48 protein-coding genes and 1 pseudogene (2 of these 49 cut by a window edge) are annotated in these 57,671 nt (G+C 42.5%); 12 read left to right on the top strand and 37 right to left on the bottom strand.

The annotated features are described in order from the left end of the window. The 6 genes from BCY91_RS17220 to BCY91_RS17195 all read left to right on the top strand — a co-directional run. Window positions 1–1,555 carry the 3' portion of an MGH1-like glycoside hydrolase domain-containing protein gene (locus BCY91_RS17220; RefSeq protein WP_120183290.1) on the top strand. It extends 1,037 nt beyond the left edge of the window, so 1,555 of the gene's 2,592 nt are visible here — the last part of the coding sequence; its start codon lies beyond the left edge, outside the window; its stop codon occupies window positions 1,553–1,555. A 195-nt stretch (window positions 1,556–1,750) separates the two neighbouring features. Beyond that, entirely contained in the window at window positions 1,751–2,806 is a 1,056-nt protein-coding gene (pheS, locus tag BCY91_RS17215; RefSeq protein WP_120183289.1) for a phenylalanine--tRNA ligase subunit alpha, read from the top strand. 1 nt (window position 2,807) lies between these two features. After that, window positions 2,808–3,218 carry a Rieske (2Fe-2S) protein gene (locus BCY91_RS17210; RefSeq protein WP_120183288.1) on the top strand — a complete coding sequence of 137 codons (411 nt, stop codon included), beginning with the start codon at window positions 2,808–2,810 and terminating at the stop codon, window positions 3,216–3,218. Window positions 3,219–3,221: 3 nt separating this feature from the next. Then, on the top strand, window positions 3,222–3,797 hold the full coding sequence (locus tag BCY91_RS17205) for a TetR/AcrR family transcriptional regulator (protein WP_120183287.1): 576 nt from the start codon (window positions 3,222–3,224) through the stop codon (window positions 3,795–3,797). A gap of 288 nt (window positions 3,798–4,085) precedes the next feature. Then, window positions 4,086–5,201 (top strand): helix-turn-helix domain-containing protein, encoded by a 1,116-nt coding sequence (locus BCY91_RS17200; protein WP_120183286.1) that lies wholly within the window; start codon window positions 4,086–4,088, stop codon window positions 5,199–5,201. A 226-nt stretch (window positions 5,202–5,427) separates the two neighbouring features. After that, window positions 5,428–7,413, top strand: coding sequence for a T9SS type A sorting domain-containing protein (locus BCY91_RS17195; RefSeq protein ID WP_182995423.1), 1,986 nt, complete (start codon window positions 5,428–5,430; stop codon window positions 7,411–7,413). Window positions 7,414–7,472: 59 nt separating this feature from the next. Here BCY91_RS17195 and BCY91_RS17190 read toward each other — a convergent pair whose 3' ends face one another. The 29 genes from BCY91_RS17190 to BCY91_RS17050 all read right to left on the bottom strand — a co-directional run bounded on the left by BCY91_RS17190 (window position 7,473) and on the right by BCY91_RS17050 (window position 37,563). Further along, window positions 7,473–8,021, bottom strand: coding sequence for a CopD family protein (locus BCY91_RS17190; protein ID WP_120183284.1), 549 nt, complete (start codon window positions 8,019–8,021; stop codon window positions 7,473–7,475). Window positions 8,022–8,212: 191 nt separating this feature from the next. Then, window positions 8,213–9,247 carry a uroporphyrinogen decarboxylase gene (gene hemE / locus BCY91_RS17185; RefSeq protein WP_120183283.1) on the bottom strand — a complete coding sequence of 345 codons (1,035 nt, stop codon included), beginning with the start codon at window positions 9,245–9,247 and terminating at the stop codon, window positions 8,213–8,215. Further along, the gene (locus tag BCY91_RS17180; protein ID WP_120183282.1) at window positions 9,248–9,760 is read right to left on the bottom strand and encodes a tetratricopeptide repeat protein; all 513 of its coding nucleotides are present in this window, start codon (window positions 9,758–9,760) and stop codon (window positions 9,248–9,250) included. Between the two features lies 1 nt (window position 9,761). Further along, a complete protein-coding gene (locus BCY91_RS17175; RefSeq protein ID WP_120183281.1) occupies window positions 9,762–10,469 on the bottom strand; it encodes a response regulator transcription factor in 708 nt (235 codons plus the stop codon). 12 nt (window positions 10,470–10,481) lie between these two features. Continuing rightward, window positions 10,482–11,351 carry a sensor histidine kinase gene (locus BCY91_RS17170; protein ID WP_120183280.1) on the bottom strand — a complete coding sequence of 290 codons (870 nt, stop codon included), beginning with the start codon at window positions 11,349–11,351 and terminating at the stop codon, window positions 10,482–10,484. Between the two features lie 3 nt (window positions 11,352–11,354). Then, window positions 11,355–12,725 carry a glutamate-1-semialdehyde 2,1-aminomutase gene (gene hemL / locus BCY91_RS17165; protein WP_120183279.1) on the bottom strand — a complete coding sequence of 457 codons (1,371 nt, stop codon included), beginning with the start codon at window positions 12,723–12,725 and terminating at the stop codon, window positions 11,355–11,357. 47 nt (window positions 12,726–12,772) lie between these two features. Then, the gene (gene hemB, locus BCY91_RS17160; protein ID WP_120183278.1) at window positions 12,773–13,744 is read right to left on the bottom strand and encodes a porphobilinogen synthase; all 972 of its coding nucleotides are present in this window, start codon (window positions 13,742–13,744) and stop codon (window positions 12,773–12,775) included. A gap of 90 nt (window positions 13,745–13,834) precedes the next feature. After that, window positions 13,835–15,424 (bottom strand): hydroxymethylbilane synthase, encoded by a 1,590-nt coding sequence (gene hemC, locus BCY91_RS17155; RefSeq protein ID WP_120183277.1) that lies wholly within the window; start codon window positions 15,422–15,424, stop codon window positions 13,835–13,837. A gap of 89 nt (window positions 15,425–15,513) precedes the next feature. After that, on the bottom strand, window positions 15,514–16,743 hold the full coding sequence (gene hemA / locus BCY91_RS17150) for a glutamyl-tRNA reductase (protein ID WP_120183276.1): 1,230 nt from the start codon (window positions 16,741–16,743) through the stop codon (window positions 15,514–15,516). A 172-nt stretch (window positions 16,744–16,915) separates the two neighbouring features. Beyond that, complete coding sequence (locus BCY91_RS17145; protein ID WP_120183275.1) at window positions 16,916–17,752, bottom strand: OmpA family protein; 837 nt, start codon at window positions 17,750–17,752, stop codon at window positions 16,916–16,918. Between the two features lie 32 nt (window positions 17,753–17,784). Beyond that, entirely contained in the window at window positions 17,785–18,462 is a 678-nt protein-coding gene (locus tag BCY91_RS17140; RefSeq protein WP_120183274.1) for a DUF2461 domain-containing protein, read from the bottom strand. Beyond that, a complete protein-coding gene (locus tag BCY91_RS17135) occupies window positions 18,455–18,844 on the bottom strand; it encodes a DUF983 domain-containing protein (RefSeq protein WP_120183273.1) in 390 nt (129 codons plus the stop codon). Before BCY91_RS17135 ends, BCY91_RS17140 begins: the two co-directional genes overlap by 8 nt. Before the next feature lie 2 nt (window positions 18,845–18,846). Then, the gene (locus tag BCY91_RS17130; protein ID WP_120183272.1) at window positions 18,847–19,122 is read right to left on the bottom strand and encodes a hypothetical protein; all 276 of its coding nucleotides are present in this window, start codon (window positions 19,120–19,122) and stop codon (window positions 18,847–18,849) included. A gap of 9 nt (window positions 19,123–19,131) precedes the next feature. Next, window positions 19,132–19,704, bottom strand: a complete 573-nt coding sequence (locus BCY91_RS17125) for a DUF420 domain-containing protein (protein WP_120183271.1) — start codon at window positions 19,702–19,704, stop codon at window positions 19,132–19,134. 10 nt (window positions 19,705–19,714) lie between these two features. Beyond that, a complete protein-coding gene (locus tag BCY91_RS17120) occupies window positions 19,715–20,410 on the bottom strand; it encodes an SCO family protein (RefSeq protein ID WP_120183270.1) in 696 nt (231 codons plus the stop codon). After that, entirely contained in the window at window positions 20,407–20,748 is a 342-nt protein-coding gene (locus BCY91_RS17115) for a cytochrome C oxidase subunit IV family protein (protein WP_120183269.1), read from the bottom strand. Before BCY91_RS17115 ends, BCY91_RS17120 begins: the two co-directional genes overlap by 4 nt. 23 nt (window positions 20,749–20,771) lie before the next feature. Beyond that, window positions 20,772–21,470, bottom strand: a complete 699-nt coding sequence (locus tag BCY91_RS17110) for a cytochrome c oxidase subunit 3 (RefSeq protein WP_120183268.1) — start codon at window positions 21,468–21,470, stop codon at window positions 20,772–20,774. A gap of 33 nt (window positions 21,471–21,503) precedes the next feature. Beyond that, window positions 21,504–22,085: a cytochrome c oxidase subunit 3 gene (locus BCY91_RS17105; RefSeq protein ID WP_245989239.1), complete on the bottom strand. Its 582-nt coding sequence runs from the start codon at window positions 22,083–22,085 to the stop codon at window positions 21,504–21,506. 3 nt (window positions 22,086–22,088) lie between these two features. Further along, the gene (cyoE, locus tag BCY91_RS17100; RefSeq protein ID WP_120183339.1) at window positions 22,089–22,946 is read right to left on the bottom strand and encodes a heme o synthase; all 858 of its coding nucleotides are present in this window, start codon (window positions 22,944–22,946) and stop codon (window positions 22,089–22,091) included. 241 nt (window positions 22,947–23,187) lie between these two features. Then, window positions 23,188–25,083, bottom strand: a complete 1,896-nt coding sequence (locus BCY91_RS17095; RefSeq protein WP_182995422.1) for a cytochrome c oxidase subunit I — start codon at window positions 25,081–25,083, stop codon at window positions 23,188–23,190. A 21-nt stretch (window positions 25,084–25,104) separates the two neighbouring features. Continuing rightward, a complete protein-coding gene (locus tag BCY91_RS17090) occupies window positions 25,105–26,295 on the bottom strand; it encodes a cytochrome c oxidase subunit II (protein WP_245989237.1) in 1,191 nt (396 codons plus the stop codon). An 18-nt stretch (window positions 26,296–26,313) separates the two neighbouring features. Beyond that, complete coding sequence (locus tag BCY91_RS17085; protein WP_120183265.1) at window positions 26,314–27,522, bottom strand: quinol:cytochrome C oxidoreductase; 1,209 nt, start codon at window positions 27,520–27,522, stop codon at window positions 26,314–26,316. Between the two features lie 18 nt (window positions 27,523–27,540). Then, window positions 27,541–28,128 (bottom strand): c-type cytochrome, encoded by a 588-nt coding sequence (locus tag BCY91_RS17080; protein WP_120183264.1) that lies wholly within the window; start codon window positions 28,126–28,128, stop codon window positions 27,541–27,543. After that, complete coding sequence (locus tag BCY91_RS17075) at window positions 28,121–28,657, bottom strand: DUF3341 domain-containing protein (protein WP_120183263.1); 537 nt, start codon at window positions 28,655–28,657, stop codon at window positions 28,121–28,123. Before BCY91_RS17075 ends, BCY91_RS17080 begins: the two co-directional genes overlap by 8 nt. Window positions 28,658–28,659: 2 nt before the next feature. Continuing rightward, complete coding sequence (nrfD, locus tag BCY91_RS17070) at window positions 28,660–30,132, bottom strand: NrfD/PsrC family molybdoenzyme membrane anchor subunit (protein ID WP_120183262.1); 1,473 nt, start codon at window positions 30,130–30,132, stop codon at window positions 28,660–28,662. A gap of 23 nt (window positions 30,133–30,155) precedes the next feature. After that, window positions 30,156–33,170, bottom strand: coding sequence for a TAT-variant-translocated molybdopterin oxidoreductase (locus tag BCY91_RS17065; protein ID WP_120183261.1), 3,015 nt, complete (start codon window positions 33,168–33,170; stop codon window positions 30,156–30,158). Between the two features lie 38 nt (window positions 33,171–33,208). Further along, on the bottom strand, window positions 33,209–34,567 hold the full coding sequence (locus BCY91_RS17060) for a cytochrome c3 family protein (RefSeq protein WP_120183260.1): 1,359 nt from the start codon (window positions 34,565–34,567) through the stop codon (window positions 33,209–33,211). 300 nt (window positions 34,568–34,867) lie between these two features. Then, complete coding sequence (gene argH / locus BCY91_RS17055; RefSeq protein WP_120183259.1) at window positions 34,868–36,199, bottom strand: argininosuccinate lyase; 1,332 nt, start codon at window positions 36,197–36,199, stop codon at window positions 34,868–34,870. A gap of 86 nt (window positions 36,200–36,285) precedes the next feature. Next, on the bottom strand, window positions 36,286–37,563 hold the full coding sequence (locus tag BCY91_RS17050) for a replication-associated recombination protein A (RefSeq protein WP_120183338.1): 1,278 nt from the start codon (window positions 37,561–37,563) through the stop codon (window positions 36,286–36,288). A 129-nt stretch (window positions 37,564–37,692) separates the two neighbouring features. Here BCY91_RS17050 and BCY91_RS17045 point away from each other — a divergent pair, with 129 nt between their 5' ends. The 6 genes from BCY91_RS17045 (at window position 37,693) to BCY91_RS17010 (ending at window position 49,903) form a co-directional block, all read left to right on the top strand. Beyond that, complete coding sequence (locus BCY91_RS17045) at window positions 37,693–38,037, top strand: phage holin family protein (RefSeq protein ID WP_120183258.1); 345 nt, start codon at window positions 37,693–37,695, stop codon at window positions 38,035–38,037. A 164-nt stretch (window positions 38,038–38,201) separates the two neighbouring features. Then, complete coding sequence (locus BCY91_RS17040; protein ID WP_182995428.1) at window positions 38,202–40,253, top strand: S9 family peptidase; 2,052 nt, start codon at window positions 38,202–38,204, stop codon at window positions 40,251–40,253. A 1,149-nt stretch (window positions 40,254–41,402) separates the two neighbouring features. Further along, on the top strand, window positions 41,403–42,947 hold the full coding sequence (amaB, locus tag BCY91_RS17030) for an L-piperidine-6-carboxylate dehydrogenase (protein WP_120183255.1): 1,545 nt from the start codon (window positions 41,403–41,405) through the stop codon (window positions 42,945–42,947). 209 nt (window positions 42,948–43,156) lie between these two features. Beyond that, window positions 43,157–46,507: a transcription-repair coupling factor gene (gene mfd, locus BCY91_RS17025; RefSeq protein ID WP_120183254.1), complete on the top strand. Its 3,351-nt coding sequence runs from the start codon at window positions 43,157–43,159 to the stop codon at window positions 46,505–46,507. A 705-nt stretch (window positions 46,508–47,212) separates the two neighbouring features. Beyond that, window positions 47,213–48,592, top strand: coding sequence for a DNA repair protein RadA (gene radA, locus BCY91_RS17015; RefSeq protein ID WP_120183252.1), 1,380 nt, complete (start codon window positions 47,213–47,215; stop codon window positions 48,590–48,592). A gap of 12 nt (window positions 48,593–48,604) precedes the next feature. Next, complete coding sequence (locus BCY91_RS17010; protein WP_120183251.1) at window positions 48,605–49,903, top strand: M28 family peptidase; 1,299 nt, start codon at window positions 48,605–48,607, stop codon at window positions 49,901–49,903. Window positions 49,904–50,080: 177 nt separating this feature from the next. On the opposite strand, the gene BCY91_RS17005 is transcribed toward BCY91_RS17010, so the two are convergent. The 8 genes and pseudogenes from BCY91_RS17005 to BCY91_RS16970 all read right to left on the bottom strand — a co-directional run. After that, complete coding sequence (locus BCY91_RS17005; RefSeq protein ID WP_120183250.1) at window positions 50,081–50,644, bottom strand: WcaF family extracellular polysaccharide biosynthesis acetyltransferase; 564 nt, start codon at window positions 50,642–50,644, stop codon at window positions 50,081–50,083. Between the two features lie 25 nt (window positions 50,645–50,669). After that, a pseudogene (locus BCY91_RS17000) lies at window positions 50,670–51,512 on the bottom strand (glycosyltransferase family 2 protein); the annotation flags it as partial. Window positions 51,513–51,543: 31 nt separating this feature from the next. Continuing rightward, window positions 51,544–52,779 carry an XrtY-associated glycosyltransferase XYAG1 gene (locus BCY91_RS16995; RefSeq protein WP_120183248.1) on the bottom strand — a complete coding sequence of 412 codons (1,236 nt, stop codon included), beginning with the start codon at window positions 52,777–52,779 and terminating at the stop codon, window positions 51,544–51,546. Further along, complete coding sequence (locus tag BCY91_RS16990) at window positions 52,779–54,176, bottom strand: hypothetical protein (RefSeq protein ID WP_120183247.1); 1,398 nt, start codon at window positions 54,174–54,176, stop codon at window positions 52,779–52,781. The genes BCY91_RS16995 and BCY91_RS16990 overlap by 1 nt, the downstream gene beginning before the upstream one ends. Window positions 54,177–54,187: 11 nt before the next feature. Next, window positions 54,188–55,312, bottom strand: a complete 1,125-nt coding sequence (locus BCY91_RS16985) for an acyltransferase family protein (protein WP_147387962.1) — start codon at window positions 55,310–55,312, stop codon at window positions 54,188–54,190. Beyond that, entirely contained in the window at window positions 55,276–56,244 is a 969-nt protein-coding gene (locus BCY91_RS16980) for a glycosyltransferase family 2 protein (protein ID WP_182995421.1), read from the bottom strand. The genes BCY91_RS16985 and BCY91_RS16980 overlap by 37 nt, the downstream gene beginning before the upstream one ends. Further along, a complete protein-coding gene (locus BCY91_RS16975; protein WP_245989236.1) occupies window positions 56,241–57,398 on the bottom strand; it encodes a glycosyltransferase family 4 protein in 1,158 nt (385 codons plus the stop codon). The genes BCY91_RS16980 and BCY91_RS16975 overlap by 4 nt, the downstream gene beginning before the upstream one ends. Before the next feature lie 10 nt (window positions 57,399–57,408). Continuing rightward, window positions 57,409–57,671 carry the 3' portion of an FkbM family methyltransferase gene (locus BCY91_RS16970; protein ID WP_120183243.1) on the bottom strand. Its footprint extends 625 nt past the window's final position, so the window shows 263 of its 888 coding nt (coding positions 626–888); its start codon lies off the right edge, out of view — the gene reads right to left on this strand; it ends in the stop codon at window positions 57,409–57,411.

The following is a 57,671-nucleotide window of genomic DNA, read 5'->3' as shown; positions in this document are numbered from 1 at the left end:
ACTGGTACAACGCCAGGCCTGGGCGGGTATGTTGTGGAGCAAACAGTATTACTATTATTATGTAAAAGATTGGCTAGATGGTGATAAAGGCGAACCCAAACCGCCATTGAGCCACCAAAACGGCCGGAACCAAGATTGGACACACCTCATGGCATCAGATATTATCTCTATGCCCGATAACTGGGAATATCCGTGGTTTGCCGCTTGGGACACCGCTTTCCACAGCGTGGTATTGGCCAGTATTGATTTTGATTTTGCTAAGCAACAGTTGCTATTATTTGCTTCCGAAAGATACATGCACCCCAACGGCCAATTTCCGGCTTATGAGTGGAATTTCGGCGATGTAAATCCACCGGTGCAGTCTTGGGCAACGTGGAAAATTTACCAAATGCAGAAAAACAGCGAAGGTAAAGGCGATTTGGATTTTTTGGAACGCATGTACCACAAAATGCTGCTCAACTTTACTTGGTGGGTAAACCGAAAAGACACCGAAGGCAACAATATTTTTGAAGGCGGTTTTTTGGGTTTAGATAACATCGGGGTTTTTGACCGCAGCAAACCTTTGCCAGGCGGTGGCACGCTGGAGCAATCGGACGGCACTAGCTGGATGGCCATGTACGCCTTAAACATGATGCGCATAGCCATGGAGCTTTCGTTTTACAAACAGATTTATGAGGATTTAGCCATCAAATTTTCCGAACACTTCTTTTACATAGCGGGTGCCATGGCCAATATGAACAAAACCGAAGGCGCCGGTTTGTGGGATGAAGAAGATGGCTTTTACTACGATATGTTGCACAGCGGCGATGGCAGCTGGAAAAGATTAAAATTGCGGACGCTGGTAGGTTTGTTGCCTTTAATTGCTGTGGAGGTTATTGCCGAAAAAAACTGGGTTAAATTGCCTGCCCTGGTACACCATATTAAGTGGTTTACTAAACAAAGACCAGATTTGGCCGCGCTGGTGAGCAACTGGGAAGGTAAAAACAGCGAAGGCAATTTGCAACTGTTGAGTTTGTTGCGTGGCCATAGGATGAAGTGCTTGTTGCGCAGAATGCTGGACGAAAACGAGTTTTTATCTGATTATGGAGTACGCTCCGTCTCAAAAATTTACGAGAAAAATCCTTTCGTATTTGAATTTCGGAACCAAGTTTTTGAGGTAAAATATACGCCGGCCGAAAGTGACACCGGCATGTTTGGTGGCAATAGCAATTGGCGCGGCCCAATTTGGGTGCCGGTGAATTACCTGCTCATCGAATCGATGTACCGTTTTCATGATTATTATGGTGATGATTTCAAAATCGAGATGCCCCACGGCTCTGGCAATTATACCACCATAAAACAGGCCGCCGATTTATTGGGCAAACGATTAACTTCCATTTTTTTAAGAGACAAAAACGGCAATCGCCCGGTGTATGGAAACAACCAAAAGTTACAAACCGACCCACATTTTAAAGACTATATTTTGTTTCACGAGTATTTTAACGGAGATAACGGAACGGGGCTGGGCGCCAGTCACCAAACAGGGTGGACAGGTTTAGTTGCCTTGTTGATGTAGAGAACAGATTTGGAATGGAGATTTTAAGATTTACGCACTTCACAAAGTTCGTCGAACAAATCTTTATGTGGGTCTAGAATCTTCATAACCAAATATAAAAAATTGAAGCGCCAATTTTCTCAAAGTTATACCGCAAAAGCTTACAGTTTTGGTTACGCGCTACGCAGCTAAGTTTTTTTCTTAAATTTGTAGCCTATGCAGTCTAAAATCAGCCAATACACTACTGAAATCGAAGCTTTTGAACCCAAAACTGCGGAAGACTTAGAGCGTTTCCGTATTAGGTTTTTGGGCACAAAAGGCATTATAAAAGATCTGTTCGACGAGTTTAAATCCGTATCAGCGGAAGAGAAACGCGTATTAGGGAAAGTTTTAAATCAATTTAAGCAAAGTGCTGAAGCGAAGTTTAACGCTTTTAAAGATGACTTTACAGAACAAACCAACGCCACCAACAAAGAAGATTTGACTTTGCCTGGCGAAGGTTTCCAAATTGGGGCACGTCACCCGCTTTCTTTGGTGCGTAAGCAGATTGTCGAGATTTTTAAACGCTTAGGTTTTGTGCTTGCAGAAGGCCCGGAAATAGAAGACGACTGGCATAATTTCTCGGCCTTAAACTTCCCCGAAGAGCACCCTGCACGCGATATGCAGGACACTTTTTTTGTGCAAAAACCCACAGGCACCGAATCTGATGAAGATACTAAACAAGAAGCTTTCGCTTTACGCACCCACACCTCATCGGTACAAGTGCGTTTGATGGAAGCCAGAAAACCGCCTTTCCGTGCTTTAATGCCGGGCCGTGTTTACCGTAATGAAGCTATTTCTGCGCGGGCACATTGCTTTTTTCATCAAGTTGAAGGTTTATATGTAGATGAAAAAGTATCTTTTGCTGATTTGAAGCAAACGCTGTATTATTTTGTGCAAGAGATGTACGGAGAAGGCACAAAGGTGCGCTTCCGCCCATCTTACTTCCCTTTTACAGAGCCATCGGCAGAAATGGACATCTCTTGTACCATTTGCAAAGGCGCCGGTTGCCCTATGTGCAAACAGAGCGGATGGGTAGAGATTTTAGGTTGTGGCATGATAGATCCGAACGTTTTAGAAAATGTTGGCATCGACTCAAAAAAATACACCGGTTTTGCTTTTGGGATGGGCATTGAGCGGATCACCAACCTTAAGTATCAGATAAAAGACCTCCGCCTTTTCTCTGAGAATGACGTCCGCTTTTTAAAACAGTTTGAAACGGAGGTGATATAGTATGAACAGATGGATGCTTGTTTTTGTGCTGCTGGGCATCTTCTGCTGCTTCTCTTGCGGAAAAGAGAAGAACTACATTGCGGATGTTCCTGTGGATATACCTGTTAATAGTCCCTATTTTACAGTATACTCTGCGCCGGGCTCTTTTTTGTTGATAAAAGGCGGTGTGGCAGGCATTGTTTTGTATAAAAAACAATCAGGGGAGATTGTAGCGTACGACAGATGTAGCAGCTTTAATCCTGAACAAGCCTGTGCCATAACAGTAAACGATCCCCCCATCACGGCTACTGATCCATGCTCGGGGTCCTTGTTTTCTTTAGAAGACGGCTCATCATTAAAAGCCCCGGCAACCCGGCCGTTAAAACGATATTCTGTTATAATAACTAACTCTCAGATTAGAGTTTACAACTAGTTTATGGAAATAGATAAGATTAAGGAAAGCATCAAAAAAGCCGCGCAGGACCTGTTTAGGAAATACGGCTACCATAAAACCAGTGTAAACGAGATTGCCAAAAAGGCTAAGATTGCCAAAGCTACCATTTACAAATATTTTGAGAGCAAAGAATTGGTGCTACACGCCATATTGATGGATTATTTGAAAGTGAGCATTACCGATCTGGTGCACCAAAACAACAAAACCATTAACAAAGAAGAGCATTTAACCCTTTTAATTTTACGCGTTAGCAAGCTTTCCTATACCATTTGCAATGAGTTTATCGGTTGGGATTTTATCCGAGAATCTGCCAATGCTCAAGAATTTTTGAAGAATTTATCTGATGAGCTGGAGCGTTTGCTTTACACCGAGTTTTTGCAGATTGAAGAACTGGCCAGCGACGAAACTTACCCAGAACGTTTGCGTTTCCTTATTAAATCCAGCAAAAGCATTATCTTTTCATTCGCGTTTACCTCTGTAAGCGATGCCGATGTGCGCAAAAATTTTATATCCTTCCAAAAGGAGATTTTGCCTTATTTGGTAAAGGCTGCGCTTTAAATAAAGTTGAATTTTGAAGGTTAAATGGGTATGCCTATTAACCTTAAGGCATCTATATTCAAAACATCCCTTAAGCCTTAAAGGCATTAAACCTATCGCGAAATTTCCATAGCAAAGCTATAAATCTGCAAGGTCCAGGCCTTTAATCGGTAAGTATTCTAAAGCAAACCGAGCTGATAAAGCTAATACAACCTGCAAAATCTCCCCTAAGAAAAGTTATAAATTTTACTATTTTAGTCCTAAAAGTACTTTTTCATCAATTAATGACCGCTCTTAAATTATGATTTTATGGTTCTGGCATATATTGATTTAGCCATTGTTTTTCATTGCTTAGTATTCTCCATCTTTTTCTTTTTCAGAAAAGGAGGCGTAGGGCGAAGCAACATCTTATTAGGGATTCTGCTTATTACAGTCAGCTTTATATCTATTCCTTTTGCGTTGAAACCCACCGGTTGGCTTTTTCGATTTCCATTAGTGGATATGGAATGGCCGGCAGGTTTTTTATTTGGCCCGGTTTATTTTTGGTTAGTCAGAGAGATGACCGGCGAGAAAATCCGGTTCAATAAAAAAGAGTTGCTGCTCACTGTCCCGGCCATCTTAGCGCTGCTCTACTTTTCAAAATTTTATTTTTTAAGCCATGAAAAACAGCTGGCTTATATGGAGCTGATACGCTTTACTTATATTTTGGATTATCAGATTGGCGATGCGATATTTTATCCGTACATCCAGATATTTTTAATTTATATCATTATTGCCTTAAAGCGGAAAAAGAAAAAACTTTCGGGAGTTTTGCTAAATAATTGTCAATGGCTGATAAAGTACACCACGTTATTAGTAGGCTTTGGCTTTTTGAGCGGTTTGGCATTTGTTTTAGGTTTGCCTCAGGTATATATTAATGCAATTCCCCTGATTTCGGCTTCTATTTATCTGGTTTTAATTTATCACTTTCTGCAGCAGTCGGGTCTTCAGTTTGAACTCGCTGCAAACGGCGAGGCTTTGCAACTGAAACCTAAATATTCCGGCTCTAACCTGAATGAGGAAGAAGCTGAAAAGCTGAATGCTGACCTTCAGCAAATGATGCAGGATGACAAACTATTTCTTAATCCGGATTTAACCCTGCAGCTGTTGGCTGATGAACTTCAATCGACGCCGCATCATCTCTCGCGGGTTATCAATCAGTTTCACGGAAAAAACTTTTCTGATTTTATCAATACTTACCGTATTCACGAAGCAAAAAAATTGATCCTCATAAAAGAAGCTTTAAAATTGGAAGCTATTGGATATGAGTGCGGCTTTAATACCAAAACCACTTTCAACGCTGCTTTTAAAAAGGTAACGGGCTCCACACCTAGTGCGTTCAGAAAAAAACATCTGGAGAAAGACGTACAGATTTATAAAAGCTGACTTTTCTAAACTTTCCTGCACCTACTTTTGGCTGCTGAACGGGCATTAAAAGCTCTTAATCCGGTAGCAAACGCCGTTTTATGCCCTGCCAGATAAAGGCATTTTATGTTCGGATATAAATATTTCCGCAATAAGGGAACTAAGCATAATTCACCAAAACCAATTATAAGTAACACACAAGATGAACAAACGCACCGCTAAATTATCAGCCCTTAAATCCAAAATTATGACCAACGAATACTTTATCAAAGCAATTTTACCCTTCGTCTGTCCGCTGATCATTCTGCTCATGCTCTCATCAGCGGCACGCAGTCAAACTGTAGATTTTAGTGACGCTTTCTCTCGTACGCAAACCGTAACAAACGGACGCACCAATGAATTTCGGGACATGAAAACTGACACAGCGGGAAACACCTACGTACTTGCCAACCTCATTGCCGCACAAACTTTTAATAGCCAAACACATAATGCCGGGCGGTTGCTAATTAAATACAATACCGCAGGACAAATACAATGGGTTATAGCGGATAACGGGAAAAGTGGAGTTACACTATTGCTCGATTCTCAGGGAAATCCGATAGTTGCAGGAAATCAGTCGGTCACAACCAGCCAGGGTTGGGTGGAAAGCCGTTTGTCCATCACCAAATACGCAGCAACTGATGGAATAATAATATGGGAAAACATTGCTACTTCCGGTGCTGGAGACGCGATACAAGATGCAGCTTTGTCACCTGATGGAAAGATTTATATTGTTTTTTCAAAAGCAAGTTTTAATCCATATATTAATTGGGGAGCTGTGAATAATTTTGGCTTTATCTCTGGCGCAACAAGGAACGTCATTTTAAAAGCCGACCAAAACGGTACTCCTGAGTGGGCACAATATGTAAAATCTGGCGAAACATGGAATATAGAAGGCAGTATTTCTGGAATTTGTGCAGGCGATGACAACGAAGTTTATTTAGTTGGTGAGGGTGTTCGTTTATTTTCGGATGCAGGAACCGGAGGAACCTTTGTGTCGCGGGTTAATAATGACGGTACATTTTCATGGTTTAAAAGAGTGTCAACCTCTACAGACCATAGCGCAACAGATGTAACGTATCATGAAGGACATATTTATATGTGTGGAGACGTAGCCAATCAGGCTTATACCAGTCTCGATTTCGGGGATGGAGTTAACGCTACTGCGTTAGATTTCCAAAAAGGTTATATCGCAAAACTTGCGCCCAACGGAACTGCAAAATGGCTGGTTAACAATACAACAGGCACAAAAGCTGGTGTAGGTAACGGTCTGCGATTTTTTAAATTAAGCACGTTGCCAAACGGCAATATTGCAGCGTTGGCAAACCTAAAATCAAAAGATATTTTATTTGGAGGCAAAACTTTCAACAGCGATTATCTATATAACGGATGGTTGCCTGCCACCGGAGACAATACCATGGTTTTTGAGCTGGACACAAACGGACTGTTAATCTCTTCTTTTTATACTACAGACGGACTAAGCAAGGCGCAGGTACTTTCTTGCGCTCCCGATAACACAATGTGGATAGGCGGCACATATAGTTCATACAATTCAGCAGGCAAGTTATTTAAAATAGGGAATCACACTCATGCGCATACTGGCGGTACTAATGATTATAATTTTTTTATTGCCAAAGTAAAACCCGAAGCTTTAGCACTCCCGGTGGAACTTGTCAAGTTCGAAGCGAAAACAGAACATAACTGGATAAAGCTAAATTGGGGAACTGCATCGGAAAGCAATAACAAAGAATTTATGATTAGCCGAAGTACAAACGGCTCAGATTTTACAAAAATAGGAAAGGTTAAGGGTAACGGAACCTCAGCACAGAACCACCATTACGTATTTTACGATAAGGAACCGCTATTGGGAACAAATTATTATAAATTGCAACAGGTAGATTTCGATGGTGAAACGAAATATTTAGGGACCAAAGCATTAACTTTCAGTTTGGATGGTGTAAATTTTAAGGCATACCCAAACCCAACAACAGATAAGTTCAATTTATTTTTTGATAGCGGAACCTATAATAAGCTTATGTTATACACGGCAACAGGAGATGTTTTACAAAAAAACGATATAGAGCCTTCCACATCTCAGCTATCGCTTTCCTTAAAGAACCGCACAAATGGAATTTATATCATCCTCCTACAAGGGCCTTCAGGAACTAAAACCTTTAAAGTGATTAAAGAATAACGGTTTTATTCCGCTAACAAAGTGTTTGATACCCAAGCATGGGGAGGCAGTTTGCCTCCCTATTCTTTACTTGCAATGTTCTTCTCCCGGTATCTCTTATACATTTTCACCGCCATCATAATTACTGCAGCAAACACAACCAGACCTACCAAACCATAGACCCAATCTATCGCACTTTTTAAGATTACGGTGAAAACTATTGCGACTAAAAAAATGGTGGCTAGCTCGTTCCAAAGGCGCAATTGTGTGCTAGTGAGCCAAAAACGGTCATTTTTCAGTTGCTTAATTATCCCTGCGCACATAAAATGATAAATCAACAATCCGGTAACGCAAACAAGTTTAACCCACATCCAATCGGTGTGCAACAATCCGGGATTAAGGTAAAGCATCCCTAAACCGGCGCATACCGTTAGAACCATTGCTGGTGTGGTGATGATATTCCAAAGCTTACGCTCCATAATCTTAAACTGCTTTTGTAAGATGATGCGTTCCTGCTCTGGTTTTGTATTTGCCTCGGTATGGTAAATAAACAGACGTACGATATAAAACAAGCCAGCCATCCAGCTTACTACAAAGATGATATGAATAGCAAGTATGTAGCGATACATTGTTAGGTGGTTAGGTGTTAGTTTGTTAGGGATTGGTTCATTAGTTTGTTGGATATTGGTTGAAGTTCGTTAGTCATTGGTTAATTAGTTTTGTTAGTTGGTTAGGTATAAAAGTTCATTAGTACTTAACGTCCATAATAACTCTGATAATTACCCAAACTAGTCAAAGTCCTTCTCCTTCCGAGAAGGATTTAGGATGAGGCCCCCCTCCAATCCTTCACTACCTCCACTGCATACTTCACATGGTCAAACGGAATATCCGGCATAATACCATGACCTAAGTTAAAAATGAAACCATTTTCGCCTTCCATACGCTTAAATAAACGGTGGATGCGGTCTTTAATCACGCTTTTATCTGCATATAAAATATGAGGGTCCAAATTACCCTGAACGGCGATACCTTTTGGCAAACTTTGTTTGATGTTTCTCAAATCTGCATTCCAGTCGATAGAAACTACATCTGGTTTAGCTTCTGCCATTAAAGGCGCAAATACCGAACTCCCTTTGCAAAACGAAATTACCGGAACATCTTTACGGTTTAGTTTAGCGATAATTTCTACGTTGTATTTGTGCGAGAACTCTTTATAATCATCCCACGATAAAGAAAGCGCCCAGCTATCAAACAACTGAACCGCGTTTACGCCGGCCGCAATTTGCATATTTAGGTAATCTATAGTCACCAACGCAATTTTTTGCAACAGCTGATGGGCCAACTGGGGGTGGTTGTGGATAAATAGCTTAGTTAGTTTAAAATCTTTTGACGAGCCGCCCTCTACCAAATAGCTCATTACCGTAAATGGAGCGCCAGCAAAACCGATTAAGGGAACATTGCCGTTTAAACGTTGCTGTATCACCTTAATAGCATCCGCAACATATTGCAACCTGTCCAATACGTCTGTTTGCAAATTGTCAATGTCTTTTTGGTTTTTTACGGGGTTAGCAAATTTGGGCCCTACTCCTTGCGTAAAGCTTAAATCGCCACCCATCGCCTCGCCAGTCACCAAAATATCGCTGAAAAGAATTGCCGCATCTACGCCCAACAAGTCTATCGGAAGCATGGTTACGTCTGCTGCAATCTCCGGCGTTTTGCACATCTCCAAAAACGAATATTTGTTTTTGATTTCCCAATATTCGGGCATAAAACGGCCAGCCTGGCGCATCATCCATACCGGCGGGCGCACTGTTGCTTTTGATAATGCAGCATCTAAAAACAAGGAATTCTTCATCTAAACTTTTTGTAACTCTTTCTCTATTTTGGTTAATATACTCTTATACTTTTCTGTAAGTGGCAAATTCTGCGATTTTTGTATCCACAGCAAGCCTTTTTCTTTGTCTTTATTGCGCAGGGCGATATTGGCTAAATGCATTAAACTAACACCTAAATCATTTGCGCGCAAACCTAAAACCGCTGCCCTTGCTAAGTAAACCTCGGCTTCCGCAAAATGTGCTTCGGTAACTGCGATATTGCCCAACATGTAATAATAATAGGGCTTACGGCGTTTGTTTAGCCAATCGGGCTTAGCAATACTGTGCAATAAGGCTTTAGCTTTCTGATAGTTTTTTTGTTTAAAAGCTTTTGCGGCTAAAATTACCGGGCCTTCTTTAAAATAGCCCCAAACAATTAACCCGATAAACATCAGGCCTAAAGCCGCAATTTCAAAAACACCCTGCCAAGCTGCAAAAGCCGATGCTAAAGCTAATAATACAACTACTAATACACGCGCCCCGTTGGTAAACATCTTAGGCGTGCCCGTCTGTAAATTTATAGCCTACACCGCGTATAGAATGGAAATAAATCGGGTTTTTCTGATCCGGCTCAAAGTATTTTCTAAACGTTAGAATAAAGTTGTCGATGGTGCGGGTGGATGGATACACGTCGTAATTCCATACCGTTTCCAAAATCTGCTCGCGCGATACAGCTTCATCTTTCCGCTCTATCAGCAGTTTTAACAACATGGTTTCTTTCTTGGTAAGCGGCGTGATGCTACCGTCCTCATTCTTTAACTCAAAAGAATTGAAATAAATGGTTTTATCGCCAATTTTATACGAGTTAATCTCTTTCAGCTCCTCGCCTTTGGCGCTGCGCTTTATAAGATTGTTTACCCGTAATATCAGCTCTTCTAAATTAAAAGGTTTGGTCAAATAATCATCCGCGCCTTTTTTTAAACCCGTGATACGGTCTTCTGAGGTGTTTTTCGCAGTTAAAAACATGATTGGCACCTCGCTATTTTCTAAACGGATGGTTTCGGCAACCTGGAAACCGTCAATCTCTGGCACCATCACGTCTAAAATAATGAGGTTAAACTTCTCTTCTTTATAAACTTTAAGCGCTTTTTTACCGTCGGTTACGGCGCGTACAAAAAAACCTTCCATTTCGAGGTTCAGTTTGATGGCTTCCAAAAGATGTTCTTCATCTTCCATCAACAAAATTCTTTGTTTTACAGACATAATGCTTTCGATTTAATTAAAAGAAACTTCAAAAACCGTTCCTCTTGGCTGGTTATTTTTTACCCTAATTTGCGCCCTATGGTTATCTAAAACCTGCTTCACTATAAACAAGCCTAAGCCGGTACCTTTTGTTTTCCGCGTTTCCTCGCTTCCAACACGGTAAAATTTATCAAATATTTTGGGTTTTTCCTCATCCGGAATGCCCATTCCTAAATCGGCAACTTTAAAACAGACCGTCCCGTTCTCGTTTCTGTGCAAGTCAACATGCACCGGCACGCAATCTGGCGAGTACTTTACCGCATTTTCTATCAGGTTGGTCACTACCGATGAAATCGCGAATTGATCGCCGGTGATAAAAACGTTAGGATCAATGGAGGTAAGGATAGATTCTTTGCTGCAGACGTGGATTTGCAAGCGCGAAACGATTTTCTCTACCAGATCCGACAGGTTTAAATCTTGCTTTGGAAAGCTGTAAGATTTATTTTCAATCTTGGTAGCCAGCAGCATGTTTTCCACTAAATCGTCCAAACGTTCAATATCTAACAAACATTTGGCAATAAAACTACGCTGTTGCTCTTTGTCCAACTCGCGCTTGTTAATGGTTTGCAGGTAAAGTTTTATAGATGCCAGGGGCGATTTCAGCTCGTGCGTTACCGAAAGCAAAAAGTTTTTCTGCTGGCCGGTTATCCGCTTTTCGCGATTGATGGCTTCATGGAGTTTATAAATCCCAAAAGCCATTAAAGTAATAAAAACAACACCTTCGCCAATGATCATCCCACGGCGTGTGGGTTGTAGCTCGACCAGCAAAGCAGCCCACCAAAAAAGCTGGGAAACGGCATAAATAACTACCGCATAAAATATGGTGATGGGCTTCAGGCGCATATATTAACGTTTAAAAACAATATCTAAACACTCAAATATAGCACGTTTTGCCTTTTCTAAATCTATTTTGCTGTGCGCAACAGAAACAAAGCCCACCTCGTAACCTGATGGTCCCAGATAAATGCCGCGGTTTAACAGCTCGCGGTGCATCAACTTAAATTGCTCCATGCTTGCAGGGTCAATAGCTTCTGCGGTTTGTATTGCATCCGCATCAGTAAAAGCAAACCAAAAGATAGATGCGATTTGAAAAACCTTAAAAGCGTAGTTTTTGGAGGTAGCATAGCGCTGAATGGCGTTGGTAAATTCCTCGGTTTTGGTGTTCAGCTCTTTGTAAAAGCCGCTTTTTGCCAATTCGCTTAACTGCGCAATACCCGCTGCCATAGCCACCGGATTGCCGGACAAAGTGCCCGCCTGGTAAACGCCGCCTTCGGGCGATATGTTGGCCATTAACTGCGCAGACGCACCATAAGCGCCCACCGGCAAGCCACCGCCAATAATTTTTCCGTAGGTAATAATGTCTGGTTGGATATCATAATAACCCGCTGCACCTTCAAAACTTACGCGGAAGCCGGAAATTACTTCATCAAAAATCAGGAGTGCGCCATTTTGTGTGCATATCTCTCTCAAAAATTGCAAATACGCTTTGCTTTGTAGCAGAAGCCCGTTATTTGCCGGTACCGGCTCTATAATAACACATGCAATCTGGTCTTTAAATTGATTAAAAGCTGCTTTTAAAGCTTCTTCATCATTTAAGGATACAACGATGGTTTCCTCGGCAAAAGATTTTGGAATGCCTGCAGATGATGTTTCGCCGAAAGTAACCAACCCAGAGCCCGCTTTTACCAATAATGAATCACTATGACCATGGTAACAACCTTCAAATTTGATGATTTTATCGCGTTTGGTAGCGCCACGGGCCAAACGGATGGCCGACATTACCGCTTCGGTCCCCGAGCTGGTAAACCTAATTTTTTCGATAAAGCGGTTGTTTTTTAAAATAAGTTCTGCAAGTTCTGTCTCTAACGCAGTTGGCGCACCAAAAGACATTCCTTTCTGCATTTCCTCTGTCACCTTTTCACGGACTTTTGGATGGTTATGACCCAAAATTAAGGGGCCCCAAGAACAGCAGAAATCAATAAATTCGTTACCGTCGGCATCCCATAAGCGGCAGCCGTCTCCTTTTTCAATAAATAGCGGAGTGCCGTAAACAGATTTAAAAGCACGCACAGGCGAGTTTACCCCACCCGGGAAACATTTTTTCGCTTTCTCATACAGCTCCGCTGATTTTTCTCGGCTGATATCTGGTTTTTCGCCGTACACCAACGGATTCTCATCATTCCCGCTTCCAAATATATTTTTTATCGAATCGAACATAATAGCAATATTAATTTAGCAAAACTCCGAGTTTAAACAACACCCTGTTAAATCCACTTATTTTTCAAAACCTCCTTGGCGTGATACGTTAAAATCACGTCTGCACCAGCTCGCTTAATGCCCATCAATTTTTCTACCGTGGCCTTTTCTTCGTTTAGCCAGCCTTTTTGCGCGGCTGCTTTAACCATGGCATATTCGCCGCTAACGTTATAAGCTGCTATCGGCAAATCAAAATTATCTTTCAGCAGTTTAATCACATCCAAATAAGCCAAGGCCGGCTTTACCATTAAAAAATCAGCACCTTCTTGGCTATCTAAGGTAGCTTCAATTAAAGCTTCGCGCTGGTTGGCCGGGTTCATTTGGTAAGTTTTTTTATCACCAAACTTTGGCGCCGATTCTAAGGCATCGCGGAAAGGCCCGTAAAACGCACTCGCGTATTTTGCCGTGTAAGACATGATGGAAACCTGCGTAAATCCCTCAGCATCTAACGCCTCGCGGATATACTGCACCCTGCCGTCCATCATATCAGAAGGCGCAACAATATCGGCACCGGCTTTGGCGTGCGCCACTGCCATATCTGCCAAAATCTTTAAAGTTTTATCGTTAACTATCTCGCCGTTTTCTACAAAACCATCGTGCCCATCGCTGCTGTAGGGATCCATAGCCACATCTGTTACCACACAAGCTTCCGGAAAATGCGCTTTAACCTCCTTTATCGCGCGCAGATACAGGCCTTTTTCGTTTAAACTTTCGCTTGCGGTTTTATCTTTTAAAGACTCTTCAATGTTTGGAAATAAGTCAAAAGCCTTTAAACCCAAATTCATACAACTTTCTACCTCGCGCAAAAGCTCATCAATACTATACCTAAAAATGCCTGGCATAGAGGCAACTTCCGTTTTCTTCGCATTTCCATCGATAATAAATAACGGAAAAATAAAGTTAGAAGCTTGCAAATGATGCTCTTGCACCATATCTCTGATCACTTGCGATTTTCTGTTCCTCCTTGGTCTGTGTAACATGCGGTATTTAATTTTGAATGAGTGAATTTTGAATAAACTACAATCTCAAATCTGACGTCTCATATCTCACATCTCCTGTCTCAAATCTCTTTAAACATCTATTCCAAAAACCACCTCTGCCAAACCTATTTCATCTGGCGAAGCAGGCAAAATATACTTAACGCCCATTTCATCAAATTTTTGTCCGGTCGATTTTCCGATGGCTACAATCTGTTGCCCCGGCTCCAATAGGTTATCAGCGAAATAAGCATCTACGTTAGACGGACTGGTAAACACCAAAACATCTGCATAAGTGGGCTCTACATCCTCTTCTAAAATGGTTTCGTAAATAACCAGCTCAATAATTTTGGTGTCTTCTGAAAGGCTTTTTCTGATGCTGCGTAAAGAATCTTTTGCCAACGGAAATAAAACCGTGCTGCCATTTGCCACTGCTGCAAACTCTTCGGAAATTTCGGCGGTATCACTGCTTTCGCCGATAAAAGACACCGTTTTACCCAAAGCGCGCAAGGCATCTTCGGAGCCACGACCTACCACACCAAATTTTACGTCTTTAGGCAATAGCGGATCTAAAGAAAAGAAATATTCGATTCCGTTTTTACTGCTGAAAAACACCCAGTCCACCTGTTTAAAAACGTACGAGTCCAGTTTATGGATGGTGGGTACGGTGCGTATTAAAGATCGCGCATCAATTTCGATGTTGTGCTTGCTTAAAGCCCTTGCAAAATAGCTGTGTTCGCTAAGTTCTCTGGAGATAAAAACTTTCTTCGGCAGCTTTCGGTTGGCGACATCAAACTTTTGCAGGATATGCTCTGCCAAGCCTTCTGAAGTTGGCGCATTCACATACAACCTGTCCGGAAAATCATTTTGGTTATCAGCTTTGGTGGTCCAAACATGAAAAACACCCTCTTCGTCTTGTTTGCAATAGCAGCCCAAAGGCATATGGCAACCACCGTCAAAAAGATTAAGTACTTTACGCTCTACCCCAATTTGTTCGGCCACTGTTGCATTATGTATTTGCTGTAAAACTTGGTAAAGCGCTGTATCGCTTTCGCGGATTTGCACCGCCAAAACCCCTTGCGCAGGTGCCGGAACCATTTCTGCCGTAGGTTCTATCTCTTCGATATAAAACTCTGATAAATCTAAATTTAAACGGCTGATGCCGGCTTTCGCCATAATAATGGCATCGTATTTTTCGTCGCGCAGCTTTTGGATGCGGGTGTTTACGTTTCCACGCAAATTCTCAAACTCCAGATCGGGCCGCACGGCTAACAGTTGCGATTGGCGACGGTTAGAGGAAGTGCCCACAATGCCATTATGTTTTACCGAGAGTTTTTTGGAACTGTCCACGCAATCTTTTAAAATCAAGATAACTTCTGATGGGTCTTCACGGTCAGAAACGGCGGCAATCATTAAGCCCGGGGGGTTAACGGTAGGTAAATCTTTGTGCGAGTGCACCGCTAAATCAATAGAACCATCCAGCAAATGCTCTTCCAGCTCTTTTGTAAAAAAACCTTTGCCCTCTAACTTATCCAAACGTAGGTTTAAAATGTTATCGCCCTGCGTTTTGATGATTTTCAGTTGGGCCTGCACGTTAATTTCTGCCAGGCGGTCCTTAATGTAATTTGCCTGCCACAGCGCAAGTTCGCTGCCTCGCGTTCCTATCGTAATTACTCTGTTCAAAAGCGTATTGTTATAATGCAAAAATAGAATTATGAACGAGCATTGCTCAATTGATTTGGGGAAATTAGCGCTTAAAAACGGATTATGACTTAATCGTTATTAACCAAAATATCTTTAGCCATCACCATAGGCACACTAATGTATTTCTTCTCCATGTAGGTCATCACCTTCTCTAAAACCAAACGAGAGTTATCATCCAAGGCACCAATTTCATCCGCAAAAACCGAGGTTAAAGCACGTTCTTTGATTTCTTTGATTTTTACCGGCACTTCGCGCATAGCCAGTTCAACGCGGCGCTGCTTCAAAATGGGCTTAAACTCCTTTATATTACGTTCAATAATGGCCTCGCCGTTAATTAGCTCGTGGTAACGTTCTTGCAAGTTTTTCTCGGCAATCTGTTTCAAAGAGCCAACCTCAATATATTGCACCTTATATTGTTTTAACACCTGTGGATCAACATCGTTTGGCACCGCTAAGTCCACAATTACTTTGGGCTCGGCATCACCGTTAAGCAGTTTGCCGTAGAGCGCAGGTGTGATAATGGGTTCGTTACGGGATGTACATGTAATGATGACATCAAAACCTTTATTAAAATTCTCCAGCTCCGCTAACTCAAAAGCTTCGCCGCCTAACTCTTGTGCCAAGCTTTGGGCTTTGCTAAACGTTCTGTTAAAAACCGAGAAGTTGGTGTAAGTATGTTTTTTAAGATATTTGGCGATATTTTGATTGGTTTCGCCTGCACCGATAATTAGTATGCGTGATTTTGAGCAAACATTAAGCTCTTTTAACCGGCGATAGGCTAAAGAAACTACAGAAATAGGATTTTTTGAAATGTTGGTATAGGTATAAACTTCCTTGGCTGTTTTTACCACCCGGCTCATGATTAAACGCAGGTAATCGCCGGTAAAACCGCACTCCCGGCATTCTTCGTAGCTTTTGCGTACTTGGGCTAAAATCTCTTTTTCGCCAACTACTAAACTTTCTAAAGAACTGGCTACGCGCATTAAATGGTTTAGTGCTTCTTCATTTTCATACACCAAAGCATTTTGCACCGCCATATCCAAATGTTGGGTTTTCATGGCCTCGCCGTGCATGGCTTGCAAAAAGTGGCGTACAAATTTTTCGTCTATATCCTGCTCTGCGGTAAAAACAAACTCTACACGGTTACAGGTGGCCAAGTAAAAAATCTCTGGAATATCAAATTTTGATTTTACAACAGGAAGTCTTTCTTCAACGGCCTCATTACACAAAACCAAACAGCCTAATTGTTTTAAATCAATCTGTTTGTGCGTAAATGCTATAACCTTTAAGTTCTTCAATTTATTTCTTTAAAAACCTTACAAAAGTAATCCCGCCCCTTAACCTGTGTGTCAACAATTTGTCAATTGAGGCTATTTAGAAGGTTTATAAATAATTTCTAACACGCCATAAGGCTTGTTTTGTCGCAAAAAACAGGAGTGCTTTATAAGCTCTCCTGTTTTTTCTTGTTCATTATTTTATCAAATTATACAGCTCATCCAATTTTGGCGAAAGCACAATTTCTATCCGGCGGTTTTTACTGCGCGCTTCTGCGGTGTTGCCGGTGGCTATCGGCTGGTATTGTCCTTTGCCGGTTGCGGTTAAACGCTCTGGGCTTATTCCTTGCTGTTCTGTAAGGTAACGCACAACAGAGGTAGCACGCATTACGCTTAAATCCCAGTTGTCTTTAATTTGGCCAAGATTACCCACTCTTTGGTTATCTGTGTGCCCTTCTACAGCGATATTAATATCGGGCTGGGTATTTAACACTTTTGCCAGCTCTTGCAAAGCTTGCTTTCCTTTTTCATCGATGATGATGGAGCCTGTATCAAACAAAAGCTTGTCTGTTAAAGAAACATATACTTTGCCGTCTTTAATTTCTACGGTTAGGCCGCTTTCGCGGAAACCTAAGAGGGCTTTTTGCAATTTCTCTTTAAGGGCGTTGGTAGCTTCATCGCGTTTACGCAAAATTTCTTCCACCTCTTTTAAGCGGGCTTCACGCTTCTGCAAATCGGCCGAAAGCTTGTTGATTTCTGATGAACTTTTAGAGCTTAATGCCGAGTAATTGGAGTTTAAGCCTTCTAGCTGATTATTCAAATCTGTGATTTTGGCGTGTAAAGCCGCCGTATCAGATTTTAAACCGGCAATCATTTCTTCTAAAGATTGGATTTTGATGTTGGCTTGGTCCCACCCCACATTAAGTGAATCTTTTTGTGCGATCAAGGCTTCATACTTCTTTTTAGACAGCACTACGCAAGAGCTTGCAAACAAGCTGAGGCACAGCATTGCCAAGATAAACTGTTTGGTCATTTTTTAGGTTTATAAATGTTTAACAATTAATTTTAGTCTTCGTTTACATCAATTGCCTCTGCTAAAAAAGCATTAAAGGGCATTATCTCTTTTAAACAAGCAACCACACTTTCCACAGATTTTTTGCTTTGCAATTCTTGGTCATCAAAAACGCGGCTTACCGTAAAGCTCTTCAGCTTTAGCAATTCTATTTGCGGATGCATAGCGTCATATCCTTTGGGTGTAGTTTTTAGCTTTTCGTTATTGTTTAAGCTGTTGCCGAAATTTCTTTTAAAAGAGGTATCGTTTAAAATGGCTAAAAATTTATCGCCATTATAATCAACTTCCTGACGGATCAATTTTAAATGCGCGGCTTCGGGCATCCACATGCCACCGGCTACAAAGCTTTGCCCCGGCTGTAGCTGCACAAAATAACCAGGACCGTGAATTCCTTTTGGGGTAGTAGAAAGGCTGATCCCAAAATTAGTTTTATAAGGAGATTTGTCTTTGCTAAACCGTACATCGCGATAAATGCGCATCACCGATTTTTTCCCTGTTAAACTATCGGCTAAACGTGGCTCCAGCTTTCTAAACTTGGCAATTATTTCATCGGCGAAGACCTCCACGTTTTCCTTGGCACTCAAATACTGTTCTTTATTCGCCAAAAACCATTCGCGGTTATTGTTTTGTTGTAATTGCGTTAGAAAAAGAAAAGTTTCTGCCTTAATCATGGTCGTAAGCCGGTATGTATTTGATTTTTGGCGACATTACATGCAGCAGCAACACACGGGAGTACCTAAAGTTTGCAGGTGCTAAAATCAGCGCAGCTAAAAAAACAGTGGTTACATAAATCCAAGGAGATTCTGTTTCGTTGGTGAGCAAATAAGTGAGAATGCCCACACCAACTGAAAGCGCCACGTTAATAGCGTAGCCCACATACATGGCGGCATAAAAATAGCCAGGCTCTAACTCGTACTTTAAGCCGCACTTAGGGCAGTTATCATGCATTTTTTGCGATGAAAACCCATACATAGAATTTTTGAACATATCGCCACGTCTGCACCTTGGGCACTTAGCGTTTACAATGGCCTGAAATTTAGAAGTATGCGCCATAATTAATTTAAATTGATTTTTTCGGGCTTAATATCTATCACGGCTTCTTTACGGCGGTATTTTTTATACCACAAAAAGCCTATACCGGCAACCACCAAGTAGGGCGCCGCCAGTAGGTACATAATTCCGGTATTTAAACTGCTAGCTGTATTTCCGCCGCCTTCTAAGTTCGACTCTACCGTTGCCGTGCACATGGCACACTGCGCGAAACTTAAATTAGAGATAAACAGCAAAATGCCCACACAAAATATACAAAAAAGAATTTTTTGAACCTTCATCACATAAAACTAAAAATTATAATACGGCGAAATCATCAAATAAACAATTACGCCCGAGGTGGTCACATACAGCCATACCGGGTAGCTCCACCTCACCAATTTCTTATGCCTTTCTACCTGCATTTTTAAGCCTCTAAAGAAGCTTAACAAAATTAGAGGCAAAACAGCCGCGGCTAAAACAATATGCGTTATTAAAACGAAATAATAGATATATCTGATATTGCCGGTCAGTAATTTTTCATTTGCACTTACCAACCCGTCGCCGTTGATATCACCAAACTTTGTTTCCGGGGCGAAATAATGGAACACCACATAAGAAATCAGAAACAAGGCCGATAGGCAAAAGGTAAGGATATTTATCCGCTTGTGCATTAATACGTTCTTGCACGAAATAAAATATAGCGACAACAACAGCAAAACGGTACAACAGCCATTGATGATGGCGTTTAGCTTGGGGAAGAAATAAATATAGCTTGGCGTTGGAATGGTAACGGGGACAAGCTTTCTGTTAAGCACAAGCACCAAAACAAACACCAGAATAGAAACGGCAGTAATTGCTCTTAAAATAAACTTGTCGCTCATAACACAAAAGTCAAGGTTCGGCTTTAATTTTTCGTAATTCTTCTGTAATTAATACTTTTATCTCATCGGTGATGCGTCTAATTTCATCTTCGGAAGTAGCCGTGTAATAACCTCTTATGCGATGATCGGCATCTAATAGCACTAATTTATCGCTAAAAATTAATGTACCATCTTTCGTTTGCAATGCGTTTACAAAAAGCTGCTTGCGTGCAAAAGGAAATGTTTGTGCGGTATCGGCAGTAACTAAATCCCATTTGTTTGGTGTTGCGCCAATTTCCTTAGCATAGCTAGTCATTTTTGCACTGTCGGCCGGATTAAGGTTAATAGAAACAAAATGTAAGCGTTTATTATCTGCGAACTGCGTTGCCAAATTTTTGATGCCTGCGCTCGTCTTGGCAGATACATCCTCATCCATCGCAAAAAAACTGAGCACCAACAGCTCTTGCTTCTCTTTGTTTAGATCCAATGGTTGACCGTTAGGATTGTAAACTACCGGAAATTGAACATGGTGGAAGGCAGTATCTGGAATTTGCTTACCGCGCCTGCTGTGAGAGGTGCCGGTTAAAGTTTTAGGGCCAAAAACGGGTAAAGGTTTGTATCTGTTTTCGCCTTTTGCCTGTAGCAAATAATACAAAAATCCTGGCAACGCTAAAATGGCTACCAGGATTAAAACTTTTGCTAAAGGAAATTTTTTATTTCCCGTCATACAAACATATGGCCGTGCAAGTAGTGACCTTCAATTAAAAGTAGGATGATAAAGTAAATGATAAACACCAATGAGAGTACCAAACCTGCTATAAAAGCATATTTCTCGAACTTTAGGTGCATAAAATACGCGATGATATAATAAGCTTTAAAAAGCGTTAAAATCACGTAAATCGAATTCCGGATGGTGTCTGACATTACTGTATGTGGCACGCCTAATGCGATGATGAATTCCACAACCGTAATACCTAGTAAAATAAAGAATACCTTCCATATTTTACCCTTAGACATGGTAGCATGTTCTTGCTCGTGTGCTAAATCTGTATTATCGAATGACATATTTTTTTATCTAAATATAAATGTTAAACCAAATAGAAGAAGGTAAATACAAATACCCAAACTAAATCTACAAAGTGCCAGTATAAACCTACCTTTTCAATCATCAGGTAATGTCCGCGACGTTCAAAAACGCCGGCCATGGTCATAAACAAGATAATGATATTTAAGATAACACCAATTGTTACGTGGAAACCGTGAAAACCTGTAATGGTGAAGAAAAGGTTTGCAAACTGTAAGGCACTTACATTATCGGCGCCAAGCTGCTTAATTACCTCCGCATCTGGGATACTGCCCCACCAAAAACCGGTGTGGTGCAAGTGTGTCCACTCCATTGCCTGGCAGCCCAAGAACATTAAACCACCTACGATGGTTGCTACCATCCACCAGATAACTTCTTTCTTTTTGTTGCGATGCCCTGCTTCAACGGCCAGTACCATCGTTACAGAACTCATGATGAGAATAAAAGTCATGATACCCACAAATACCAAAGGAGCACCTGTATCTGTAATGCCTGGGATAGACTGGAATACGATATCCGGATCTGGCCAAGTCATTTTGCTAAAGCGTTGTGCGCCGTAGTAAACTAAAAATGCCGAAAAAGTAAATGCATCGGATAAAAGGAAAATCCACATCATTATTTTACCGTACTCAACGGCAAACGGCGATCTGCCACCGCTCCAAGGCGTGGTTTTAACCTCGTCTAATTTTGCTAAAGTGTCCATTAAATATTAGGGTTGTAATTTTTGAGTAAATTTTTACCGGTTCAAAAGTAAGAAAACGTATAAATAAATCCATACTATATCTACAAAATGCCAGAATATAGATGTAATATCCATCCTAAACGAATTTGTAACTGTAGGCACTGGTCCATAACTACTTTTAAGCGCCGTAATAATCATAATTAAACCGGCAACAATGTGTAAAATATGGAAGAAAGTAAATGCGTAAACAAAGCTGATGGTAGCGTTAGAGTTGATGAAGAAAATACCCAGATTTGTCCAAACAGCCCATCCGTAAACCTGCAAAGCAATAAATACTATCCCTAGCAGCAACGAGACCCATAGCCATAGCTTTTGTTGCGCAAACTTGAGCCTTTTAGTGCCTAAATAGGCCAGGTGCATGGTTACGCTGCTTAAAATGATGACTATCGTGCTGTAAATAAAAACTTTCGGTAAATCAACATTCAGCGCTTTTCTGGCACCACCGCCAGAGTAAACGATAAATCCGCTGGTAAGGCCCGCAAAAAATATAATTGATGATACGATAAACAACCAAAGCACAAACTTTTTTGGCTGTAGGCTATATCTATCTGGTTCCTGATTGATAGTCATATCCATGTTTTACATTAAATTAAATAACAAGCCCAATTGTACTACGGGCAAATATATAAAGCTACCAAACATTAGCTTACGCGCAGACGGAATATCTAAATTTTTAACCAACATAAAACCTTGGTAGCAAAAAACAGCGCCAATAATGATTGATACGATAGCAATCAAGTTGCCTCCGAAACCTAAAAAAGTGGGCAATAAACTTACGGGTATCAAAATAATTGTACTTAACCAAGTGATTACCGCGCTTACTCTGTCTCTATGCGTGGTAGGCAATAAACGGAACCCCGCTTTTTTATAATCGTCATCCAACACCCAGGCAATGGCCCAAAAATGGGGGAACTGCCAAACAAATTGTATCCCAAACAGCACCAAAGCAATGGTATCAATACGCCCGTGAGATGCTACATAACCTATTAATGGTGGCAAAGCTCCTGGGAACGCACCAACAAAAACTGCTATCGGCGACTTTTGTTTTAGCGGGGTATAAGCAAAGGCATACAAAAAAATCGAGAACACAGACAAAACGCCGGTTAACAAGTTTAAGCTTCCTAACAGATAAGTTCCGCCGATACCCATGACTAAACTTAGCACCAAGGCTTGCCCGGTAGTCATGCGCCCAGATGGCAATGGCCTATCCGCCGTACGGCGCATCAGCTTATCCAAATCTTTCTCTATAATCTCATTAAAGCCGTTGGCTGCGGACGTTACCAAAAAGCCTCCGATAATGAGTTTAATCCAGTTTAGCCAATGAATTTGCCCTGCATAATGCTCGCCAACCAAGAAACACACTGAGGCAGAAAATACCACCAGTAAAGTGAGTCTTAACTTAACAAGGTTTTTAAAATCTTTAAAAAAACTACCCAAACCCAACCAAATTATTTTTTATAAAAGATGATAAGCACACAAAGCCAAACATAAAATCCCAGTTAATACATGTAGCTAATGTTGTTAGGCTAAAAGCACTAAAGCCTGTTTGCGCCAGCACAGAAATTGTTAAGGATGATATACTTCGTTCTTAAAACCCATTTTCCAGCGTTAGGGCACATCTTAGAAATTAAAATTGGGGTATCTGTTTCGGATACCCCAATATTTTCAAACCGTCAAATTATTTGACTTGTTCAGGGTTTTTGGACGCGTTATGCGCCAAATTCCATTCTTCCTGTATTTTCTCGGCTACCTCGTTACCATCAAAATCATGTGGCAAGTTAGAACTCATTGTTTCTGAATGTGGCACAGTTTGCATGATAAAATCTGTCGGGTGGCCAGGTTTGCTGTAATCATAAGCCCAACGGTAAACCGTAGGAATTTCTCCTGGCCAATTACCGTGTAATCTTTCTACTGGGGTAGTCCACTCTAAAGTATTAGCTTCCCAAGGGTTCTCGGTTGATTTTTTACCGAAGAAAATAGAACCAAAGAAGTTAATCAAGAAAGCGATTTGAGCCACAGCGCCTAAAATTGCTGACCAAGTAACAAACACGTTTACAGACATCCATTTCTCCATAAACTCGAACTCGGTAAAAGCATAATATCTACGTGGCACACCGTCTAATCCCATAAAGTGCATTGGGAAAAATACAAAATATGCAGCCACAAATGTTAGCCAAAAGTGCAAGTAACCTAAACGTGGATTCATCACTCTGCCAAACATTTTAGGGAACCAGTGATAAATACCCGCCAACATCCCAAATATTGCAGCAGAGCCCATTACCAAGTGGAAGTGAGCTACCACGAAGTAAGTATCGTGCAAGTTGATGTCTAAAGACGCATTACCTAACCAAATCCCGGTTAAACCACCAGAGATAAAGAAAGACACCATACCGATAGAGAAAAGCATTGCCGGAGTGAAGCGGATATTACCGCGCCACAAAGTTGCTAACCAGTTGAAAGTTTTTACCGCAGACGGCACCGCGATAATAAGCGTGGTAATCATAAAGACTCCGCCCAAGAACGGATTCATCCCGGTTACAAACATGTGGTGCCCCCAAACGATGAACGATAATACCGTGATGGCAATTAAAGAGTAAACCATGGCGTGGTAGCCGAAAATCGGTTTTCTTGAGTTTACCGCCATTACCTCAGAAATAATACCCATGGCAGGCATAATAACGATGTAAACCTCTGGGTGACCTAAGAACCAGAACAAGTGTTGCCATAAAATTGGGCTACCACCTTCGTGCGCTAAAGCCTGTCCGCCGATAACGATATCCGATAAATAAAATGAGGTACCAAAGCTTCTATCAAAAATCAATAATACCACACCTGCCACCAGTACCGGGAAAGATAGGATACCTGTAACTGCTGTAAGCAAAAAAGCCCAGATAGTTAAAGGCATTTTCCAAAGATCCATCCCTTTGGTACGCATGTTCAAAATTGTTGAAACGTAGTTGATACCGCCCATTAAAGATGATGCTACGAACAAAATCATGGCGATTAACCAGATGGTCATCCCTAATCCAGAACCCGGCATTGCTTTAGGGATTGCCGACAAAGGCGGATAAACTGTCCAACCGCCACCTGCAGGGCCTGACTCTATAAAGAAAGTTGAAAGGATTAATACGCAAGCCACCAAGAACAACCAGTAAGAAAGCATATTCATGAAAGGCGAAGCCATATCACGTGCGCCTAGTTGCAAAGGGATTAAAAGGTTAGAGAAAGTACCACTTAAACCTGCGGTTAACACAAAGAAAACCATGATGGTACCGTGGATGGTAACCAATGAAAGGTAAAAGTTGGGATCTAAACGACCTTCTGGCGCAAAACGCCCTAGTAAAACCTCCAACAATGGGAAGCTATGGTCCGGATAAGCCAGCTGTATACGGAAAAGCACTGATAATAGCATGGCGATAACCCCCATGATAATACCGGTGATAAGAAACTGCTTCGCAATCATTTTATGATCTTGACTAAAAACATATTTAGTCAAAAACGTTTCATGGTGATGGGCATGCCCATGATCATCATGATGAATTGCGGATGGGTTGTTTATTGCAATTGATGACATATTCTACGTCTGTTTTTAATCTTAGTTGTTTAAAGCAATTTGAGTGTTAGATGCGGTGCCTTGTTCTTCCATCGCTAATTGATATTCTTTTTTCATATCATCTGTAACGATAGGTTTTTGTTCTTTAAGCCACTCTTGATATTCTCTGTTAGATACCACGCGCACATTAAACTTCATGTTGTAATGCGAACCACCGCAGATTTTTGCGCAAAGCAACACATAATCGAACTTTGGATCATCTGTGTCTTGACGCATTTCTTGGGTAGTTTTTGTTGGCGTAAACTGGAAGTACGTCGCCATACCCGGTACGCAGTTCATTTGTACGCGGAAATGCGGCATATAAAAACTGTGGATTACGTCTTGCGAGCTTAAAGTGAAACGCACAGACTTGTTAACTGGCAATACGATTTCGTTAACACGCAAATCATCGTAGTTAGCCTTGTCTGATAAATCTAAACCTAAGCTGTTTAAACCATTTAAGCTACCTATAAGTTTATAGTTTTTACGGCCGTTCACATTGTCTTTTCCGGCATATCTTACATCCCAAGCAAATTGGTGGGCGGTAACATCTACCTGGATTGCGTTTCTGCGCTCGTCTTCAGGCACGTTAAAAATACTTCTCCACGTGAAAAAACCCATCAATACCAAAATAGTTAAAACTACCGCCGGGATAATAGTCCAGTATTTCTCTAAAGTATTGTTGTGCGGATAGTAGTAAGCTTTACGCTTTTTACTTGCATTGTAAAAGAAAGCAAAAGAAAATAAAGCGATGTGCGTTAATACCAATACAATAGTGGTAAGTATTAAGGTTACGTCAAACATGCTGTCAATTTTGGCACCATGCGCTGACCCTGCCGCCGGCAAAATCTGAGATCCCTGAACGGTGTAAGACCAGTAAACGCCGTACAAACCAACGATTAAAGTAATACCGAATAAGATACCATTAATTTTATCCCATTTAATGCCTCTGCGGTTTCCTTGAATTTTGCGGGTTAAATCATAAACACTGATAATTTTACCAACAATACCTACAAAGATGCAAGCCAGCAACAACAGCAATACATAATAGCTTACGGTTTTGCCTAAACCCTCATGTTTTGCGGTTTCTTCAGCAGCCTTCGCCGCCTCTTGCGCCATTACTTGCGTAAAGGAAAGTGCGTACACCGTCCCTAAGGCTAACAAGTTTTTTAAATTTAAAAATTTATGCTTCATTTTTTTGTGGATGCAATATTAAATCTGATGGTTTAAGCTTTCTTCCATAAATGGATGATTTTTTGGTGCCAAAGGTGCTTTGCTCAGTGATGATAATACAGAGAAAGTAAATAAACCGGCAAAACCTAAAAATACACCAATTTCTATAATTCCGAAACCGGCATTCTCGCCAATGGTTCCTGGCATAATCATCATGTAATAATCTAACCAGTGTCCGCAAATTAAAAGGATAGAAACGCCTAATAAAACATTTACTTTTCTTTTAGCATCGCGAGACATTAAGATTAATACCGGCGACATAAAGTTGATAATTAAGTTTAACCAGAACAAAGGCAGGTAAAATCCTTCCCATCTTTTGTAGAAGTAAACGGTTTCTTCTGGCATGTTAGCATAGTAGATTAATAAAAACTGCGCAAACCAGATGTAAGTCCAGAAGATAGAGAACGCAAACACAAATAAACCTAAATTATGGATGTGGCTGTCACGTATCCAAGGCATATGGCCCGCTTTCTTAAGCAAAATTACTACAATGCTGATAGCGGCCATACCAGATACCCACATCGCCGCAAAGTTATACCAGCCAAACATGGTAGAAAACCAATGCGCTTCTAAAGACATAATGGTATCAAAAGCCCAAATTGGCGTAGTAAAACCAAAAATCACTAAAAAGATAGTTGAGTATTTGATGCTTTTCTCGTAGCTTTTTAAACCGCCGTGGATATCTTCATTTACAGAAAGCTTGGATAAAAACCATCCGAAGAAACTGTAAGCTGCTAAGAAAACCACCAATCTTAGCAAAAAGAAAGCTGGGCTTAGGTAAAACTCTTTTGAGGGGCTAAAGTGATGCGCACCGCCACCTTCGCCATGATGGTTCCAGCTGTTGTACAAATTATGCGAAAATAAACCCGCAGTAACTACTATAACTAATATGATGCTTGCAAAAGGCAACACTTTAGAAAAAGCTTGCGGCACCCTTAACAAACTTGTTGACCAGCCAGCTTGTGCTACAAACTGTACGGCGCAAAAGAACAATCCCGCTGCGCAAACGCAGGCGAAATAGTAGCTCATTAATAACAAGTTTAAAAAAGTACGCTCCGTTGCCCCGGTAACAAAACCATAGGCAATGGCCAATACACCGATAACGATGCCTATTAAGCTAAGTGATTTAGCTTTTCCGCTAAAACTAAATTGCTCAGAAAAATTATATGAATGATGATGAGCTCCCATATGTTTATTTGATATCGATTATTGTTGTCCTTTTTGTAATTGGTGAACGTACATTACCACTTTCCATCTTTCTTCTGGCGAAAGCTGAGAAGCGTAAGATCCCATTAAGTTTAAACCATATTGGATGGTATGGTAAATTTTACCGTCGGTAAGGTCTTTCATAGCGCCGCCTCTGGATGAGTTGCCCGTAGCGTACGAAGGTGGCGCAGGGTATTTGCCCAGCTCTACGATATGCCCGTTACCGCTACCGTCTTTACCATGGCAAGGACCGCACATTACTACGTAAAGGTGTTTACCTTGTGCCAAGTTTTCTTTAGTTACCGGAAGCGGGTTTACCACAGAAGCGCTTGCTGCTTCGTAACCTTCTGCTGTGTTCGGAAACTCGTCAAACCGGGTAAAGCCGATTGGCGTAGTACCTGCCGGCGGAACCTGGGCGGTAATCCCGTTCTCGAAATTTTTATTCTTTTGGTCCGGATTGTATGCAATTGGGTAGTACATGTTAGGTGCATACTCTAAACCACGGCTTCTTTTGTCGTGACAAGAGCTTAAAATTGTAGCTACAGAAACTGCTAAAAATGCTAATCCAAAAACACCTGTCTTATTCATAACTTACGTATTTTCTTTCGTTGTGCTTAATTTCTACAGCACCTGCTTCTTTTAATAAATTGTCTACTTGAGTGCTATCGGCAATGGCGTTTGCATCAATGGCAATCACAAACCTGTCTGTAGTGGCTCTTAACTCCATTACTCTAGGTGCTCTTCCCGGGAAAAGGTGGTTTCTGAAGAAGAAAGCCGCCACCATGCCCAGCGCGCAAAACAACACGGTAAGCTCAAAAGTAATTGGGATAAAGTTAGGGATAGCGAAGTTTGGCTTACCACCCACGTTCATTGGCCAATCATACACCATAGTATAGTACATTAAGCTAAAAGCTGTAAACGTACCGGTGATACCGCAAATGAATGCGACAATACCTAAACGGCTTCTTTTAACACCCAGTTTGTCCTCAATCCCGTGGATAGGCATTGGTGTGTAAACATCGTAGATGCCGATTTTATTTTCTTGCAGTTTATCAATCCCGTGCATCATCTGATCGGGATCATCAAATAAACCTAATATATATTTTATTTTGCTCATGTCTAAAGTTTTACGTAGTCAGCTTGATCAACACTGTCATAAGTGCTTAAAGAATCGATGTAATAATCAGCCTCTTCCTTCTTCACTTTTCCTTCCTCAATTAATTTTTTCTTAGACTGTTCTGATGAAGTTTTCACCAACAACCTTACCTCGGCCATAGCCACAGAAGGTAATACGCGGATGAACAACAAGAACAAAGTGAAGAATAATCCTATTGAGCCGATGAACACGGAAATATCAATCCAGGTTGGGTAAAACATGGCCCAGCTAGATGGCACGTAATCTCTGAAAAGCGAGTTTACGATAATCACAAAACGCTCGAACCACATACCAATGTTTACCACGATAGATAAACACCACGAGATGGCGATGTTTGTCCTGATTTTTTTGAACCAAAGCAACTGTGGCATCAATACGTTACAGCCGTACATCATACAACCTGCCCACCAGTAAGGGCCTACAAAACGTTGTAAGAAGGTGTATTGCTCGTACTCGACACCAGAGTACCATGCAATAAAAAACTCCGATAAATAAGCCACACCTACTATTGAACCTGTTAAAACAATAATCTTGTTCATAGATTCGATGTGGAACATGGTGATATAATTCTCTAAGCCTAAAACTTTACGCGTTACCAATAATAACGTTTGTACCATGGCAAAACCCGAGAAGATAGCACCCGCAACAAAGTATGGAGGGAAGATGGTAGTGTGCCATCCGGGAATTACCGATGTTGCAAAGTCCATAGATACGATAGTGTGTACAGAAAGTACCAATGGCGTAGCGATACCTGCTAAAATCAAACATACCGTTTCAAAACGTTGCCAAGTTTTTACCGAACCATTCCATCCGAAAGAAAGGACAGAATAGATTCTTCTTTTTAAACCTGTGGCGCGGTCTCTGATGGTGGCGATATCTGGCAGTAAACCCACATACCAGAACACCAAAGAAACGGTGAAGTAAGTAGAGATTGCAAATACGTCCCAAACTAAAGGCGAGTTAAAGTTTACCCAGATAGAACCGAATTGGTTTGGCAAAGGCAAAGGCCAGTATGCCAACCACGGACGCCCCATGTGCGATACTACGTAAGTGGCCGCACAGATAACCGCAAAAATGGTCATCGCCTCGGCAGAACGGTTGATAGAGTTTCTCCAGTTTTGACGGAACAGCAAGAGTACCGCAGAAATTAAGGTTCCGGCGTGACCAATACCTACCCACCATACGAAACCGGTGATATCCCAGGCCCAACCTACGGTTTTGTTTAGGCCCCAAGCACCAATCCCGTTCCAAAAAGTATAGCTTACTGCGAATACCCAAAGGCAGGCGCCCAAAGCTGAAACGATAAACCCAATCCACCAAGCTTTGTTAGGCTTGTTTTCTACCGGCAGTAAAACCTCATCCGTAATTCTTTTATACGTGATGTCTTTACCGGTAATTAAGGGTTCTCTTAATATTGATTCGTTATGAGATGACATATCCTAAATAGTAATTTTAAATATTAAGCTTCTTGAGATCCTGTGTTAGTTACCTTGGTCATGTAGCCTACGCCCGGCTGTACGTTCAACTCTTCTAACACGTAGTATGTTCTTTCATTTTTCAATGCTTTAGAAACTTCAGAGTTCGGATCGTTTGCATCTCCAAATATGATAGCGTTAGATGCACAAGCCTGTTGGCAAGCCATCTTGATATCACCATCTACCAAAGCACGTTTTTCCATTTTAGCTTCTAGCTTACCGGCTTGGATACGTTGGATACACATTGAGCATTTCTCCATTACCCCACGGAAACGTGTAGTAACATCTGGGTTTAATACCAATTGGGTAAACTCGTTGTTCAGGTAATTGTCAAAACGCGAATCGTTCCAGTAGTTAAACCAGTTGAAGCGACGTACTTTGTACGGGCAGTTGTTTGCGCAATATCTTGTACCTACGCAACGGTTGTAAGCCATGTGGTTTAAACCCTCTGTAGAGTGTACAGTTGCTAAAACCGGACAAACGGTTTCGCAAGGCGCGTGCTCGCAATGTTGGCATAGCATAGGTTGGTGAACCACAGAAACATTTTCCATATTTCCTTTAGTGCCTTCCAACTCGTGCTCTTCGGTTATTGCTTTACCTTCTTCGTTAAAAGTGTAGTATCTGTCAATACGCAACCAGTGCATCTCTCTGCGGCGGCGTACCTCATCTTTACCTACAACCGGTACGTTGTTTTCAACGTTACAAGCTACAATACAAGCTCCGCAACCGGTACAAGCATTAAGGTCAATAGCCATTACCCAGTTATGCCCAGGTTGGTCGTATTTATTCCAAAGATCGTAGGTAGGATGTTTTTCGCCGTGGTTACCGCTACCGTGTGCAGGATCTTTCTTGTAATCTGCAAAAGTAGTTTCGCGAATTACATTCCGGCCCTCTATGGTGTGGTGAGTTTGGGTCTGCGCCAATTCCTCGTAACCGCCGGTATTGCTTACCGTTACGGTATTTGCAAAATGCGCGTTACCTTGGGTGTAAGTGATAAACGGATAAACGTTTTTACCTACGCCATCGCCCACTTTACCAGATTTTGTTCTGCCGTAACCTACCGCAACAGAAATAGTTCCCTGTGCTTGGCCTGGCTGGTGAAGCACCGGCAACTCTACGCTGTACTTATCTGTTTTGATAGCTACTACGTCAAATTGTTTTAGTCCTAAAGACTCGGCAAACTTAGGGTTAATGGCCGCGTAGTTATCCCAAGTTACTTTTGATACCGGATCTGGTACCTCTTGCAACAATGGGTTGTTGGCTTGCGCACCGCTACCGATACTTACGGATTGGTAAATGTGCAATTCGATATCCTTAGCTAAAGCCGCACTTTCTTTGGCAACCGTACCTGCATCTACAGAACCTGTAAACGCATAAGCGCCTCCGGTTTTTGCAGGCAAGCTGATGATGCCCGATTGTAACACATCGTCCCATTTTTTACCCGTTGCTGCTAATACTGTTTTTTCCCAATTGCTGCGAACAAAGGCGTAATAATCTTGGTTAGGGTAGTTTGCCCAAGTTAACAAGCTTACTTCTGCCTGGCGCGTATTAAAAATTGGATTGATGGTTGGCTGCACCAAAGTGTAATAGCCTTCTAAAGCATTTTCATCGCCCCAAGCCTCCAAGTAATGGTGGTTAGGTGCAATTACTTTACATAAAGACGCCGTTTCATCTGGTCTGTCTGCAAAAGAGATAGACAGATCCACTTTTTTCAAAGCCTCTGTAAATTCTTTTGCCAAAGGATGGCTGTATGCCGGGTTAGCATCTAAAAACATCACCGCACCTACTCTGCCAGCGTTCATATCTGTCAAAAGCAAGGTGAAATCTTCATCTTTACCAGCGTATTGGTACGATGGATTGTCTAAATCGATGGTGTTGCCATAGCTGCCTAATAAGCTGTTGATGGCGTTAACAGTGGTTTGTACCGCTACGCTGTTTGAGCCAGACACTACCAAGGCAGCGCCTTTAGCTGCCAACAACTCTTTTGCGGCTAATTTAATTGCTGCGTTTGCCGGCTGGTTATTTAAAGAGGCACCACTTACAGATGCGCCACTAACTTCGGCATACAGGCTTAACAAAGCCGGACCTTCTTCTGATAATTTGATGGCAACACGTGAGTCGGCGTTTGAACCTGTTAAGCTTAGGCCGCTCTCAAACTGGATGTGTCTCGACATCTTTTTGTTATTTAAAGATGCGATGTTGCGGTTGCTAGCGTACTGCGTGCTAAACTGCGTTGGCGAAATCCAGCTTCCTAAGAAATCGGCGCCAAAGCTTACAATTACGTTAGCTTTATCAAAACGGTACTGCGGTAACACGGCTTTACCAAAGCTCTGCTCGTTAGCTTTGATGATCCCTGAGTAAGAGATGGCATCGTAAGTAACATGCTTGGTAGCTGGGTATTGCGTAGAAAACTCGGCAATTACTGCTTTTGTTGAAGGGCTGTTGATGGTTGAGCTTACCAAAGCAATGGTTTTGCCTGCTGCCTGCGCTTTAGCTAAACCACGTTTTACGTAAGTATCTACATCATCCCAAGAATATTCTGCACCGCCTTTTAATGGTCCTTTAAGTTTAGAGTTATCGTATAAATCTAAAACAGAAGCCTGCGCTTGCGAATCTGTACCGCCACGGTTAATTGGGCAGGCCGGGTTACCTTCTATTTTAATTGGGCGACCTTCGCGGGTTTTAACAATGATAGCGCCGCCTTTATAGCTAGACGCGTAGTAGTTAGGTACACCCGGTGTTACCTCTTCTGGTTTTACTAAGTAAGGAATAGATTTTTGTACCGGTGCAACGTTACAAGCCGCTAAGCTTACCGCACCTAAACCAAAACCCATTGCCTTTAAAAAGTCTCTTCTTGGGGCAACAGAATTTAATCCGCTACCTTGTAATAATTCATCTACAGGAATCGGCTCGGCAAATTCGTTTTTCGCGTGCTCCGCGAATTCAGGAGTATTGTTAACCTCCTCTAAACCCTTCCAATATTTCTTTGTGCTTTCCATTTAAGCTATATAAGACTGTAATTGTTTATTGCTAATTATTAATAGTGACATTTACCGCACTCTAAACCACCTAACACTGCTGCCGTCACCTTCTCACCCTTCTTAATACTGTCATGCGCCGCAATTACTTTATCGTAATAAGCATTTCCTTTAGAATTTACTTCGGTTTCTTTATGACAGTTGATACACCATTTCATAGTTAGCGGAGAATATTGATACACCTCTTCCATCTCTTGGATTGGGCCGTGGCATTTTTGGCACTCGATACCGGCAACGCTTACGTGCTGCGAGTGGTTAAAATAAGCCAAATCTGGAAGGTTGTGTATGCGTACCCATTCAATAGGACGTGTATTGTTTCCGTATTTTTGGGTTTCTGGATTGTAATCCAGCGCTGTGTAGATTTTTTGGATTTCCGGAGAAATTTCGCCGTTGTATTTATCTGTTGCCTGCACATATTTGTGGCAGTTCATACAGATATTTAAAGATGGGATTGTTGCGTTTTTAGATTTCCAAGCACCGCTGTGGCAGTACTGACAATCAATTTGGTTGGTACCTGCGTGTAACTGGTGCGAGAATTTAATAGGCTGTACCGGTTGGTAACCTGTTTGTACGCCTGTATTCCACATATCCATGTAACCGAAAGAACCAAGGGTAATTAACAGGGCAAGCACTACAAAGAATACAAATTTCTTGTTTTTAGCCAGTTGCTTTACCACGCGGAAGCGGTCTTTTTCTTCTGCCTCTGCTTCTTCGTCTTCTACGTAAACGTTTTGTTCTGCCTCTTTAGTAACCAGCAATCTTTCTAAAGTGCCGATAACGCGGTTTAACACCACAATTACCAAGAAAGCAATTAAAACAACGGCTACTAAGCCGATGATCATGAAGCTGCTAACGCCGGTATCTTCCGCGGCTGCTGTTGCGCCACCTGCAGCTGTTGCCGCTTCTGGCTTTTTAGCGCCAGCCTCTTCAACATAAGCTAAAATGTTATCAATGTCTGCATCGCTCAATTGAGGGAAAGCAGGCATGGCCATTTTGTTGAATTCTTCAAAAATTGCAACCGCATCTTTATCGCCAGAAGCGATCAGGCCTTGTGAGTTTTTGATCCACTTGTGCAACCACTCGTTGCTTTGCTTTTGGTTAATGCCCGCTAAAGCCGGACCTAAAACCCTTTTGTCTATCGCGTGGCAAGCACCGCAATTAGACTTAAATAAAGCTTCACCCGCAGCAGCATCACCCGCCGGACCGCCGCCAGCACTTGGTGCGGTACTTGCAGTAGCACTAGAGTCTGCCGGAGCAGCCTCCTGACCAAAAGAAAAGTTAACAGCGCTAATTGCGATGATACCCGCTAAGGCTAAAGGCTTTAATAAGCTTCTAAAATGAGATGAGAAGTTTCTCATATTGAGTTTGTTATACAAAAATTTAAATATTAGAATTATAAAAACCGGCACGGCACAACACAACCGTCCCATTTTTGAACCACAAAAGTATAATTATTTAAGTGACGGCTGACAATTTGATGACGCTTATTATCAATTTAGAAATGTTCTAAATAGATTGTAGAATTGGGCGTATGCTATAATGAACGCCGATTTTGAACTTTCTAAACTTAAACTTGGGAAAGCGTCAAATAAACACGAAGCCCCCATCATTGTTTGAACAATAAATATTAATTATGGGCAATATTTTTAAGGTTTTTTTTAGGCAAGTAACCTGCCGATGGCGCGTTCTACAGAAGCGAAATCAAAATTTTCAATCACCTTGTCCATTAACCGCTCTACATTTTTCAACTCCAAATTGCCGATGCTACCTTCATGGCTGTGCTTAATTTCATAATCGCCACCAAAATTACCGGCTTCAATATCCATCCCCACTTTTTTGTACGCTTCGCGGAAAGGCATTCCCTCCAAGACCAGTTTATTTACTTCCTCAACAGAAAACAGGTGTTGGTACTTGCTGTCTTTTAAAATATCGGCTTTGATGCGGATGTTTTCCAGCATCAGTTTAGACATATCTAGGCAAGCCATCAAATTTTGGAAAGCTGGGAACAAGGTTTCTTTCTGCAGCTGCATATCCCTGTGGTAGCCCGAAGGCAAATTGGTGGTAAGCAGCATAATTTGGTTGGGCAAAGCCTGCAGTTGGTTACTGCGGCCACGTATCAGCTCCCACACATCGGGATTTTTTTTGTGCGGCATAATGCTGCTGCCGGTGGTAAGCTCATCTGGGAAACTGATAAAGCCGAAGTTTTGGTTCATAAACAAGCAAGCATCCATAGCCAGTTTATTTAGCGTTGCCGCGATGGAAGACATGGCCTGTGAAAGGATGCGCTCGGTTTTGCCGCGGCCCATTTGCGCATAAACCACGTTATAGTTTAGCGTATCAAAACCTAAAAGTTGCGTAGTTAAGCTGCGGTTTAAAGGGAAAGACGAACCATAACCCGCGGCAGAACCCAAAGGGTTTTTATTGCAGATTTTATAGGCCGCCAGCATCAGTTCCAAATCATCAATTAAACTTTCGGCATAAGCGCCAAACCAAAGGCCAAAAGACGAAGGCATGGCAATTTGCAAGTGCGTGTAGCCCGGCATCAGCTTTTCTTTATGTTCTTCGGCAAGCTGGGTAAGCAAGTCAAAAAGCGCTTTAACAGAATGCACCATCTCTTGAATCTGATGCCTAAAAAACAGCTTTAAATCTACCAGCACTTGGTCGTTACGTGAGCGCCCGCTGTGGATTTTTTTTCCGGCTTCGCCCAATTTTTTTGTTAACAAAAGCTCCACTTGCGAGTGTACATCCTCTACCCCTTCTTCAATAACAAACTCTCCTTTTTGTATTTGCAGATAAATGTTTTTCAGCTCGGCTTTAACATTTTTGAAATCCTCGGCACTCATCAAACCAATGCTTTCCAACATTTGCGTGTGCGCCAGCGAGCCCAGCACATCAAAAGCCGCCAAATGAAGATCCATTTCCCTGTCTTGCCCTACTGTAAAAGCGTCTACCTGTTGGTTTGTTGAAGTTTCTTTTTGCCAAAGTTTCATGTTGTAAAATTTGTTGAGCTGCGCAAATATAAGTTTTTATGCAGCTTGCGCGATTCTAAAAGCTTGTAAATAATAGCTTGGCAAGCTTAATAATTGTACTTGTTTTTCCACAGCGTTTTTAAATGGGCACGCGTTTTTTGCTCGGCAGCATTTTGTTGCGGTTCGTACAAGGTGGTGCCACTCAGTTTTTCGGGGAAAAACTCCTGCTCGGCAAAATTGTTCTCAAAAGCGTGCGCATATTTGTAGTTTTTGCCGTAATCCAAGTTTTTCATCAGCTTGGTTGGCGCATTGCGCAGGTGCAGTGGCACGGGTAAATCTCCGCTTTGTTTTACCAAGGCTTGGGCCCGATTGATGGCTTCATAAGCGGCATTGCTTTTTGCGGATGATGCCATGTAGGTTACGGCCTGCGAAAGGATAATGCGCGACTCGGGCCAACCGATTACATTAACCGCCTGGAAACAGTTGTTCGCCAGCAACAAGGCGTTTGGGTTAGCATTGCCAATATCTTCGGACGCTAAAATCAACAGACGGCGTGCAATAAATTTAGGATCTTCGCCGCCTTCAATCATCCGCGCCAGCCAATATACCGCCGCGTTGGGGTCGCTTCCACGGATAGATTTGATAAATGCCGAAATGATATCGTAATGTTGCTCGCCGGCCTTATCGTATATGGCCATGTTTTGTTGCACATGACTTAACACGTAATCGTTAGTGACTACCAAATTCGGGCTTTCGGTAGCGTTCACCAATAGCTCAAAAATGTTCAGCAGCTTACGCCCATCGCCGCCCGAGAGCCTTATTAAAGCTTCGGTTTCTTTCAGTTCGATATTTTTCTGCTGTAAAAGCTCATCGTTTTGGATGGCGTTTTTTAACAAGCTTACCAGTTCCTCCTCACTTAAATGTTGCAGTACGTAAACCTGGCATCGCGAAAGCAAAGCCGATATCACCTCAAAAGAAGGGTTCTCTGTAGTAGCGCCAATTAAAATCACCAAACCGCGCTCTACCGCTCCCAATAAAGAATCTTGTTGCGATTTAGAGAAGCGGTGGATCTCATCAATAAAAAGCACCGGCACAATGCCGCCTTTTTTATATTGCGCAGCTTTCTCGATGGTTTCCCGCACGTCTTTTACGCCCGAGTTGATGGCGCTCAAAGAAAAAAACGGCCGGTCTAAAGTTTCGGAAATGATAAAGGCCAAAGTGGTTTTGCCCACGCCCGGCGGGCCCCAAAAAATCATGGATGGGATGTGTCCATTTTCTATCGCCTTTCGCAAAACAGCCCCCTCGCCCACCAAATGTTGTTGTCCGGTGTATTGCGTCAAGCTGCGCGGCCGCATCCGCTCTGCCAAAGGATCTGTTAGTGCCATGGGAACAAAGTAAAAAGTTAAAATTAGAAATTCAAAAACGACCGCATCATCATTTGTGGCTACATGATTTAACAAACAAAATGCCCTGCTTGTAAAAAAACGCTATTTTAGAGCTTTAATAGCAGAAAAATGAAGTTAATTATCGAGATTTTAACGATGGGCATAGCTGTCCTTATTGCCGCGTTTGTTATTCCGGGCGTAACCGTAGATGGTTTTGGAAGCGCCATTTTAGTCGGCATTTTGTTGGCATTGGCCAATGCTACCATAGGTTTTATTTTACGATTGCTCACCTTCCCGATTAACTTTTTAACACTGGGACTCATGTCTTTTATCATTAGCGTACTAATGGTGCTATTGGTAGATTCTTGGATGGACAGCTTTAACACGTCCGGTTTTTTCTCGGCCATGTTTTTCGCTATCGTGCTGGCCATCCTCAAAATGCTCTTCAATACCGATAAAGCTACTAAAGACTAAAAGTTCATCTCATGCAATTTTTCCTCAGCATAGGCAAGTCCTTCTCCCCAGAAAAGGGATTTAGAGTAAGACCTCTCCTTCCCATCTTTTTCCTCCTTTTGTCGCTCAACAGCTTTGCGCAATGGGGGCAAGAGACATACTGGTCTACCGACGGCAACAAAATTATGGAGGTGGATGCCGGAAATATTGTACAGCGCGACGCTTTGGATGCTTCCAAAACAGAAATTGTGCTGGCTAGCGAAGAACTTCTTGACCAAAACGGAAAAAACTTAGACTTGGTTCGCTTCGCCTTCGCGCCGGGTAACAAAAAAGTTTTGCTGAACACCAACACCAAAAAAGTGTGGCGTTATGATACGCGTGGCGATTTTTGGGTTTACGATTTTAAAACGAAGAAACTGCAGCAGATTGGCGCCGATAAGCCCGAAGCTTCGCTGATGTTTGCTAAATTTTCGCCAGATGCCAGTAAAGTGGCTTACGTAAGCGGTCATAATATTTATGTAGAGGATTTGGCCACTGGGAACAGCAAAGCTTTAACAACAGATGGTACTTCGCGCTTAATTAACGGCACTTTTGACTGGGTTTATGAAGAAGAATTTGATTGCAGAGACGGCTTTAGGTGGTCGCCGGACGGAAAATCCATCGCCTACTGGCAAATTGATGCCCGCAACATCAAAAATTACTTGATGATTAACAATACCGATTCGCTTTACCCATTTACCATTCCGGTAGAATATCCGGTAGTGGGCAAAGACCCCAGCGCCTGCAAAATTGGTGTGGTTGATGTTGCAACGGCCAAAACCGAGTGGATGAAGGTGCCGGGGGATGCGATACAACATTACATCCCGCGTATGGAATGGGCTAGTAACTCACAATCCATCATTTTGCAGCAGCTTAACCGCAGGCAAAATGTTTCGAAAATTATATTGCATGATGTGAAGGCAAATTCGGCAAAAACAATCTACACAGAAACGGAAAAAGCTTGGGTAGATGCAAAGGCAGAAGCTATGGGTTGGAACTGGATTGCAGGAGGCAATAAATTTATTTGGCTGAGCGAGAAAGACGGCTGGCGCCACATTTACAGCATTGATTTGAACGGCAAAACCGAGCTGTTGACTAAAGATAACTTTGACGCGATAGCGTTAAACCTGATAGACGAGAAAAACGGGTGGATTTATTTTATGGCTTCGCCGGATAATGCCACGCAGCAGTACCTGTATAAGGTTAGTATTAAGGGCGGAAAATCTGTTCGCGTAACGCCAGCCAAGCAAACCGGTACGCACGAATATGACATTTCTCCGAATGGAAAATTGGCTTTTCACAGCTTCTCTAACGCTAAAACCTTTCCGCAGAGCGATGTAGTTTCTTTGCCAGCACATAAACAGCTAAGCGCCGAAGAACAGCCGGATTATGCAAAAAACTACCCCGTGCCGGACATTGAATTTTTTAAGGTGAAAAACGCGGATGGAATTGAGATGGACGGCTGGATGGTAAAGCCCAAAAATTTTGATCCCAGCAAAAAATACCCGGTAGTGTTTTACGTGTATGGCGAGCCGGCAGCACAAACCGTGGTGGACCGTTTTGGAACCGGCTTTAACCGATTATATGCTGGTAACATGGCTAGTGACGGCTACATTTATGTTTCTGTGGAGGGGCGCGGTGCGCCGGCACCTAAGGGGCGCGAATGGCGCAAATCTATTTATCATCGCATTGGCGACATCAATATCCGCGACCAAGCCATGGCAGCTAAAGAAATTTTAAAGTGGAATTTTGTAGATTCTAATCGCGTAGCCGTTTGGGGCTGGAGCGGCGGTGGCTCGTCGACCCTAAACTTGATGATGCAATACCCCGAAATATATAAAACCGGAATTTCAATTGCCGCGGTGGACAACCAGCTGAATTACGACAATATTTACCAAGAGCGCTACATGGGCTTATTGCCCGAAGATCGCCATTATTTTGTAAACAACTCGCCTTTAGCACACGCAAAAAACTTACAGGGAAACTTGTTATTGATACACGGAACCGGCGATGATAATGTGCATTACAACAATGCCGAGCAAATGATTAATGAGTTAATTAAACATGGCAAAACCTTTCAGATGATGAGTTACCCCAACCGCAGCCATAGTATTAACGAAGGCGCCGGAACCAGCAAACACTTGGCGCTAACTTTCACCAAGTTTTTGCAGGAAAACTGCCCGCCGGGTGGAAGGTAGTTGAAAAGGAAAAAACCAAAAAATCTTTTTTTGTTCGCACAGGTGCCTTGGGCGCATAGCCACCGCACAGCAAAAAACCGACAGCGCTGATTTTTGCGGGAAGTGCTTAAACGAAAGACAGTGCAAACCCGCGCAAAACCGCTTTCGCTATAGGCTTGGAAGTGCAAGATGTTCGGTAGTGCTACGGTTTTTCTGCTCTTGCTTGGCACTTTCCAGCGCGCCTACGAGCGAATTAAAAATTCAAAAGTGAAAATTAAAAAATAACCCGCTTAGTGTCCCGCGCGATAAGCCCGGCCTTCCGAGTTTTGGCAGTGTAGCCCGGGAAATCTTTTGCGGAAACATTAAAACTTGCACTGCCCTGAGCAAACCGACGAGTGTTGCAGAAACCCTGTTAAAGCACAACCGTTCGCACGGCTTCGGTTTGCGCTCAAAGATTTTCCGCAGGCGCAACAAACAAAATGAGGTCAGCCTTGAACTTTGGTCCTTTGGTTCAAGCCAAAGGACTAGCCCTAGTGGCGATGAACGAAAAAAACCTAGGCATGCCGCGCCAATGAGCGGCGGAAAGCCTTGTGTGGGGGCTAGATTGCACAAGGCAAAGCCTAGCCTGTGCTAAGAAACCTAGAGATTGCTTCAGCGCCATTACACTTTTGCCCAGCGCTTCGCTTCGCAAAGACTACGGTAAGTGGGGCGTTTTGCTATAAAACCAAAGTGTCCCGCGCGATAAGCCCGGCCTTCCGAATTTTGGCAGTGAAGCCCGGGAAATCTTTTGCAGATATATTAATGCTTGTACTGCCCTGAGCAAACCGCCGAAGTGGTGCACAAACTTTGGTTAAAGCACTTCCGTTCCCACGGCTTCGGTTTGCGCTCAAAGATTTCCCATAGGCGTAACAAACAAAATGAGGTCAGCCTTGATTTTATTCAAAGTATTCATTTGTTTTTTAAAGGCTTTCATGCATCCGCTTCGCTCAAGTTGGTCCTTTTTATCAAGACAAAGAACTAGCCCTTGTGGCGATGAACGAAAAAATAACTTGGCATGCCGCGCCATAAGGGTGGCAACAAGTAAAGTTCCGCTATCCAAATAAGCAATATTGCTATGCAATTGTACAAATCAGATTTGGCTTTACACTATGTGAAACCTAGCTTTGCCGGATGAGTCAAACTATTGCAGATACCCTACAAAAACTAAATATATCCGCCGAAAATCAAGCCGCCAGCAGCGGTCAAAACTGGTTCAGCACAGATAAAGGCGCTTTACGCGATGTATTTTCACCGGTAGACGGTGCAAAAATAGCTTCAGTTTATGCTGCCGGTCCGGCAGATTATGATGCCATAATTGCGCAAGCAAAGGAAGCTTTTTTATATTGGCGAAACGTGCCGGCACCGCAACGCGGCAATTTTGTGCGCAAGCTGGGAAATGCGTTAAGAAAGCATAAATCAGATTTAGGCAGACTGGTGTCTTACGAGATGGGCAAGAGCTTGCAGGAGGGCTTGGGCGAGGTACAAGAGATGATTGATATCTGCGATTTTGCGGTCGGACTTTCGCGCCAGCTTTATGGCTTAAGTATGCACTCCGAACGTGCGCAACACCGCATGATGGAGCAATGGCACCCCTTGGGCATAGTTGGGATAATTTCTGCATTCAACTTTCCGGTTGCGGTATGGAGCTGGAATGCCGCCATCGCCTGGGTTTGTGGCAACGTTTGCATTTGGAAACCATCCGAAAAAACGCCTCTAACCGCCATCGCTTGCCAAAAAATTGCGGCGCAGATACTAGCGGAAGGCAACTTGCCCGAGGGTATCTCTAGCTTAATTTTAGGCGATGCATCAATAGGTAAGCAGCTAGCCAATGACCCCAACATCAACCTGCTTTCTGCCACCGGATCTACCAAAATGGGTAAATCTGTGGCCGCCGCGGTAGGTGCCAGACTGGGTAAGCATATTTTGGAACTGGGAGGCAACAATGCGATCATCATTACGCCCGAGGCAGATTTGAACTTAGCTTTAATGGGCGCTGTTTTTGGCGCGGTAGGCACGGCCGGTCAGCGCTGTACCAGCACCCGCCGACTGATTATCCATGAGGATATTTATGAAGAATTTAAAGCTCGTTTGATAAAAGCTTATGGGCAACTGAAAATTGGCAATCCTTTAAACGCAGAAAATCATGTAGGCCCCTTAATTGATAAAGACGCGGTACAAAATTATTTGCAAGCCATTGCGCGTTGCAAAGCCGAAGGAGGAAATTTTGTTGTGGAGGGCGGTGTTTTAGAAGGTGCCGAATACGCATCCGGCTGTTATGTAAAACCATGTATCGCGGAAGCAAAAAACGAGATGTGCGTTGTGCAGGAAGAAACTTTTGCGCCTATTCTTTACCTTCTAAAATACAGCGATTTATCAGAAGCCATCGCGATGCAAAATGGCGTACCTCAAGGACTTTCATCCGCTATTATGACAAATAACCTGCGCGAAGCAGAACTATTTTTATCCGCATCTGGCTCCGATTGTGGCATCGCTAACGTAAACATCGGCACCTCGGGCGCAGAAATTGGTGGTGCTTTTGGCGGAGAAAAAGAAAGCGGCGGCGGAAGAGAATCGGGCTCCGACGCTTGGAAAGCCTATATGCGCCGACAGACCAATACCATTAATTATTCCAGCGATTTGCCCCTGGCGCAGGGGATCGTTTTTTCGGTTGGTTAGGTGATTAGGGGTTAGTTGGTTAGGAACTTAGGAAATAGCAAGAGGCAAGTAAAAAGTAGCATGACGTAAGTAGCAAGATTGGGGTAAACTTTTTGATGTGAAAATGGGCTTACGCTTTATTCCTTAGGCCTTACGCCTTAAAGCTTCTACCCTAATCCTCAAACCCTCCGCCTCAAAGCTTTTCAAAAAACCCTATCTTTGTATAATTCATGAATATCAAATCCATTTTAGCGCAATACAAGGCGGACGAGCGTGTGCTCAGCCTTAGCAAAGCGCTACAAAATAAAGCTTCGCGCATACAATTAAAGGGATTAGTGGGTTCTTTGGATGCCTTTGTCGCATCGGCGTGTTATTTTTTGAGCCATAGGAATATGGTTTTTGTATTGCCCGACCGTGAAGAGGCCAACTACTTCCAGGCAGATTTGGAAAACCTGACCGAAAAAGAGGTTTTGCTGTTTCCTTCATCTTACCGTAAATCTTTTGATTTCACCCAAACAGACTCGGCAAATGTATTGCTACGTGCCGAAGTTTTGAACGAGTTGAACCACAGCGCCGAGTTTGGAAATTTGATTGTCACCTATCCCGAGGCGCTTGCAGAGAAGGTAATTGACAAAAACGCGCTCAGCAAAAACACTCTCGAAATTTCCATTAACAACAAACTCAGCATCGAGTTTATTAATGAGTTTTTAATTGATTACGACTTTGAGCGCAGCGATTTTGTGTACGAGCCCGGGCAGTTCTCGGTACGTGGTGGCATTGTGGATATATTTTCCTTTTCGCACGATTTACCCTACCGCATCGAATTTTTTGGGGATCATATCGAGAGCATCAGAACTTTTGAAATTGAGAGTCAGCTATCGGTAGAGCAAGTGAAATCGATCACCATCGTGCCAAACGTGCAAGCCAAATTTTTGACGGAAAGCAATATCTCTCTCCTCGAGTTTTTGGATAAAGATGCCGTTGTTTGGTTTAAAGATGTACAGCTTACGCTGGATGTGATTAAAACCGGCTATAAAAAAGCCAACGAATTGTGGAAAGCGCTATCTGTCGAACAAAAACAGCAAAACCCGGAATGGTTGGACCCGAAATTTGCTTTTAGCGATGAAAAACTATTGGCAGACCAGCTTAATGACTATCCGGCGGTAGAATTTGGCAAGCAGTTTTTTTACCATGCCACAGAAACCATCAACTTTGATGCTCGTCCGCAACCCTCGTTCAACAAAGATTTTAATCTGCTGGTGCATAACATCCAACAAAACGAAGAGCAAAAAATCACCAACTATATCTTAACCGATTCGGCCAAGCAACAGGAAAGGCTTTTTGCCATTTTTGAAGATCTGCACAAGTCGGTAAAATTTCAGCCCATCAACATCTCTATCCGCGAAGGTTTTATAGACCATCAACAAAAAATAGCCTGCTATACCGACCATCAAATTTTTGACAGGTATTACAAATACAAGCTAAAACGCGGCTACGCGCGCTCGCAGGCCATCACCCTCAAAGAACTGCGCGATTTAAAACCCGGCGATTTCATCACCCATATTGACCATGGGATTGGCAAATACGCGGGACTGGAAAAAGTAGACGTTAACGGAAAAGTACAGGAAATGATACGGCTGGTTTATGCCGATAATGATTTGCTGTATGTGAACATCAACTCGCTTAACCGCATTTCCAAATACGCCGGCAAAGAAGGTCAGGTGCCAAAAATGAACAAATTGGGTACCGATGCTTGGGACAAGCTCAAGAAGACAACAAAAAAAAAAGTTAAAGACATTGCCCGCGATCTGATCAAACTTTACGCCCTCCGTAAAGCGCAAGAAGGCATGGCTTTTTCGCCAGATACCTACCTACAAAATGAGCTAGAGGCTTCTTTTATTTATGAAGATACGCCCGACCAGGAGAAGGCAACGGCAGATGTGAAGAAAGATATGGAATCGCCAAACCCGATGGACAGGTTGGTATGCGGCGACGTAGGTTTCGGTAAAACGGAGGTGGCTATCCGCGCCGCTTTTAAGGCCGCAACAGACAGCAAACAAGTGGCTATATTGGTGCCTACCACCATTTTAGCCATGCAACATTATAAAACTTTTAGCGAGCGCCTGCGCGATTTCCCCGTCCGCATTGACTACATCAACCGCTTTAAAAGCAGCAAACAGGTGAAAGATACTTTAGAGGATTTAAAATCGGGGAAGGTAGATATCATCATCGGCACCCATAAACTGGTGAGCAAGGATGTGAAGTTTAAGGATTTGGGCTTGCTGATTATTGACGAGGAGCAGAAATTTGGCGTTACCGTTAAAGAAAAACTAAAAAAATTCCGCGCCAATGTGGATACGCTTACTCTTACGGCAACGCCTATCCCACGCACACTTCATTTCTCGCTAATGGGCGCTAGGGATTTGTCCATCATCCAAACGCCACCGCCCAACCGCCAGCCGGTACAAACGGAACTGCACGTTTTTAATGAGAAATTAATTAAAGAAGCCGTAGAATTTGAGCTGAACCGCGACGGACAGGTGTTTTTTATCCATAACCGCGTGGCAGATTTGCGCCAGCTGGGCGGCTTAATCCAAAAGTTGGTGCCTAAAGCCAAAATCGCGATTGCGCACGGGCAGCTAGAAGGCGACAAGCTGGAAGATATTATGCTGGATTTTATCGACGGCAAATACGATGTGCTAGTCGCTACCACCATTATTGAAGCCGGATTGGATGTACCCAATGCCAATACCATCCTCATTAACCATGCGCATATGTTCGGTTTAAGCGATTTGCACCAGATGCGCGGCCGCGTAGGCCGATCGAACAAAAAAGCGTTCTGTTATCTGTTAAGTCCTCCCCTAAGCACCTTAACGCCCGAAGCGCGCAAACGTTTAAGTGCCATTGAAGAGTTTTCTGATTTGGGAAGCGGTTTTAACGTGGCTATGCGCGATTTGGATATCCGCGGAAGCGGTAACCTTTTAGGCGCCGAGCAGAGCGGTTTTATTGCCGAGATAGGGTTTGACATGTACCACAAAATATTGGACGAAGCGATACAGGAGCTGAAGGATGACGAATTTAAAGGTTTATTTGAGAACGATAAACCCCGCCCTTTTGTAAGCTTCACGCAGATTGATACGGATATGGAACTGATGATTCCGGATGAGTATGTGACCAATATCCAGGAGCGTTATAATTTATATACCGAACTTTCTAAAATAGAAAACCAAACCCAATTGGAAGCTTTTTCCAAGGAGCTGGGCGACCGTTTTGGCCCTTTGCCAAGGCAGGTGCGCGATTTATTACGTACCGTAGAGCTACAATGGATTGGCAAAGAAATAGGTCTGGAGAAAATCAGTTGGAAAAAAGGCGTTTTAAGGGGATACTTCATTGCCGATAAACAGTCGAAATACTTTGAAACCGAGGCTTTTGGTAAAATATTGGCTTTTGCACAGCAAAACCCGCGGACAGTAAACTTAAAAGAAGTTAAAAACACTTTGCGCATCGCTATCGAGGGCGTAAAAACCATCGATGAAGCTATTTTTGCCTTGGAGCAGATGCGGGAACCGGTGGTGTTGTAAGGAAATTCAAAAGAGAAAATTAAAAAATTAAAAAAGGCAGCGCGTTTAGTGTCCCGTGCGATAAGGGTGGCCTTCCGAGTTTTGAGCTTGAAGCCTGGGGAATCTTCGTTAAAAATTCAAAAGGAAAAATTAAAAAGTAAAAAAGTAGCGCTTTTATGTTCCCTGCGATAAGCTCGGCCTTCCGAGTTTTGGCAGTGGAGCCCGGGAAATCTTTTGCAGAAACATTCATGCTTACACTGCCCTAAGCAAACCGCCGAGTTTTGCAAAAACTTTGTTAAAAGCACAACCGTTCGCACGGCTTCGGTTTGCGTTCAAAGATTTCCCGCAGGCGGAAAGGTCAGCCTTGAACTTTGGCCCTTTGGGTCAAGGCAAAGGACTAACCCTAGTAGCGATGAACGAAAAACGACTAGGCATGCCGCGCCAATGAGCGGCGGAAAGCTTTGGGCGTGAAAGAGAATTTGGAAAACACTGATAACCAGGGTCATCGCAATAAACTTTAAGATTGCCACACCCGTCTATCCGACACACCAGCCAAAAACGGCCGGGTTCGCAATGACGGCGAAAAAAGAGGCATTGTGCTTTAAAACTTTTAGCGTCCCGTGCTACCAAACGGCCTTCCGAATTTTGGCAGTGAGGCCGTTCCTGCACTCATAAAAAATAAACCGAATTTCTTTACCTTTAAACCTTTAACATCACCCTCAAAAATTGGCTAAAATAAAAACCTCTTACTTCTGTCAAAGCTGTGGTTTCGAATCGGCGAAATGGTTAGGCAAATGCCCTTCATGCCAACAATGGAACACTTTTGTAGAAGAAATTATCGATAAAGGCCCTAAAAACGCGCCGGAATGGAAAAGCACAAATACCAGCGCCGGTAGGGTAAATAAACCTGCCAAAGTGCAGGAGATTGTGTATGCCGAAGACCATCGCTTAATTACGCCCGATAAAGAACTTAACCGGGTGTTGGGTGGCGGTGTGGTGGGCGGTTCTTTGGTGCTTATCGGCGGAGAGCCGGGCATCGGTAAATCTACCCTCATGTTGCAACTGGCGCTCACCATCCCTAAAATCAAAATTCTTTATGTATCTGGCGAGGAAAGTGAGCAGCAGATCAAGCTCCGAGCAGAGCGCATCCTGCCAAAGCCGACTTCGGAATGCTACATCTTAACCGAAACCTCTACGCAAAACATCTTTAAACAGATTGAACTGCTGGAACCCAATTTAGTGATTATCGATTCTATCCAAACCTTGCACTCGGCACATATCGAATCTACACCGGGCAGCGTTTCGCAGGTGAAAGAATGCACCGCAGAACTATTGCGTTTTGCCAAAGAAACCCATACGCCGGTCTTTTTAATTGGCCACATCACCAAAGATGGGATGATTGCCGGACCCAAAATATTGGAACACATGGTAGATACGGTTTTGCAGTTTGAGGGCGACCGCCACCACGTGTATCGTATTTTACGGGCAATAAAAAACCGTTTCGGGGCGGCATCAGAGCTGGGCATTTATGAAATGCAGGGCAATGGCTTGCGGGAGGTATCTAATCCATCAGAGATTTTGCTGTCGCAACGCGAGGAGCCTTTAAGCGGCGTAACCATTTCGGCTACTATGGAAGGCCTGCGCCCGATGTTGATAGAAACGCAAGCCCTCGTGAGCGCATCGCCCTACGGCACACCACAACGCTCGGCAACAGGTTTTGATACCAAGAGGATGAATATGTTATTGGCCGTTTTGGAGAAACGTTGCGGTTTCCGCTTGGGTGCAAAAGATGTGTTTTTAAATATCGCTGGCGGTATCCGCGTAGAAGACCCCAGCATCGACTTAGGCTTAGCCGCTGCTATCATCTCCTCGCACGAGGATATGCCCGTGCCTTACAAAATCTGCTTTGCGGCAGAGATTGGCCTTTCTGGCGAAATACGCGCCGTAACCCGCATAGAACAACGCATCGCGGAAGCTGAAAAACTGGGTTTCGAGCAGATTTTTATCTCTAAATACAATAAAAAAGGCCTCGACCTATCCAAATACAGCATCGAAGTAAAAACTGTAGCCAAGATTGAAGAAGTTTTCGGACTGCTTTTCGGCTAATATAAAACACCTATGAAAAAAATCATCCTCTGCGTTGGCCTAGCCTTGCTTTTTAGCGTTTCGGCCTGTACGGCGCAAAATCAAAATCTGCCTCAAATCTCTGAAGAAGAAACAAGTGGCGTTTTAAAAAGCCTTTCGGCGGATGACATGCGTGGCAGATGCGCCTTAAACCTGCCAGATATTACAAAGGCAGCGGCGTTAATTGCAAGTGAATTTAAAAAGGCAGGCCTCCAGACTTTTAACGGCAATGCAGATTACTTGCAACGTTTTCAGCTGAAACAGTCCATCCCGAAAACAGGCAAACTCAGCATCAACGGCAAAGAAGTGAAGGCAGAGGATTTTGCGCTGAGCAGCAACGTTGCCCAAATTACTTTAGACCGGATTGACAAAAAGACGACTATTGCAAGAGGTGATGACTTTTTCAAACGCTTCACCGAAATCAATACACAACAGCAAAACCTTTTGGTGCTAATTGACCCCAGCTTCCGCAAAGAATTTGGACGCTTAAAAAACTATCTGGCGCAAGGCAATAACAGCATCAGCGACAAAGATTATACTGTGCTATATGTTTTAGGTAACGAGAAGGTGAATAGCCTATCGCTAACTTACCAGAATGAAGTAAAGGCCGTGCCGATGTTTAACGTGCTGGGTGTGTTGCCCGGTAAATCGCGCCCAAACGAATATGTTATTTTTAGTGCACATTATGACCATATCGGGATTTTAGATGCCGTGGCGCAAGATTCTATCGCCAATGGCGCCGATGATGATGCTAGTGGTGTAGCCTCTATGATTGCCTTAGCCAAATACTTCGCCCAAGAAAAGAACAATGAAAGAAGCTTGATTTTTGTGGCCTTCACCGCGGAGGAGATGGGCGGTTATGGCTCTCAATTTTTTTCTATGCAGCTGAACCCTGCAGATGTGGTCGCCATGTTTAACATCGAAATGGTGGGCAAAGTATCTAAATGGGGAAAAAACAGCGCTTTTATTACCGGTTTTGAGCGCTCGGACTTTGGCGAAATCTTACAAAAAAACCTGGAAGGCACAAGCTTTCGTTTTCACCCGGACCCTTACCCAGAGCAAAACCTTTTTTTCCGGTCGGACAATAAAACCTTAGCGCGCTTGGGCGTGCCGGCGCATACCATTTCTACGGTGCAGATTGATAAAGACAAATCTTACCATTCGGTAGATGACGAAATGGAAACTTTGGATTTGGCTAACCTTACCGAAATTACCAAAGCAATTGCGCTAAGCGCCAAAAGCATCATTAGCGGTGCGGACACGCCGAACAGGATTGAGGATGTGGGGGAGTGATGGAATGTTCTTTGCGTGTTTCGTCGGCGCAGGGTCTGTCGCAGACGACCCTGCGACCTAAGAAGAGAAAAACTTAAGTTTTTGAAACTTCGTAAGTTTAGCGCGTCGTTCGCGCGAGTTTTTAATCCTATCTCCTAACAGATCTTTCTTTGAATACCCTGCCACCTAAAACGGTCTTCATACGCGAATCACCCTTTCCCTTATCTTCACCGCCGGATGACCTGCGTACACGACATAAGTTTCTAAATCTTTGGTTGCCACGCTGCCTACGGCTAAAACCGCATGGCTACCTACCGTTACCCCCGGGCAAACCACCGCATTTGCGCCCACCCAAGCACCGTCTTCTATAACGATAGGCTTAGTGATTAAATCGAACGTTGTACTTTTATAATCATGGTTACCAGTCATCAACACCGCATTTTGAGATACGCAACAATGTTTTCCGATAAGCACCGGCGCTAAATTTTCGATGTAACATTCGGCCAACCAAGAATGATCGCCCAATTCCAGCTTCCATGGAAACTTGATGTGGATATAAGGTTTCACCCTTACGTCTTTCCCTATTTTCGCCCCAAACAGCCTTAATATCCAAACCAAAATTACGGATACCGGCACCAGACCCGAGCGGAAGAAAAGCGCGCTGGTAAAGTACCACAGCAATTGTTTTAACATAGATGCACCGGCGTTGAAACCCTTGGTATCGAACTTTTTTTGGAGGCGGACGGTTTTTCTATTCTCCATGGACATAATGTTTAACACCACCTTGTTTTAACTTTTCCTCAATCTTAATATCTACCACCAAACGAAACCAAAAGCCCTGTAAAAAATGGAAAATCACACCGTTTTTACCGTCCAAAATCCCCAATTTAAAAATAAAGCGGTAAATGAAATAGAAGAACGGACGCCAATACCTCGGCAAATCCCACCAAATTTTCTTGAACCAAGCTTTACGCTGGTTGGGGCTACCAAAAAACTCCGGCTTCTCACTTTGCATCCGCAAAGCCTGCATTCGTTCAATCTCTTCGTCGGCTACTAAATCACTGTATCGATTGTGTTTAGCAATCCAAAAGCTAATCTCGTTCTCTTTTAAGTTTTCTTCGATGATGTGGCCGTTTTTCCAGATGATTGTAGGTTCTGGCACCATAAAACGATGGTCCATATTCTCGCTGGTATCCGACGAACCTTTTCCGGTGCGGAACATTTTGAGCAAATAAAAAGGATAGTATCCTCCGTATTTGAGCCACCTGCCTTTAAAAACGTTTTTCCGGTTGAAATAAATTCCGTTAACATGCGCGAAATCTTCATCTTTAAAGTCCTTCAGCAATTCCAGCAACTCCGGACTTACAATCTGGTCGGCATCCAAACCGATTGTCCAAGGGGTATTGATTTTAAAATGCTTTAGCGCATAATCCCATTGCTTGGGGTGGTTTTCAAACGGATGGTAAGCGGTTTCGACACCGTAATCCGCGGCAATTTTGAGGGTATCATCCGTACTGCCCGAATCTAGCAAACATACCCTTGCATTTAAAGTCGCGATGGATGCCAAGAGCCTAGGCAAGTGGATTTCCTCATTGAAAGATATGATAATGAAACTGAATGCTTTATTCATTCTACCTGCGCAGATAATGACGTAAAGCTATCTATTTTTGCAAAATAGATCCATAAAAATCTAAATAGTTTTTCTTCAGCGTTTCCTCACTATAATCTTTCCTTATGGTATTCATCCCATACTCACCTACGGCCGAAGATATATGAGAATTTTTAAAAATGTCTTCTATTTTCTCATTTATTAATAGTTTATCCTGTTTCACCACCCAGCCCAGTTTTTTTTCCATCACATAATCTGCCAAGCCAACCTTGGGGCTAATGAGCACAGGAGTGCCAACAGCCAAACTTTCGATCACCACATTTGCAAAATTTTCGTCGTACGATGGCAGCACCAGCAGATCATATGCTGCAAGTATTTTAAACTTATCTTCCGTAGCAACCTGACCCAACCATGTTATTTGCCTATCTAGCTCCAAATGCGTCGCTAAGACTTTTAAGGACGACACATAATCTACCTCGCCTGTCCCTGCTATGCTTAGGTGATAAGGAATTTTCAAATGTGCGCATGCTTCGAGCAGGAACTCTAAACCTTTTTTTTGTTCGATGCGCGAAAAAAACAGCAGCTGCGCAACAGCATTATCCTTCCCTTTCTTACGCTTAATCTCCCAAGCGCCTTTTAATTCTACAAAATTTGGGATTACGTGGCATTTCGCTTCCGTTCCCAAGATTTGCCCGACGTCTCTTTTCTCCTTTCCACTGCTCACTTGGAATAATGCTTTTTTTAACAAAGGTTTTCCAAAGACGAAATGGAAGAGTCGTTTAAACAGCGATTTACGGTTATGAAAACTATAACTGCTCAATGTTCCTCTAGGAGATAAGATAAACTTTTTGTCTTTCAATGTGCAGATCAAGGCTGCTCCAACTGACACTAAATTCCACCAGGCGTGGATGTGGACAAGATCAAAATCATCAACAGTTTTCCACAAATGTCGCAACAAACCGGGCGAAAGGTGGCTATGATCTTTAGTGATGCGTTTAAAGTAATGAACCGGAACGCCGTTCACCAGCTTTAGCTCCCCGTTTTTATATGGTAACTCCTCTTTGCCATTGGCCAAGGTGGTGTACACAACAACTTGAATGTCTCGTATGTTAGCGTCAGATTCAACATTCTCGTCTTTAGCCTTAAGCCTTAAGCGTTCCGCCTTAAACTCTGAGCCTTCAGCCTTATCAAGCGCTTGTAATTCTTCGCACAGTTTAGCCACGGATACGGTAGGCCCGCCATAAATAAAAGCGGGTTTGTAGGAAGCATTGATATGGAGGATTTTCATTAATTTTTAACGTAGTTTAAAAACCACTTTAAAAAGAATTTATTTACGATAAAGTAAATGATGAGATACATAAATATTGCACCCACCACTTTATCTAAAGCGGTTTCAAAATTGAAGATAATGAAGAACATGGGGAATACTAAAGCTGTACCGATGATATGATTAGGCGCGCTGTGAATAACATATCTATAGATACTGCCCAAAATAAATCCGTAAATCAATAAAGAAATGTGCATGCCCACCATTCCAAAATCTACATAACTCTCTGCAAAATAACCTAAGCTTACCGAAGTCCCTCTATCCGCACCATAAAATTCTTGACCTGTATATAGCGAAGCTTTTTCCGAATCATCAATAGCTTTTTTATTTGGAAAGAGCAATCGAGGTTTAAAAATGCGTCCAAAAGCACCGCTCCATAAATCCCCATGGGTATGTGGTATAACCGCGGGTACTTGTGAAATTGCCGCAGATAGAAAATCGATGTATTCTAGTCTATCGACTGTATATTCAAAGCCTTTTTGAATTGCATCTGGAGCTGCTTCGGACACTAACTCAAACAACTTTGTTAATGACTCACCGGTTGTACGGACGGAGATCTGAGCTTCTTCGCCCGCGGATAAGAACTTTCGGTACTCTGGCTTAACATACTGCCAAATCATTAAAAAATAAGTCCCTAAGGCGATGATCAATAAGGTGGGAAAAACGTGTTTTGGTTTAAACCGCTTTCCAAAAACCATCAACATCCCAATAAACAAAGCCAAAAAATAGTCTTTAAAGGTCGAAAAGTAACCTGTAAAGCTTAGAATGACCTCATAACAAGCAATGATTATAAAAATTTTATACTGACCCGTTTTTAAAGAGTAGAGCATGAAGAGAAAAAACACTGCCCATTTGAATTCGATTAATTTACTTAATGGTTGTTGTAAACCGCCCAAAGTAAATGACAGAGCGAACAAAATTGGGTAGGCAATTGAACATATTAAATAAACCTGTGTTAATCGGTTAAAATTATAATCGTCCTTTTCAAAATGGAAATTGTCTTTATCCTCAATTTTTAACCCTCGTAAAGCTAAATTAATTCCAAACGCAACGGCAATCAAACCAATTTGCCCGAGATAAAAAGCATTATATATTTCATCAGGATAAGCGTGGACATCAATAAAATCTTCTCCTGTATAGTTGGCGTAAAAAACTTTGACACTAACTGAAGTCCATTGTAACAATAACGCCATAAATAGTATCGGGGAATCACCTTTCCGCCATACCAGTTTCATTAAAATAAAAGGAACAAGAATTGCACTGATGGTAAGCAAGGTATTTTTGCTTAGGATGGCATAAATTACCCCAATTACAAAAATAAATACGCCTTCTTTCCCTGCTGATTTAAATTTATCCAATCCTCTCTGATTTAGGAGCTACCTATAGTGCTCAACTTGAATCGCTTTTTAGAAATCCACCTTTCTAAAAAGACACAACAAATGATAAGCGCAAAAATAAAAATTATCTGGTGTATCCAATCAACCTCAAAATATTGCATCAGTATAAAGATAGGATAATGCAAAGCATATAGGGCGTAGCTACCGTCACCTACCGGACCAAGAATGGAATTGACAAGTTTCTTTGCCCGCCACTTAAAAGCGGATACCCAACTTAAATCAAGGAATAATAAGAAATACAAAACAGAGGCGATCAACAAGGTTTTAAGGATTTCTAAGAGCGCCGTTGAAGGGACTAGCTGTGATACCGTCAATAAACTTGTACAGACGACAAATACAGTTATCCAAATCAAAAAATTTGCTCTTCTTTGTAGATATTCGCCCGCGATTTGGAAACCTGCCCACCAAACCAAAAAAAATGACAGGAATGCTAGCGGAGGAATAAAAACAAGGTATTTGTTAAAAGCGATGCAAGCCACACTTGTCAATAGCAAGAAGAGATAAACGGCAAGTTTAGGCACCCTGATTTTCAAAAGCAGCATAGAGAACAGTGGAAAAAACAGGTAGAAGAACATTTCAAAAGCCAAAGACCACAAAGGGCCGTTTTGACCGTAAGGGCTAAACCAAAAATCGGTCGCTCCGGCTGGGGTCTGCAAAAAAAGCAGATTTCCGACGAGGTTGCTAAAGCTGTAGCTTTCTTTGAATAAAGCCTGTGCTAAAAAACCAACAAAAGCCGCCAATGCTAATGCCATCAGATAAATTGGCATGATGCGCCTAAACCGTTTGTAGAGATAGCGTTTGATTGCTACGCGGTGTCGCAATAGTTTACCGCGCTGCGATAAACCGATACTGAAGCCGGAAAGCACGAAGAAAAACAAAACGGCTTCCACATTCAAATCAGAAATAAAATGGAGGATTCTCATCGCTTTCGCGGAGAGGCTCTGTTCCAACTTTCCAGAGTTAAAAACCATGAAATGATGGAAAACCACTACCAAGGCTGCCAAACCTCTAAGGCTGTCCAGAAAACGCATCCGGCGGTGGGTAGGCTTTTTTCCGAGCATCAGATAAGCGTTTTGATGACCTTTTTGTAAAACCAAAATTCGCAACCAGCCAATCTCATCATTTTAACAACAAACCATCTTAAAGAGAGCGGCAAAGGAGAACTGATATTGCGGATGGCACGGTAGCTTTTGCGGGCCAAAGCCCATTCGCGCTTCCGCATCAAATAAATTAGCTCATTGAAATAACTGGTCTGTGTTTTCCATCGCCAACTTAAATTTAATCGTGGAAGGTCCTTTTCACTTGCCATTGACAATAAGGTCTGCATAATCGTTATATCTTCCATAATCCTGTGGGCAACGCTGTTAGATTGCTGACTCAACTGCCCTTTGTGAACCCTTAAAAAAATATTGGGATCTTTATTAAAACCGATGTCGTAATGTTGCGCAATTCGGGTCCAATATTCAAAATCGCCACTTACTTTCATCGCGGTATTAAATTCTCCGATTTTTTCAAATGCAAAGCGTGTGATGGCCACATTGGCGATATTGCCCGGCATACAGCCCCAATAAGCAGAGATTTTTGCGTATAGCGATTTGTTGATGATTTCCGGTGTACCATCTTGGGGTGCCGAACTGATCAGAATATCGTTTTCATCTATCAAATCCCTCAGGGAATAGCTCATCCCAGCGCTGGGATGCTCATCGTGAAAAGCAATCGTACTACGCAGACAATGACTTTTCATAATATCGTCTTGTGACCACAGATGAATCAGCGGTGCGGAACTTTCGTGCATCAAACGATTTAGGGTTTTAAATAATCCTTGATTGCTGTCGTTTTGCAAAATTTTAACTTGTGGTACTCCATCACAAACCTTCCGAAGCAGATTTAAACTTTCATCAGTCGAGCAATCATCGCAAATCAAAAACTCGAAATTCCCAATATCCTGTTGTAAAACAGACTGAACGGAAGCCACGAGCAAATATCCGCCATTGTATACGGGCAGAATGACCGATATGGCAGGCTTCATCTCCATAAGGCTTTTAATTGCGCCAGCTGTTTTTGTAAAGACCAATTTTTGATAACCTCCGCCGATTGTTCGCCCATCCTTTTCAACGGCTCTTTATTTAACAGTTTACGGAATTTATCAGTGAAATCGTCCACGTTTTCAGACCTAAAAATAAAACCATTTTCTCCGTTTTCAATCAAATCCACCGCGCAACCTACTTTGTCCGAGACAATAACTGCTTTGCCAGCTGCCATTGCTTCATTTACAGCCAAGCCCCAAGTTTCACCGGGACCTTTGGAGGGTAAACAAAACACATCGCAGGCTTGATAAAGTACCGGCATATAGCTTTGATTCTGAAAATCTAAGAAATGTATTTGATTCGCTATGCTGAGCGCAGTCGAAGCATCAGCTTTCAGCCCCTGCTCCAGTTCCCCATTGCCAACGAATAAAAAATGGACATCCGTTCTGCCCAAACCTTTTGCAAAATTCAGTAATAGAAAAGGATTTTTTTTCTCCTCCAACTTCCCGGCAAATAAAACCAAAATTTCTGATGCGCTAATACCTAATCGCTCCCGCAATTGGGATGCTTCTTTTTGCCTATCTTCCGCGAAGCGTTCGTTATCGATACTGTGCGGCACAAAATGCAATTTAATGGCTGGCACACCGAATTTCTCAAAATAACGACGATTGTTTGTGCCAACATATAAAGCCTTGTCAATATGACTATACACCCAAGTAAGATAAAGCCTTTTCAAATACTTTCTCCAGCCCAAATCTGCATCCAACAAAGTCGAATCGCCTCGGAACCAGATCGGAATTTTACCCCTGAAATAGCGCATCAGTTTCAGATGACCTTGATAAGCATAGCCGTAAATCAAAATTGCATCTGGCGCGAAATCCTGCACTTCCGCAATTAAGTTTGGTGTTACAATCCCTTTAAAATGATGTGAACCCGGCTCTTTTGAAGTGTTTTTCGTAAAATGATAATTATATCCGTTTAAAAGGGGAATGTCCCATTCGATATGTTTGCCGAAATCCGGATCAAATTTGTCGTGTAAAACCGACTCGCCCCAGGTATAAAACACCTTCAAATTTACATCAGCTTCTTTTGCCAAAAGCTGGAATAGCGGCGCATAATATTGAATCGGGTGGGTGCTGACAATGGCTAAGTTCAAAACGCCAAAATTAAATATACTGATTCCAAAGCTTGAATGCCTTTGCGGTTTTTAACCGGTCATTAACAAAAGGTAAATCTCTGATGTAAAGAGTGTCATATTCTGTAAAAATAGGCAATAAATGTAAAGTCCGACTGTAGGGCTCGTATTTATAAGGTTTAAAGCCTAAAGCGGTTAATCCGGCATGAATATCTTGCTCATTAAACCCATAACGATTACCGCTTCCATTTAGCTCAATGGCTATAGCTTTTAAATTTTCCTTCTTTAACATTT

Origin of the sequence: Pelobium manganitolerans (assembly GCF_003609575.1) — a bacterium.
GTDB classification, from domain to species: domain Bacteria; phylum Bacteroidota; class Bacteroidia; order Sphingobacteriales; family Sphingobacteriaceae; genus Pseudopedobacter; species Pseudopedobacter manganitolerans.
This window is presented reverse-complemented; position numbering and strand designations above follow the sequence as displayed.

What these genes read in the sequence shown, in the direction of transcription:
- BCY91_RS17210 (WP_120183288.1), top strand. Translation starts at nt 2,808, where the DNA reads ATGAACAGATGGATGCTTGTTTTTGTGCTGCTGGGCATCTTCTGCTGC.
- BCY91_RS17200 (WP_120183286.1), top strand. Translation starts at nt 4,086, where the DNA reads ATGGTTCTGGCATATATTGATTTAGCCATTGTTTTTCATTGCTTAGTA.
- BCY91_RS17095 (WP_182995422.1), bottom strand. Translation starts at nt 25,083, where the DNA reads ATGTCATCAATTGCAATAAACAACCCATCCGCAATTCATCATGATGAT.
- BCY91_RS17085 (WP_120183265.1), bottom strand. Translation starts at nt 27,522, where the DNA reads ATGGGAGCTCATCATCATTCATATAATTTTTCTGAGCAATTTAGTTTT.
- BCY91_RS17125 (WP_120183271.1), bottom strand. Translation starts at nt 19,704, where the DNA reads ATGAGCGACAAGTTTATTTTAAGAGCAATTACTGCCGTTTCTATTCTG.
- BCY91_RS17090 (WP_245989237.1), bottom strand. Translation starts at nt 26,295, where the DNA reads ATGAAGCATAAATTTTTAAATTTAAAAAACTTGTTAGCCTTAGGGACG.
- BCY91_RS17135 (WP_120183273.1), bottom strand. Translation starts at nt 18,844, where the DNA reads ATGGCGCATACTTCTAAATTTCAGGCCATTGTAAACGCTAAGTGCCCA.
- pheS (WP_120183289.1), top strand. Translation starts at nt 1,751, where the DNA reads ATGCAGTCTAAAATCAGCCAATACACTACTGAAATCGAAGCTTTTGAA.
- BCY91_RS17050 (WP_120183338.1), bottom strand. Translation starts at nt 37,563, where the DNA reads ATGGCACTAACAGATCCTTTGGCAGAGCGGATGCGGCCGCGCAGCTTG.
- amaB (WP_120183255.1), top strand. Translation starts at nt 41,403, where the DNA reads ATGAGTCAAACTATTGCAGATACCCTACAAAAACTAAATATATCCGCC.
- BCY91_RS17120 (WP_120183270.1), bottom strand. Translation starts at nt 20,410, where the DNA reads ATGACGGGAAATAAAAAATTTCCTTTAGCAAAAGTTTTAATCCTGGTA.
- BCY91_RS17205 (WP_120183287.1), top strand. Translation starts at nt 3,222, where the DNA reads ATGGAAATAGATAAGATTAAGGAAAGCATCAAAAAAGCCGCGCAGGAC.
- hemB (WP_120183278.1), bottom strand. Translation starts at nt 13,744, where the DNA reads ATGTTACACAGACCAAGGAGGAACAGAAAATCGCAAGTGATCAGAGAT.
- BCY91_RS17115 (WP_120183269.1), bottom strand. Translation starts at nt 20,748, where the DNA reads ATGTCATTCGATAATACAGATTTAGCACACGAGCAAGAACATGCTACC.
- hemL (WP_120183279.1), bottom strand. Translation starts at nt 12,725, where the DNA reads ATGTTCGATTCGATAAAAAATATATTTGGAAGCGGGAATGATGAGAAT.
- BCY91_RS17195 (WP_182995423.1), top strand. Translation starts at nt 5,428, where the DNA reads ATGACCAACGAATACTTTATCAAAGCAATTTTACCCTTCGTCTGTCCG.
- BCY91_RS17080 (WP_120183264.1), bottom strand. Translation starts at nt 28,128, where the DNA reads ATGAATAAGACAGGTGTTTTTGGATTAGCATTTTTAGCAGTTTCTGTA.
- BCY91_RS17040 (WP_182995428.1), top strand. Translation starts at nt 38,202, where the DNA reads ATGGAGGTGGATGCCGGAAATATTGTACAGCGCGACGCTTTGGATGCT.
- nrfD (WP_120183262.1), bottom strand. Translation starts at nt 30,132, where the DNA reads ATGTCATCTCATAACGAATCAATATTAAGAGAACCCTTAATTACCGGT.
- argH (WP_120183259.1), bottom strand. Translation starts at nt 36,199, where the DNA reads ATGAAACTTTGGCAAAAAGAAACTTCAACAAACCAACAGGTAGACGCT.
- BCY91_RS16980 (WP_182995421.1), bottom strand. Translation starts at nt 56,244, where the DNA reads ATGAAGCCTGCCATATCGGTCATTCTGCCCGTATACAATGGCGGATAT.
- BCY91_RS17180 (WP_120183282.1), bottom strand. Translation starts at nt 9,760, where the DNA reads ATGTTTACCAACGGGGCGCGTGTATTAGTAGTTGTATTATTAGCTTTA.
- BCY91_RS17130 (WP_120183272.1), bottom strand. Translation starts at nt 19,122, where the DNA reads ATGAAGGTTCAAAAAATTCTTTTTTGTATATTTTGTGTGGGCATTTTG.
- mfd (WP_120183254.1), top strand. Translation starts at nt 43,157, where the DNA reads ATGAATATCAAATCCATTTTAGCGCAATACAAGGCGGACGAGCGTGTG.
- BCY91_RS17110 (WP_120183268.1), bottom strand. Translation starts at nt 21,470, where the DNA reads ATGGACACTTTAGCAAAATTAGACGAGGTTAAAACCACGCCTTGGAGC.
- BCY91_RS17145 (WP_120183275.1), bottom strand. Translation starts at nt 17,752, where the DNA reads ATGACCAAACAGTTTATCTTGGCAATGCTGTGCCTCAGCTTGTTTGCA.
- BCY91_RS17105 (WP_245989239.1), bottom strand. Translation starts at nt 22,085, where the DNA reads ATGGATATGACTATCAATCAGGAACCAGATAGATATAGCCTACAGCCA.
- BCY91_RS17175 (WP_120183281.1), bottom strand. Translation starts at nt 10,469, where the DNA reads ATGTCTGTAAAACAAAGAATTTTGTTGATGGAAGATGAAGAACATCTT.
- BCY91_RS16995 (WP_120183248.1), bottom strand. Translation starts at nt 52,779, where the DNA reads ATGAAAATCCTCCATATCAATGCTTCCTACAAACCCGCTTTTATTTAT.
- BCY91_RS17010 (WP_120183251.1), top strand. Translation starts at nt 48,605, where the DNA reads ATGAAAAAAATCATCCTCTGCGTTGGCCTAGCCTTGCTTTTTAGCGTT.
- BCY91_RS17190 (WP_120183284.1), bottom strand. Translation starts at nt 8,021, where the DNA reads ATGTATCGCTACATACTTGCTATTCATATCATCTTTGTAGTAAGCTGG.
- BCY91_RS17045 (WP_120183258.1), top strand. Translation starts at nt 37,693, where the DNA reads ATGAAGTTAATTATCGAGATTTTAACGATGGGCATAGCTGTCCTTATT.
- BCY91_RS17060 (WP_120183260.1), bottom strand. Translation starts at nt 34,567, where the DNA reads ATGAGAAACTTCTCATCTCATTTTAGAAGCTTATTAAAGCCTTTAGCC.
- BCY91_RS17005 (WP_120183250.1), bottom strand. Translation starts at nt 50,644, where the DNA reads ATGGAGAATAGAAAAACCGTCCGCCTCCAAAAAAAGTTCGATACCAAG.
- BCY91_RS17140 (WP_120183274.1), bottom strand. Translation starts at nt 18,462, where the DNA reads ATGATTAAGGCAGAAACTTTTCTTTTTCTAACGCAATTACAACAAAAC.
- BCY91_RS17065 (WP_120183261.1), bottom strand. Translation starts at nt 33,170, where the DNA reads ATGGAAAGCACAAAGAAATATTGGAAGGGTTTAGAGGAGGTTAACAAT.
- BCY91_RS17075 (WP_120183263.1), bottom strand. Translation starts at nt 28,657, where the DNA reads ATGAGCAAAATAAAATATATATTAGGTTTATTTGATGATCCCGATCAG.
- hemE (WP_120183283.1), bottom strand. Translation starts at nt 9,247, where the DNA reads ATGAAGAATTCCTTGTTTTTAGATGCTGCATTATCAAAAGCAACAGTG.
- BCY91_RS17170 (WP_120183280.1), bottom strand. Translation starts at nt 11,351, where the DNA reads ATGCGCCTGAAGCCCATCACCATATTTTATGCGGTAGTTATTTATGCC.